General features: G+C 70.3%; 64 protein-coding genes and 1 pseudogene (1 of these 65 running past the window's edge). 34 read left to right on the top strand and 31 right to left on the bottom strand.

Features of this window, described 5'->3' with window-relative positions; genetic code table 11:
• Positions 1–381 carry the 5' portion of a hypothetical protein gene (locus AQI88_RS30645; protein ID WP_067005334.1) on the bottom strand. 54 nt of this gene lie to the left of the window's left edge, so only the first 381 of its 435 coding nucleotides appear in the window; it begins with the start codon at positions 379–381; its stop codon lies off the left edge, out of view.
• Positions 382–515: 134 nt separating this feature from the next.
• On the opposite strand from AQI88_RS30645, the gene AQI88_RS30640 reads away from it, so the two are divergent.
• Positions 516–1,295, top strand: coding sequence for an SDR family oxidoreductase (locus tag AQI88_RS30640; protein WP_067005332.1), 780 nt, complete (start codon positions 516–518; stop codon positions 1,293–1,295).
• 43 nt (positions 1,296–1,338) lie between these two features.
• Here AQI88_RS30640 and AQI88_RS47965 read toward each other — a convergent pair whose 3' ends face one another.
• Entirely contained in the window at positions 1,339–1,755 is a 417-nt protein-coding gene (locus AQI88_RS47965) for a hypothetical protein (protein ID WP_244184393.1), read from the bottom strand.
• 197 nt (positions 1,756–1,952) lie between these two features.
• Here AQI88_RS47965 and AQI88_RS30630 point away from each other — a divergent pair, with 197 nt between their 5' ends.
• From AQI88_RS30630 to AQI88_RS30615, 4 genes are all read left to right on the top strand, one after another.
• Positions 1,953–2,651 carry a hypothetical protein gene (locus tag AQI88_RS30630; RefSeq protein WP_067005330.1) on the top strand — a complete coding sequence of 233 codons (699 nt, stop codon included), beginning with the start codon at positions 1,953–1,955 and terminating at the stop codon, positions 2,649–2,651.
• Between the two features lie 200 nt (positions 2,652–2,851).
• On the top strand, positions 2,852–3,622 hold the full coding sequence (locus AQI88_RS30625) for a trypsin-like serine peptidase (protein WP_067005329.1): 771 nt from the start codon (positions 2,852–2,854) through the stop codon (positions 3,620–3,622).
• Positions 3,623–3,714: 92 nt separating this feature from the next.
• Positions 3,715–4,716, top strand: a complete 1,002-nt coding sequence (locus AQI88_RS30620; RefSeq protein ID WP_067005327.1) for a C40 family peptidase — start codon at positions 3,715–3,717, stop codon at positions 4,714–4,716.
• 230 nt (positions 4,717–4,946) lie between these two features.
• Positions 4,947–5,651: a phosphatase PAP2 family protein gene (locus AQI88_RS30615; protein ID WP_067005325.1), complete on the top strand. Its 705-nt coding sequence runs from the start codon at positions 4,947–4,949 to the stop codon at positions 5,649–5,651.
• Between the two features lie 97 nt (positions 5,652–5,748).
• On the opposite strand, the gene AQI88_RS30610 is transcribed toward AQI88_RS30615, so the two are convergent.
• Positions 5,749–7,308: an FAD-binding oxidoreductase gene (locus AQI88_RS30610; protein WP_067005323.1), complete on the bottom strand. Its 1,560-nt coding sequence runs from the start codon at positions 7,306–7,308 to the stop codon at positions 5,749–5,751.
• A gap of 319 nt (positions 7,309–7,627) precedes the next feature.
• Between AQI88_RS30610 and pstS the strand changes: the two genes are divergently transcribed.
• The 4 genes from pstS (at position 7,628) to pstB (ending at position 11,778) form a co-directional block, all read left to right on the top strand.
• Positions 7,628–8,752: a phosphate ABC transporter substrate-binding protein PstS gene (gene pstS, locus AQI88_RS30605; protein WP_067005376.1), complete on the top strand. Its 1,125-nt coding sequence runs from the start codon at positions 7,628–7,630 to the stop codon at positions 8,750–8,752.
• Between the two features lie 139 nt (positions 8,753–8,891).
• Positions 8,892–9,899, top strand: a complete 1,008-nt coding sequence (pstC, locus tag AQI88_RS30600) for a phosphate ABC transporter permease subunit PstC (RefSeq protein WP_067005321.1) — start codon at positions 8,892–8,894, stop codon at positions 9,897–9,899.
• Positions 9,896–10,954, top strand: coding sequence for a phosphate ABC transporter permease PstA (gene pstA / locus AQI88_RS30595; RefSeq protein ID WP_067005319.1), 1,059 nt, complete (start codon positions 9,896–9,898; stop codon positions 10,952–10,954). The genes pstC and pstA overlap by 4 nt, the downstream gene beginning before the upstream one ends.
• Before the next feature lie 47 nt (positions 10,955–11,001).
• Positions 11,002–11,778 carry a phosphate ABC transporter ATP-binding protein PstB gene (pstB, locus tag AQI88_RS30590; RefSeq protein ID WP_067005317.1) on the top strand — a complete coding sequence of 259 codons (777 nt, stop codon included), beginning with the start codon at positions 11,002–11,004 and terminating at the stop codon, positions 11,776–11,778.
• A gap of 106 nt (positions 11,779–11,884) precedes the next feature.
• Here the strand turns inward: pstB and AQI88_RS30585 are convergent, their stop codons facing one another.
• Genes AQI88_RS30585 through AQI88_RS30575 form a run of 3 tightly spaced genes read right to left on the bottom strand, consistent with a single transcriptional unit; the run spans position 11,885 to position 13,759 of the window.
• Positions 11,885–12,085, bottom strand: a complete 201-nt coding sequence (locus AQI88_RS30585) for a DUF5988 family protein (RefSeq protein ID WP_067005316.1) — start codon at positions 12,083–12,085, stop codon at positions 11,885–11,887.
• 47 nt (positions 12,086–12,132) lie between these two features.
• A complete protein-coding gene (locus tag AQI88_RS30580; protein WP_067005315.1) occupies positions 12,133–13,131 on the bottom strand; it encodes an inorganic phosphate transporter in 999 nt (332 codons plus the stop codon).
• Positions 13,132–13,138: 7 nt separating this feature from the next.
• Positions 13,139–13,759: a DUF47 domain-containing protein gene (locus AQI88_RS30575; RefSeq protein WP_067005314.1), complete on the bottom strand. Its 621-nt coding sequence runs from the start codon at positions 13,757–13,759 to the stop codon at positions 13,139–13,141.
• A gap of 206 nt (positions 13,760–13,965) precedes the next feature.
• Here AQI88_RS30575 and AQI88_RS30570 point away from each other — a divergent pair, with 206 nt between their 5' ends.
• Complete coding sequence (locus AQI88_RS30570) at positions 13,966–14,271, top strand: metal-sensitive transcriptional regulator (protein WP_067005312.1); 306 nt, start codon at positions 13,966–13,968, stop codon at positions 14,269–14,271.
• Here the strand turns inward: AQI88_RS30570 and AQI88_RS46800 are convergent, their stop codons facing one another.
• Positions 14,272–14,439 (bottom strand): hypothetical protein, encoded by a 168-nt coding sequence (locus AQI88_RS46800; RefSeq protein WP_167357489.1) that lies wholly within the window; start codon positions 14,437–14,439, stop codon positions 14,272–14,274.
• A gap of 101 nt (positions 14,440–14,540) precedes the next feature.
• A complete protein-coding gene (locus tag AQI88_RS30565) occupies positions 14,541–15,422 on the bottom strand; it encodes an SCO4651 family lipoprotein (protein ID WP_067005310.1) in 882 nt (293 codons plus the stop codon).
• Between the two features lie 156 nt (positions 15,423–15,578).
• Between AQI88_RS30565 and AQI88_RS46795 the strand changes: the two genes are divergently transcribed.
• A complete protein-coding gene (locus AQI88_RS46795; RefSeq protein WP_167357488.1) occupies positions 15,579–15,752 on the top strand; it encodes a hypothetical protein in 174 nt (57 codons plus the stop codon).
• Positions 15,753–15,999: 247 nt separating this feature from the next.
• Here AQI88_RS46795 and AQI88_RS30555 read toward each other — a convergent pair whose 3' ends face one another.
• The 4 genes from AQI88_RS30555 to mshD form a co-directional block, all read right to left on the bottom strand.
• Positions 16,000–16,413, bottom strand: coding sequence for an NUDIX hydrolase (locus AQI88_RS30555; protein ID WP_067005308.1), 414 nt, complete (start codon positions 16,411–16,413; stop codon positions 16,000–16,002).
• Positions 16,414–16,432: 19 nt separating this feature from the next.
• Positions 16,433–17,578: a CHAD domain-containing protein gene (locus AQI88_RS30550; RefSeq protein ID WP_067005306.1), complete on the bottom strand. Its 1,146-nt coding sequence runs from the start codon at positions 17,576–17,578 to the stop codon at positions 16,433–16,435.
• Complete coding sequence (locus AQI88_RS30545) at positions 17,559–19,790, bottom strand: RNA degradosome polyphosphate kinase (protein ID WP_067005304.1); 2,232 nt, start codon at positions 19,788–19,790, stop codon at positions 17,559–17,561. Before AQI88_RS30545 ends, AQI88_RS30550 begins: the two co-directional genes overlap by 20 nt.
• Before the next feature lie 281 nt (positions 19,791–20,071).
• Positions 20,072–20,998: a mycothiol synthase gene (gene mshD / locus AQI88_RS30540; RefSeq protein WP_067005374.1), complete on the bottom strand. Its 927-nt coding sequence runs from the start codon at positions 20,996–20,998 to the stop codon at positions 20,072–20,074.
• Here mshD and AQI88_RS30535 point away from each other — a divergent pair.
• Positions 20,997–21,233, top strand: coding sequence for a hypothetical protein (locus tag AQI88_RS30535; protein ID WP_079057901.1), 237 nt, complete (start codon positions 20,997–20,999; stop codon positions 21,231–21,233). The two genes, mshD and AQI88_RS30535, sit on opposite strands and share 2 nt — an antisense overlap.
• Positions 21,234–21,241: 8 nt before the next feature.
• On the opposite strand, the gene AQI88_RS30530 is transcribed toward AQI88_RS30535, so the two are convergent.
• The 5 genes and pseudogenes from AQI88_RS30530 to AQI88_RS30515 all read right to left on the bottom strand — a co-directional run bounded on the left by AQI88_RS30530 (position 21,242) and on the right by AQI88_RS30515 (position 23,606).
• A complete protein-coding gene (locus tag AQI88_RS30530) occupies positions 21,242–21,967 on the bottom strand; it encodes a PH domain-containing protein (protein WP_067005300.1) in 726 nt (241 codons plus the stop codon).
• Positions 21,968–22,045: 78 nt separating this feature from the next.
• Positions 22,046–22,413: pseudogene (locus AQI88_RS43775) on the bottom strand (pectinesterase); the annotation flags it as partial.
• A 318-nt stretch (positions 22,414–22,731) separates the two neighbouring features.
• Positions 22,732–22,983 carry a hypothetical protein gene (locus AQI88_RS46150; RefSeq protein ID WP_159050434.1) on the bottom strand — a complete coding sequence of 84 codons (252 nt, stop codon included), beginning with the start codon at positions 22,981–22,983 and terminating at the stop codon, positions 22,732–22,734.
• A gap of 78 nt (positions 22,984–23,061) precedes the next feature.
• A complete protein-coding gene (locus tag AQI88_RS30520; protein WP_067005296.1) occupies positions 23,062–23,379 on the bottom strand; it encodes a hypothetical protein in 318 nt (105 codons plus the stop codon).
• Entirely contained in the window at positions 23,376–23,606 is a 231-nt protein-coding gene (locus AQI88_RS30515) for a hypothetical protein (protein WP_067005294.1), read from the bottom strand. The genes AQI88_RS30520 and AQI88_RS30515 overlap by 4 nt, the downstream gene beginning before the upstream one ends.
• Positions 23,607–23,742: 136 nt before the next feature.
• Here AQI88_RS30515 and AQI88_RS30510 point away from each other — a divergent pair, with 136 nt between their 5' ends.
• The 5 genes from AQI88_RS30510 to AQI88_RS30490 all read left to right on the top strand — a co-directional run bounded on the left by AQI88_RS30510 (position 23,743) and on the right by AQI88_RS30490 (position 25,842).
• Positions 23,743–24,576, top strand: coding sequence for a helix-turn-helix domain-containing protein (locus AQI88_RS30510; protein WP_067005292.1), 834 nt, complete (start codon positions 23,743–23,745; stop codon positions 24,574–24,576).
• A complete protein-coding gene (locus AQI88_RS30505) occupies positions 24,573–24,776 on the top strand; it encodes a DUF397 domain-containing protein (RefSeq protein ID WP_067005290.1) in 204 nt (67 codons plus the stop codon). Before AQI88_RS30510 ends, AQI88_RS30505 begins: the two co-directional genes overlap by 4 nt.
• On the top strand, positions 24,773–24,988 hold the full coding sequence (locus AQI88_RS30500) for a DUF397 domain-containing protein (RefSeq protein ID WP_067005288.1): 216 nt from the start codon (positions 24,773–24,775) through the stop codon (positions 24,986–24,988). Before AQI88_RS30505 ends, AQI88_RS30500 begins: the two co-directional genes overlap by 4 nt.
• A gap of 147 nt (positions 24,989–25,135) precedes the next feature.
• Positions 25,136–25,486, top strand: coding sequence for a hypothetical protein (locus AQI88_RS30495; RefSeq protein WP_067005282.1), 351 nt, complete (start codon positions 25,136–25,138; stop codon positions 25,484–25,486).
• A complete protein-coding gene (locus AQI88_RS30490; RefSeq protein ID WP_067005280.1) occupies positions 25,483–25,842 on the top strand; it encodes a hypothetical protein in 360 nt (119 codons plus the stop codon). The genes AQI88_RS30495 and AQI88_RS30490 overlap by 4 nt, the downstream gene beginning before the upstream one ends.
• On the opposite strand, the gene AQI88_RS30485 is transcribed toward AQI88_RS30490, so the two are convergent.
• From AQI88_RS30485 to AQI88_RS30460, 6 genes are all read right to left on the bottom strand, one after another.
• Positions 25,817–27,265 (bottom strand): HAMP domain-containing sensor histidine kinase, encoded by a 1,449-nt coding sequence (locus AQI88_RS30485; protein WP_067005279.1) that lies wholly within the window; start codon positions 27,263–27,265, stop codon positions 25,817–25,819. The two genes, AQI88_RS30490 and AQI88_RS30485, sit on opposite strands and share 26 nt — an antisense overlap.
• Positions 27,262–27,996 (bottom strand): response regulator transcription factor, encoded by a 735-nt coding sequence (locus tag AQI88_RS30480; protein WP_067005277.1) that lies wholly within the window; start codon positions 27,994–27,996, stop codon positions 27,262–27,264. Before AQI88_RS30480 ends, AQI88_RS30485 begins: the two co-directional genes overlap by 4 nt.
• A gap of 91 nt (positions 27,997–28,087) precedes the next feature.
• Positions 28,088–28,345 carry a hypothetical protein gene (locus tag AQI88_RS30475; RefSeq protein WP_067005276.1) on the bottom strand — a complete coding sequence of 86 codons (258 nt, stop codon included), beginning with the start codon at positions 28,343–28,345 and terminating at the stop codon, positions 28,088–28,090.
• Between the two features lie 31 nt (positions 28,346–28,376).
• Positions 28,377–29,426, bottom strand: a complete 1,050-nt coding sequence (locus tag AQI88_RS30470) for a S1C family serine protease (protein ID WP_079057900.1) — start codon at positions 29,424–29,426, stop codon at positions 28,377–28,379.
• A 133-nt stretch (positions 29,427–29,559) separates the two neighbouring features.
• A complete protein-coding gene (locus AQI88_RS30465) occupies positions 29,560–30,582 on the bottom strand; it encodes a LacI family DNA-binding transcriptional regulator (protein WP_079057899.1) in 1,023 nt (340 codons plus the stop codon).
• A gap of 117 nt (positions 30,583–30,699) precedes the next feature.
• Positions 30,700–31,479 (bottom strand): response regulator transcription factor, encoded by a 780-nt coding sequence (locus AQI88_RS30460; RefSeq protein WP_067005273.1) that lies wholly within the window; start codon positions 31,477–31,479, stop codon positions 30,700–30,702.
• Positions 31,480–31,661: 182 nt separating this feature from the next.
• Between AQI88_RS30460 and AQI88_RS30455 the strand changes: the two genes are divergently transcribed.
• From AQI88_RS30455 to AQI88_RS30445, 3 genes are read left to right on the top strand one after another with little or no spacing between them, the layout of a single operon-like run.
• Positions 31,662–32,513, top strand: coding sequence for an alpha/beta hydrolase (locus AQI88_RS30455; RefSeq protein ID WP_079057898.1), 852 nt, complete (start codon positions 31,662–31,664; stop codon positions 32,511–32,513).
• Between the two features lie 51 nt (positions 32,514–32,564).
• Positions 32,565–32,819: a MoaD/ThiS family protein gene (locus tag AQI88_RS30450; RefSeq protein WP_067005269.1), complete on the top strand. Its 255-nt coding sequence runs from the start codon at positions 32,565–32,567 to the stop codon at positions 32,817–32,819.
• 4 nt (positions 32,820–32,823) lie between these two features.
• Complete coding sequence (locus AQI88_RS30445; protein ID WP_067005267.1) at positions 32,824–33,999, top strand: hypothetical protein; 1,176 nt, start codon at positions 32,824–32,826, stop codon at positions 33,997–33,999.
• Positions 34,000–34,183: 184 nt separating this feature from the next.
• On the opposite strand, the gene AQI88_RS30440 is transcribed toward AQI88_RS30445, so the two are convergent.
• The 4 genes from AQI88_RS30440 to AQI88_RS30425 all read right to left on the bottom strand — a co-directional run bounded on the left by AQI88_RS30440 (position 34,184) and on the right by AQI88_RS30425 (position 37,517).
• Entirely contained in the window at positions 34,184–34,471 is a 288-nt protein-coding gene (locus AQI88_RS30440; protein WP_067005265.1) for a DUF1416 domain-containing protein, read from the bottom strand.
• A 43-nt stretch (positions 34,472–34,514) separates the two neighbouring features.
• Positions 34,515–35,354: a sulfurtransferase gene (locus AQI88_RS30435; protein WP_067005263.1), complete on the bottom strand. Its 840-nt coding sequence runs from the start codon at positions 35,352–35,354 to the stop codon at positions 34,515–34,517.
• A 433-nt stretch (positions 35,355–35,787) separates the two neighbouring features.
• On the bottom strand, positions 35,788–36,525 hold the full coding sequence (locus AQI88_RS30430) for an LmeA family phospholipid-binding protein (RefSeq protein ID WP_067005261.1): 738 nt from the start codon (positions 36,523–36,525) through the stop codon (positions 35,788–35,790).
• Between the two features lie 113 nt (positions 36,526–36,638).
• Positions 36,639–37,517 (bottom strand): right-handed parallel beta-helix repeat-containing protein, encoded by an 879-nt coding sequence (locus tag AQI88_RS30425; RefSeq protein WP_067005259.1) that lies wholly within the window; start codon positions 37,515–37,517, stop codon positions 36,639–36,641.
• 382 nt (positions 37,518–37,899) lie between these two features.
• Between AQI88_RS30425 and AQI88_RS30420 the strand changes: the two genes are divergently transcribed.
• Positions 37,900–38,163, top strand: a complete 264-nt coding sequence (locus tag AQI88_RS30420; RefSeq protein ID WP_067005257.1) for a DUF3099 domain-containing protein — start codon at positions 37,900–37,902, stop codon at positions 38,161–38,163.
• Between the two features lie 9 nt (positions 38,164–38,172).
• Here the strand turns inward: AQI88_RS30420 and AQI88_RS30415 are convergent, their stop codons facing one another.
• On the bottom strand, positions 38,173–38,535 hold the full coding sequence (locus tag AQI88_RS30415; protein ID WP_067005255.1) for a DsrE family protein: 363 nt from the start codon (positions 38,533–38,535) through the stop codon (positions 38,173–38,175).
• A gap of 228 nt (positions 38,536–38,763) precedes the next feature.
• On the opposite strand from AQI88_RS30415, the gene AQI88_RS30410 reads away from it, so the two are divergent.
• From AQI88_RS30410 to ygfZ, 3 genes are read left to right on the top strand one after another with little or no spacing between them, the layout of a single operon-like run.
• Entirely contained in the window at positions 38,764–39,339 is a 576-nt protein-coding gene (locus tag AQI88_RS30410) for a heme-binding beta-barrel domain-containing protein (protein ID WP_067005254.1), read from the top strand.
• A 16-nt stretch (positions 39,340–39,355) separates the two neighbouring features.
• A complete protein-coding gene (locus AQI88_RS30405) occupies positions 39,356–39,793 on the top strand; it encodes a Fur family transcriptional regulator (protein ID WP_067005253.1) in 438 nt (145 codons plus the stop codon).
• 10 nt (positions 39,794–39,803) lie between these two features.
• Complete coding sequence (gene ygfZ, locus AQI88_RS30400; RefSeq protein WP_067005252.1) at positions 39,804–40,769, top strand: CAF17-like 4Fe-4S cluster assembly/insertion protein YgfZ; 966 nt, start codon at positions 39,804–39,806, stop codon at positions 40,767–40,769.
• A 47-nt stretch (positions 40,770–40,816) separates the two neighbouring features.
• Here the strand turns inward: ygfZ and AQI88_RS30395 are convergent, their stop codons facing one another.
• A complete protein-coding gene (locus tag AQI88_RS30395) occupies positions 40,817–41,020 on the bottom strand; it encodes a hypothetical protein (RefSeq protein WP_067005251.1) in 204 nt (67 codons plus the stop codon).
• Between the two features lie 389 nt (positions 41,021–41,409).
• The gene (gene dtd / locus AQI88_RS30390) at positions 41,410–41,835 is read right to left on the bottom strand and encodes a D-aminoacyl-tRNA deacylase (RefSeq protein WP_067005370.1); all 426 of its coding nucleotides are present in this window, start codon (positions 41,833–41,835) and stop codon (positions 41,410–41,412) included.
• A gap of 159 nt (positions 41,836–41,994) precedes the next feature.
• Here dtd and AQI88_RS30385 point away from each other — a divergent pair, with 159 nt between their 5' ends.
• The 9 genes from AQI88_RS30385 to AQI88_RS30345 all read left to right on the top strand — a co-directional run bounded on the left by AQI88_RS30385 (position 41,995) and on the right by AQI88_RS30345 (position 51,101).
• A complete protein-coding gene (locus tag AQI88_RS30385; RefSeq protein WP_067005249.1) occupies positions 41,995–42,588 on the top strand; it encodes an RsiG family protein in 594 nt (197 codons plus the stop codon).
• An 80-nt stretch (positions 42,589–42,668) separates the two neighbouring features.
• Positions 42,669–43,907, top strand: coding sequence for a GNAT family N-acetyltransferase (locus tag AQI88_RS30380; protein ID WP_067005247.1), 1,239 nt, complete (start codon positions 42,669–42,671; stop codon positions 43,905–43,907).
• Positions 43,908–44,011: 104 nt separating this feature from the next.
• On the top strand, positions 44,012–44,899 hold the full coding sequence (locus AQI88_RS30375) for a GntR family transcriptional regulator (protein WP_067005245.1): 888 nt from the start codon (positions 44,012–44,014) through the stop codon (positions 44,897–44,899).
• A 21-nt stretch (positions 44,900–44,920) separates the two neighbouring features.
• Positions 44,921–45,778 carry a GntR family transcriptional regulator gene (locus AQI88_RS30370; protein ID WP_067005244.1) on the top strand — a complete coding sequence of 286 codons (858 nt, stop codon included), beginning with the start codon at positions 44,921–44,923 and terminating at the stop codon, positions 45,776–45,778.
• A complete protein-coding gene (locus tag AQI88_RS30365) occupies positions 45,778–46,485 on the top strand; it encodes an HAD family hydrolase (RefSeq protein WP_067005243.1) in 708 nt (235 codons plus the stop codon). The genes AQI88_RS30370 and AQI88_RS30365 overlap by 1 nt, the downstream gene beginning before the upstream one ends.
• Positions 46,486–46,631: 146 nt before the next feature.
• A complete protein-coding gene (locus AQI88_RS30360) occupies positions 46,632–47,339 on the top strand; it encodes an HAD family hydrolase (RefSeq protein ID WP_067005242.1) in 708 nt (235 codons plus the stop codon).
• Positions 47,340–47,377: 38 nt separating this feature from the next.
• A complete protein-coding gene (locus AQI88_RS30355; RefSeq protein WP_067005241.1) occupies positions 47,378–48,385 on the top strand; it encodes a hypothetical protein in 1,008 nt (335 codons plus the stop codon).
• Positions 48,386–48,394: 9 nt separating this feature from the next.
• Complete coding sequence (locus tag AQI88_RS30350) at positions 48,395–49,021, top strand: TetR/AcrR family transcriptional regulator (RefSeq protein WP_067005239.1); 627 nt, start codon at positions 48,395–48,397, stop codon at positions 49,019–49,021.
• Positions 49,022–49,061: 40 nt separating this feature from the next.
• Entirely contained in the window at positions 49,062–51,101 is a 2,040-nt protein-coding gene (locus AQI88_RS30345) for a HelD family protein (protein WP_067005237.1), read from the top strand.
• Here the strand turns inward: AQI88_RS30345 and AQI88_RS30340 are convergent.
• Positions 51,098–51,943, bottom strand: a complete 846-nt coding sequence (locus tag AQI88_RS30340; RefSeq protein WP_067005233.1) for a nitroreductase family deazaflavin-dependent oxidoreductase — start codon at positions 51,941–51,943, stop codon at positions 51,098–51,100. The genes AQI88_RS30345 and AQI88_RS30340 overlap by 4 nt on opposite strands.
• A gap of 157 nt (positions 51,944–52,100) precedes the next feature.
• On the opposite strand from AQI88_RS30340, the gene AQI88_RS30335 reads away from it, so the two are divergent.
• Positions 52,101–52,724 carry an RraA family protein gene (locus AQI88_RS30335; RefSeq protein ID WP_067005231.1) on the top strand — a complete coding sequence of 208 codons (624 nt, stop codon included), beginning with the start codon at positions 52,101–52,103 and terminating at the stop codon, positions 52,722–52,724.
• The last annotated feature ends 33 nt before the right edge of the window (positions 52,725–52,757 follow it).

Here is a 52,757-nt window from a genome sequence, read left to right as displayed (position 1 = left end):
GCAGTACACGTCGTACGTGCCCTTCTTGAGAGTGACCGTCACGGTCGCCTCCTGGCCGCTCTGGACGTCCTTGGTCCTCGCGTCCTCGACGCCGGGCCCGTCGATCGACAGGGCGTGCGTGATCCTGCCGTGGTTGTCGGAGACGAAGGTGTAGGTGCCTGGTGTGAAGGACGACCGGGACAGTTTCAGCGTGTACTCGGTCTCGGTGACCGTCACCCGGGTCCCCGAGCCTGCCTTGGGCGTGCCGGACGTCGCCGAGCCGCTCGCCTGACCGCCACCGCCCCCGCTTCCGCCGGAGCAGCCGGCCAGCACGAGAGCGGCGGAGAAGGCCACCGCCGTCGCACCGAGTGTCGTACGCGCCCTATATGCCGACATGATCATGCGGGCTCATCCCCTTCTGGGCGAGATGCCGTATATGAGTGATACGGACGGAAGTGCCCGAAGGTTCAGTGCGTCGCGATACGACCGGATACGGTGACGTGGACGGATTCCAGAACTGACTCCAGGACTGACGGATGGCGGCAGGGATGGGCGGCACCGGCCCGGTGAACTTCCGGCTCAACGGCCGCACGGCCCTGGTGACAGGCTCCGTGCGCGGACTCGGACTGGAGATGGCGCAGGGCCTGGCCGCGGCCGGGGCACGGGTCGTCCTCAACGGCCGGGACCCCGCCACGCTGGACGCGGTCGTCGCGCGGCTGCGGGACGAGGGCTACGACGTCCTGGGTGCCGCGTTCGACATCACCGACCGGGAGGCCGCCGAGGAAGCGCTGCAGGCGCTCGGAGACATCGATGTCCTCGTCAACCACGTGGGGCACCGCGACCGGCGGGGCCTGCACGAGATGACCCCGGACGAACTCGCCGCGATGCTCGACGTCCACCTGACCTCGGCGTACGCGCTGAGCCAGACCGTGGCCCGGCGGCTGGCCGCGCGCGGCACCCCGGGCCGCATCATCAACGTCTGCTCGGCCGTCGGCCGGCTGGGCCGCACGGGCGATGTCGCCTACGCGACGGCGAAGGCGGGCCTGGACGGCCTGACCCGGGCGCTCGCCGCCGACCTGGGCCCGAGCGGTACGACGGTCAACTCGGTGGCACCGGGCACGTTCGCGACCGACGACAACGCGGAGCCGGCGGACGACCCCGAGGGGGAGCGGTGGCTGCGGACACGTACGGCACTGGGGCGCTGGGGCCGGCCGGGCGAGCTCGCGGGGATCGTGGTGTTCCTGGCGAGCGATGCGGCGTCTTTCATCACCGGGCAGACGATCGCCGTGGACGGCGGGATGACGACGACCTTCTGAGACCTTCTGAGCCCTTCTGGGCGAGGCTCCCAGGCGGGTGAATTCACCGTCCGACGGTCAGTGCCCATCGCACACGGGATGGTGCAGTCACGCTCACCGTGCCGTGCTCGCGAGTGCGCTTCAGTTCCAGTTGGTTGGACGTGCTGGTGACTTTTCCGTCCACGCATTTGAGTGAAAAGTTCAGCCCGACCGGTTTGACCATGACGGTCAGCTGTCCCTTGCCCTGGCAGTTCACGTCGACGGTCAGCGCGCCGCGCTTGAGCCCTCCTCTGATGTCCAATTCCCGGTTGCCGGTGGCGTTCACCGCCTGCGCGACGACTTCCCCCTCCGGCAGGACCGGGGCTTTGGTGACGGATTCCCGAGGAGCATGCTCCGTCGATCCGGAACTGGGCGATGACGTGTGTGGGGCGGGCCGGGCCTCGCCGTGCGTGCTGCTGCAACCGCCGACGAGCGCCGCCACGGCAGCCAGCGCCACTGCCGTCGTTACGACGCTCAGCTTTCCTCGAGCTGGTGGGAGCAACCCTCGGCCTTCCTCTCCAGAAAGTGGTCGAACTCGCCTGACTCGCCGGAGCGCAGGTCAATTGAGTACGCATACCCACTCCTTGCCGGGTAACCGTACCCATCCGCCGAGCCTCCCCGCCGACCTACCGTCCCCGTATGCCCGAGGAGACCGCACCGACCGACACCACGACCCCGGCCGCATCCAAGAGCCCCTCCGGCGTCCTCGGGGCGCTCGGATGCGGTTGTGCCGCACTCGTCGGAGTCGTACTCGTTCTCGTCGTCCTGCTCGCGTACGGCTCAGCGGGGTCGACGGACTTTCCCCGCGTCGCACCCGAGGACATGGCGAGCCGCGCCTTCCAGAGCTCCCAGGAGGCGTACGACGTCTTGGGGTTCAAGCGCACGGTGGAACCAGGAGTCGAGCGCGTCGGCGTCAGCACGGAGAACACGTTCAGCTCCGGCTACTGTTACGACGGGGGCCTGCTCGGGATGGACGACAAGACCGTCGACGGCGCCTACCGCATGAGCCACAGCTGGGCGCTGGACCACGTGCCCGCGAGCCGGGCCGTCCCCGGCCTGCGCCGACTGCAGCAGCACCTGAAGGACAACGGCTGGACGGTCACGTCCTACCGAGAGGGCGGAAAGGGCAAGGACTGGGACCTGTACGTCCAGCGGGACGACGGGGACGAGCGGATGTCCTTCACCTGGTTCCCGGACCGGGATTACTTCATCGGCGGCGCCTCCGTGCCCTGTGCCTACGACCCCGAGTGGAAGGACGGCGACATCGGCCCGTCCGGGGACGACCAGACGCCCCCCGCTCTCGGCCCCTCACAGCGGGGCCGGATGCCGCGGGCATGACCCGGTGGGACGAGTGAGGAGGCGGGAAGGAAGGCCGCACAGTACGGTGGTTGCCACGTTGAGCGGGACGTGGAGGGCCCGCACGCCTGCCTGGACAACGTCGCCTGCCAGGGCGTAGCCCCGCCATAGGAAGGTTTCACAGGAAAATCTCAGTGAAGTCGGGACGGGTTTCTCACCTTCGTGGGAGAGAGTGAGCCCTGATGAAGCGCATCTCACGCATCTGGCTCACCTCGCGTCCCGCATTGCTGTGTGCTGTGGTGACGCTGGCTCTGACCTCGGCGTCGGTGGCCGCCGCTTCTGACGAGGCGGGGCCCTTCGGGGTCACGGCCGTGGCCGACGTGACCATCCAGAACAAGCGGGTGGGTGCGCTGTTCGACGCGGACCGGGTCGGCAAGCTGGCCGGGGGGCACTTCTGCAGCGCCTCGGTCGTGCGCAGCCCGCAGCACACTCTGATCGTCACCGCCGCGCACTGTGTGGACGGGGACAACGGGGATCTTGTGTTCGTGCCGGGGTATCGGGACGGGAAGGCGCCCTACGGGGTGTGGAAGGTGGGGAAGCGGTTCCTGCCCGACAGGTGGGCCAAGGAGCAGAGCGAGGACAGCGACCTCGCCTTCGCGTACATCGACGAGCTGGGCGGCAAGCGGATCCAGGACGTGGTCGGCGGCAACCGGTTCGTCACCGGCGTGGCCACCGGTGCGACCGCCGTGACCGTCACCGGCTACCCCGACACCCGCGAGGTGCCCATCTCCTGCACCAACAAGCCCGCCCTGCACAGCCGCTCGCAACAGCGCATCGACTGCCCCGAGTTCACCAGCGGCACCAGCGGCAGCCCCTGGATCAACGGCAACGGCCAGGTCGTCGGCGTCCTCGGCGGCCACCAGAAGGGCGGGACGACGGCGGACACCTCGTACAGCGTGGTGCTCCGGAGCGAGGCGGCCGAGCTGTTCAAGGACGCGACCGCCGCTCGCTGACAGCACCTCACCCGCGCGCACCAACCTGTGAAATGGCGCCACTCTCTGCCCAAATGGCCTTGAACGGCGTCCGCATGGGGGAAAGTTGAACCGTGCGGAAGGTATGGGTGATCGGTGGGGCGGCCGTCGGGCTCGGCATGGGCTTCGTCATGCTGCTCGTCGTCGGGGTGTACGTCGTCGCCGGAAACCTCGTCAACAACGTGACCTCGGGCAGCCGTGGGCTCGCCAAGGGTGCCGTACCGGGCGCCTACAAGCAGCTCGTGCAGCAGTGGGGCAACCTGTGTCCCGCGCTCAGCCCGGCGCTGCTCGCCGCCCAGCTGTACCAGGAGAGCGGCTGGAATCCGACGGTCGTCAGTCCGGCCGACGCGCGCGGCATCGCCCAGTTCATCCCGAGCACCTGGGCGACGCACGGCATCGACGGCAACGGCGACGGCAAGCGCGACATCTGGGACCCGAACGACGCGATTCCATCGGCCGCTTCGTACGACTGCGAGCTGGCGAGGTATGTGAAGACCGTCCCCGGAAACACCTCCGACAACATGCTCGCCGCCTACAACGCGGGCGCCGACCGGGTCATAAGGGCGGGCGGCGTGCCGGGCATCAGCGAGACGCAGAACTACGTCCAGCGGATCCGCAGCCTGGAGAAGAGCTTCGCTGCGCCGGTCAAGCGGATCGACCCCACCCGGCAGGCCGCGGCCGCCATCGCCTTCGCCCAGAGCAGGCTCGGCACGCCCTATCTGTGGGGCGGCAACGGCACCGCCGACCAGGGCGGACGCTTCGACTGCTCGGGTCTGACCAAGGCCGCTTACGACAAGGTCGGCATCACCCTGCCGCGGGTCGCCAACGACCAGTACAACGCCGGCCCGCACCCCTCCCGGGGCCAGCTGCTCCCCGGCGATCTCGTCTTCTTCTCCGACGACCTCACCGACTCGCGGGCCATCCGGCACGTGGGGATCTACGTGGGCGGCGGATACATGATCGACGCGCCGCGGACGGGTGCCGTGATCCGGTTCGACCCGGTCGACACCCCGGACTACTTCGGTGCCACCCGGGTCACCGAAGATGGCGCAAAAGCGCTCCCCACGACGGTGTGAGCAGTCCGTGAACCTACCCCCTGAGCTGCGGTGATGAGTCTCTCTTCGATAACGTCTGCGTGATCATTCGGTGGAGAGTGGAACGTATTAACGGGGGCTGTGCGTTCCTGTTGACGTAGCCGAGCGGACGTCAGTGCGGCAGTGCAGCGGAAGCGGATCTACGAACCACGGGGGGCAGGAGCGACGCACACGAGGTGCGTCCGGGAAGACGACGAAGGGGCCGCAGCACCATGGCTGTACTCGCCGAATCCGGATCGAACCCCGACGTCGACCTGCTCTACGACATCAATGGCCTGGCCAAGGATGCGCCGCACTGGTTCGACCGGGTCATGGAGTTCGTGGGCGAGTACGGGCTGTTGCTCGCCATGGTGCTGCTGGTCCTGTGGTGCTGGTGGTCCGTGCGTCGCCGGGCCGACGAGGACGCCGCATCCTCGGTCGCCGCGCTGGTGTGGGCTCCCCTCGCGGCCGGCATCGCGGTGCTGGTGAACGTACCGATCCGGGGCTTCGTCGAACGCCCCCGCCCCTTTGTCGACCACCGGGGGCTGGACGTCCTCGTCTCCGGCAAGACGGACTTCTCCTTCGTCAGCGACCACGCGACGATCACGATGGCGCTGGGGGTGGGGCTCTTCGTCGCCAACCGCCGGTTCGGCATCGTGGGGATCGGGCTGGCGCTGCTGGAGGGGTTCTGCCGGGTGTACATGGGCGTCCACTACCCGACTGACGTCGTCGGAGGCTTCGCCCTGGGTACGGCAGTCGCGCTGCTGCTGTCGCCGCTGGCTACGGCCCTGCTGACCCCGCTGATGAAGGCGGTGGAGCGGTCGCCGCGGGCGGGGTGGATCGTCCGGCGTCGGTCGGTCGCCGGTGGGCAGCGCGACGCACTGGTCCCCGGCGCCCGCAAGCCGGTGGAGTCCGAGGAGAAGGACCTGGCGGCGTAGCCCGCGCCCTGAAGGGGCGCGGGGCTGTATCGATATGCGGCTCCGCCGCGTGGGCGCGATCAGCCCCCACGCACCCGCAGGTGTGAACTACAACCCCTTACAACCCCTGCGCGTAAGAGAAGAACCTCTGCGGGTCGTACTGCTTCTTCACCTTGGCCAGGCGAGGGGCCGCATCCCCGTAGTACGCCTTGCGCCAGTTGCTCAGGCTCGCGTCCGTGTAGTTCTGGTACGCCGCGCCGGAGGCGTACGGCTTCATCGCGTCGTGGGCCGACGTGAGCCAGGACTGGGCCGAGCTGCCGGAGGCACCCGCACCCCAGGACGCGATGTACTGCGCCAGCATGCGGGAGCGGCGGTGGACGAAGGCCGTTGCCGTGGGGGAGACGCGGTTGACCGCGCCGCCGAGGGCGGTGAACGCGATGCTGCCCGCGCCGCCCCGGACGGAGCCGATCTGCCTCAGCAGGGTCTGGATGCCCGTCGAGGACAGGGAGTGGTCGAAGAAGTCGGAGCGGGCGGCGTAGGTCTCGCGGCCCAGGGCGCCCTGCGGGGAGCGGCCCGGGGTGGAGCCGGGCAGGTGGCACTGGGCGTCCGTGGAGAAGGAGGAGCAGCCGGCGTAGATCTCCATCGCCTCCTCGTAGCCCCGGCGGCGCAGGGTCACGGACCGGGCGTTCGCGTGCGCCAGGTGGGCCAGGCGGTCCACCGCGTTCTGGAGTTCGCCGTAGGTGCCGAGGGAGAAGCAGGCCACCGAGATGGACGGGGTGCCGCCGGGGGTGTTCGACAGGTGGAGCGAGGACCAGATCTCGTCCGGCTGGGTCGGGCCCCACTCCTGCCAGGCCTTGATCACCGCGGCCGCCTTGGACCAGGACCAGGTCAGGTAGGCGGTCACCGCCTGCGGTGCCGCATGCGTCTTGAAGTGCAGCTCGGTGACCACGCCGAAGTTGCCGTTGCCCGCGCCGCGCAGTGCCCAGAAGAGGTCGGAGTGGCTGCTCGCATCAGCGGTCACCTGGGTGCCGTCGGCGGTGATGAGCGTCGCCTGGGTCAGGCTGTCGCAGGTCAGGCCGTAGGCGCGGGAGGCGACACCGTGGCCGCCGCCGAGGACCAGGCCGGAGACGCCGACGGTGGGGCAGGAGCCCGCGGGTATGGTCACGCCCTTCGCGCCCAGGGCCCGGTAGACGTCGATCAGCTTGGAGCCGGCGCCCACGACCGCCTGGCCGCCGCTCACGCGGACGCGGTTCAGCTTGGACACGTCGAGGATGAGGCGGTTGTCGCCGGAGGAGTAGCCCGCGTAGGAGTGGCCGCCGTTGCGTATCGACACCCGTATCTGGTGGGACTGGGCGTACGCCAGGGTCGTACGGATGTCGTCGGCGTGGGCGACGTAGGCGACCGCGGCCGGCTTCAGGCCGTCGAAGCGGGTGTTGTACAGCTGGTGGGCCGTCTTCCAGGTGGTGTCCCCGGGGCGCACCAGGGGGCCGTCCAGGTCGCGGGCGAGGGCCGCCCAGTTCGCGGCGGCGGCCTGACTGGTGGTCTTCAGTGCCGTACCGGAGGATGAGAGAGCGTGCGCCGAGGACCCGGCGGACGTGCCCGAGCGAGAACTGCACCCCGTGAGCGCGGTAGCCGCCAGTGCGGCCGCGCCGCCCGATATGAACGTTCGCCGTTCCATGTCCGTCGCCTTTCCTCGCCTCTCCTGGGACGAGACGACGGCATGCGCACAAGGGTTCCCGGGACGGGCGAACGAACGTCGAATACGTGTCCGTGTAACCCGGCCGTCGGAACCTCCATGTGCCCTCCCCGTAAGCATTCCGTGACCTAACCAGGCCGACGGCAGGGGTTCACCCCCCGTTCACTTCCGGCCATCGGCGGCTTCACCTGTTCTGCCTAATTTCGGCCGTGCACGGTGCGGAGTGCGGCCTTCGATGCGCTCGCGCACTTACTCCTCGCACGCCGCCGACAGCGGCGGCTCCAGGAAGGAACTCCCGACAGTGAAGCTTCAGCGCAAGAACCGGCTGCGCGCCCTCTCTCTCGGTGCGATCGCCGTCTCCGGCGCCCTGGCCCTGACGGCGTGCGGCTCCGACGACACGGGCAAGAAGACGACGGACAACTCGTCGTCCTCCACCAGCGCCGGCTCGATCAAGTGCGACAACGCCAAGGGTCAGCTCCTGGCAGACGGCTCCTCCGCGCAGAAGAACGCCATCGACGCCTGGGTCAAGAACTTCTCCCAGGCCTGTGGCGTGCAGATCAACTACAAGGGTGCCGGCTCCGGTGCCGGTGTCACCTCCTTCAACCAGGGCCAGATCGCGTTCGCCGGTTCGGACTCCGCGCTGAAGCCCGAAGAGGTCGCCGCCTCCAAGAAGGTCTGCTCCGGCGGCCAGGGCATCGACCTCCCGATGGTCGGCGGCCCGATCGCCCTCGGCTACAACGTCCCGGGTGTCGACAACCTGGTCCTGGACGCCCCGACGATCGCCAAGATCTTCGACAGCAAGATCAAGAACTGGAACGACCCGGCGATCGCGAAGCTGAACCCCAAGGCGAAGCTCCCCGACCTGAAGATCCAGGCCTTCCACCGCTCCGAGGACTCCGGTACCACGGACAACTTCACCAAGTACCTGATCGCCACCACCCCGGACAACTGGAAGTACTCCGGCGGCAAGGCCTGGCAGGCGCAGGGCGGCCAGGCGGCCTCCGGCTCCGCCGGTGTGGCCCAGGGCGTCAAGCAGAACTCCGGCGCGATCGGCTACTTCGAGCTGTCCTACGCCAAGGACATCAACACCGTCTCGATCGACACCGGCGCCAAGGCCCCGGTGAAGCCCTCCACCGACTCCGCCACCGCCGACATCGCGGCCGCCAAGGTCGTCGGCACCGGCAGCGACCTGACGCTGAAGCTCGACTACAAGACCAAGGCCGAGGGTGCCTACCCGATCACCCTGGTGACGTACGAGATCGTCTGCGACAAGGGCAACAAGGCGGACACCCTGCCCGCCACCAAGGCCTTCCTGACCTACATCGCCAGCGAGGACGGTCAGAAGGTCCTGTCGGAGAACGACTACGCTCCCATCCCCTCCGAGATCATCGCCAAGGTCCGCACCACCATTGCCGGCCTGAGCTGACCTGATCCGAGAGTGCGGCCCGGTTCCTCCCGGACCCGGGCCGCACCGTCCGGTGCACCGCCGCCCGGAGCCGTCACCGCGAAAGGGAGCGGCTCCATCGAGCCGCTCACCCAGCGGCTCCGCAGACCGGAGATCCCCGATGGACATATCGACGCAGACTACTGACGCACCTCCCCCCACGCCCGAGCCGGACGTGGCCCGGCTGAAGAGCAACAGCCGTGGCGCGACCCGCCCCGGCGACCGCATCTTCCTCGGCCTTTCCCGTGGCTCCGGCATCCTGCTGCTGGTGGTCATGGCCGCGATCGCGGTCTTCCTCACCTACCGTGCCTCCCTCGCGATCAGCAAGGACCACGGCAACTTCCTGACCACCTTCGAGTGGAACACCAACCTCACGCCGCCGAGCTTCGGCATCGCGGTGCTGGCCTTCGGCACGATCGTCTCCTCGATCATCGCCATGGCCCTCGCGGTCCCGGTCGCCGTCGCGATCGCGCTGTTCCTCACCCACTACGCCCCGCGCAAGCTGAGCGGTCCGATCGCCTACGTGATCGACCTGCTCGCCGCGGTGCCGTCCATCGTCTACGGCCTGTGGGGCGCCCTGATCCTCGTCCCGCACATGCAGGGCCTGTACGGCTGGCTGAACGATTACCTCGGCTGGACCGGCATCTTCTCCTGGGACGGCGGCGCCCCCCGCGCGATGCTCACCGTCGGCATCCTGCTGGCGATCATGATCCTGCCGATCATCACCAACGTGAGCCGCGAGGTCTTCCGCCAGGTCCCGCGGATGCACGAGGAGGCCGCCCTGGCCCTCGGCGCCACCCGCTGGGAGGTCGTCCGCATGGCGGTGCTGCCCTTCGGCCGCTCCGGCGTGATCTCCGCCTCGATGCTCGGCCTCGGCCGCGCCCTCGGCGAGACGATGGCCGTGGCCACCGTGCTCTCCCCGAGCTACGACATCCAGGCCAGCCTGCTCGACCCGGGCGGCGGCACCTTCGCCCAGAACATCGCCAGCAAGTTCGGTGAGGCCACCGAGCAGGGCCGGGACGCGCTGATCGCCTCCGGTCTGGTGCTCTTCGTCATCACGCTGCTGGTCAACGGCGCGGCCCGCGCGATCATCGCCCGCCGCAAGGAGTACTCGGGGGCCAACGCATGAGCACCGCAGCCGTCACCGACAAGCGCCCCAGCACGCTGCGGGCCGCCAGCCTCCCGAAATGGTCGCCCTGGGCCATCGCCGGCGGCTCGATCGTGCTGGCGATCGCCATCGGCCTGGCCGGCGGGCTGACCAAGGTCCAGTGGGGCCTGATCGCCGCGGTCCTCTTCATCCTCGGCACCTACGGCATCGCCGCCCGCGTGGAGGGCCGCCGCCAGGCCAAGGACCGGGTCGCCACCTCGCTCGTGTGGGTCGCCTTCCTGATCGCCGTCGTCCCGCTGGTCTCCCTGGTCTGGGTGACCATCTCCCGCGGCGTGAAGGTCCTGAACCTCTACTTCCTCACCCACTCCATGGGCGTCGTCGCCGACTCCGAGCCGGGCGGCGGCATCTACCACGCCATCATCGGCAGCCTGGAGCAGGTCGGCCTCGCCACCCTGATCGGCGCCCCGATCGGCGTGATGACCGCGATCTACCTGGTGGAGTACGGGCGCGGCCGCCTCGCGTCGGCGGTCACCTTCTTCGTCGACGTCATGACGGGTATCCCGTCGATCGTCGCGGGTCTGTTCATCCTCAGCCTGATGCTCATCTTCAAGATGCAGCCGTTCGGCTTCGCCGGTTCGCTGGCCCTGGCCATCCTGATGATGCCGGTCGTCGTCCGCTCCACCGAGGAGATGCTCAAGCTCGTTCCGAACGAGCTGCGCGAGGCCTCGCTGGCGCTCGGCGTGCCGAAGTGGCGGACCATCCTGAAGGTGGTCCTGCCGACCTCCATCGGCGGCATCACCACCGGCATCATGCTGGCCATCGCCCGTATCGCGGGCGAGACGGCGCCGGTGCTGCTGCTGGTGTTCGGCAACCCGTTCATCAACAACAACCCCTTCGAGGGTGCGCAGGCGTCGCTGCCGCTGTACATCTATCAGCAGTATTCGCAGAGCGCCGGCGCCAACGCGGCCTACGACCGCGCCTGGGCGGCGTCCCTCACGCTGATCGCCTTCGTGATGATCCTGAACCTGGTGGCCCGCGGTATCGCCCGCTGGAAGGCCCCGAAGACCGGTCGCTGACGCGGCCATACAGCGACCGAGCCTGAAATTCTGGAAGTGAAGTAGACATGGCCAAGCGAATCGACGTAAGCGGACTCACCGCCTACTACGGCTCCCACAAGGCGATCGAAGACATCTCGATGACCGTCGAGCCGCGCTCGGTGACGGCGTTCATCGGCCCCTCCGGCTGCGGCAAGTCGACGTTCCTGCGCACGCTGAACCGTATGCACGAGGTCACCCCCGGCGGCCGCGTCGAGGGCAAGGTGCTCCTGGACGACGAGGACCTCTACGGCACCGGTGTCGACCCGGTGTCGGTGCGGCGCGAGGTGGGCATGGTCTTCCAGCGCCCGAACCCGTTCCCCACGATGTCGATCTTCGAGAACGTGGCCGCGGGCCTGCGCCTGAACGGCAGCTACAAGAAGTCCGAGCTCAGCGACATCGTCGAGAAGTCCCTCAAGGGCGCGAACCTCTGGAACGAGGTCAAGGACCGGCTGAACAAGCCCGGCTCGGGTCTCTCGGGTGGTCAGCAGCAGCGGCTGTGCATCGCGCGGGCGATCGCCGTCGAGCCGAAGGTGCTGCTCATGGACGAGCCCTGCTCGGCCCTGGACCCGATCTCGACGCTGGCGATCGAGGACCTGATCGGTGAGCTGAAGGAACGGTTCACGATCGTCATCGTGACGCACAACATGCAGCAGGCGGCCCGTGTCTCGGACCGTACGGCGTTCTTCAACCTGTCCGCGGTCGGGCAGCCGGGCCGGCTGATCGAGATCGACGACACCGAGCGGATCTTCTCGAACCCCTCGGTCCAGGCCACGGAGGACTACATCTCCGGCCGCTTCGGCTGAGCCGGCGGTAGTTCTCCTCCAGAACCCCTCGCGGTGCTGCATGGCGGTGCCATCGCGAGGACGCAAAAGGGCCCGCCCCTGGCTCCCGGGGGCGGGCCCGCGTCGTTCATTCGGCTACTTCGGTCCGTTCCCACCACTGGAAGACGATCATCCGTCCCTCCTCGGTGTCCTCGTGGCGCGAGGTGACCTTGTAGTGCTCGTAGCCACCGGTGTGCGGGATCTTCAGCTCTTGGCCGGGGGGAACGATCGTCACGGTGGTGCCCGCCAGATCGTCCGGCCCGCCTTCGAGGAGTGCCTTGGTAGTCATATGTCCAGTCTTGTCACGGCGCCGACTACCGCATCTCGAGGCGGCCGCTACAGCACCGTGAGGTTCACGATCCCGTAGGCCAGGGCCGCGACCAGGGCGGCCGCCGGCATGGTGATGAACCAGCCCATGACGATGTTCTTGGCCACGCCCCAGCGGACGGCGTTGACCCGCTTGGTCGCGCCCACGCCCATGATCGCCGAGGTGATCACATGGGTGGTGGAGATCGGCGCCTTGAAGAGGTAGGCCGTGGTGAACATGATCGACGCGCCGGTGGTCTCGGCGGCGAAACCCTGCGGGGGGTCGAGTTCGATGATCTTGCGGCCCAGCGTGCGCATGATGCGCCAGCCGCCCGCGTAGGTGCCCAGCGACAGCATCAGCGCGCAGACGATCTTCACCCAGACCGGGATCGGGTCGCCGTACGTCTCGTGGCCGGAAATCACCAGTGCCATCACCACGACGCCCATCGTCTTCTGGGCGTCCTGGAGACCGTGACCGAGGGCCATGCCGGCCGCCGAGACGGTCTGGGCGATGCGGAAGCCCCGCTTGGCCTTGTGCGGGTTGGACCGGCGGAACAGCCACAGGATGGCCGTCATCACCAGGTAGCCGACGAGCAGGCCGACGACCGGCGAGACGAACATCGGGATGACGACCTTGTCGAGGACGCCGTTCCAGAGCACCGTCGTGCCGCCCGCGAGCGCCGCGCCCACCAGGCCGCCGAAGAGGGCGTGCGAGGACGAGGAGGGCAGGCCGAAGTACCAGGTGACCAGGTTCCAGATGATCGCGCCGAGGAGGGCGGAGAAGAGGATGCCCATCCCCTTCGACCCCTGGGGCGTCTCGATCAGACCCTCGCTGACCGTCTTGGCGACCCCGGAGCCCAGGAAGGCGCCCAGGAGGTTCATCGCTGCGGCCATGGCGAGCGCCGCCCGCGGGGTCAGGGCCCGCGTCGACACCGAGGTCGCGATCGCGTTCGCGGAGTCGTGGAAGCCGTTCGTGTACGTGAAGAAGAGCGCGACCGCGATGGTCACGACCAGGGCGAAGGTGTCCATCGACGCCTCAGGACTCCTTGACGGCGATGGTCTCCACCGTGTTCGCCACGTGCTCGAACGCGTCCGCCGCCTCTTCCAGGACGTCCACGATCTGCTTGAGCTTCAGCACCTCGATCGCGTCGTACTTGCCGTTGAAGAGCTGGGCCAGCAGCTTGCGGTGGATCTGGTCCGCCTGGTTCTCCAGCCGGTTGACCTCGATCCAGTACTCGGTCAGGTTGTCCATCGTGCGGAGGTTCGGCATCGCCTCCGCCGTCAGCTCGGCAGCCCGGGCGAGCACCTCGATCTGCTGCTCGACGCCCTTGGGCAGTTCCTCCACGTTGTAGAGGACGACCAGGTCGACGGCCTCCTCCATGAAGTCCATGATGTCGTCCAGGGATCCGGCGAGGGAGTAGATGTCCTCGCGGTCGAACGGCGTGATGAACGAGGAGTTCAGCTGGTGGAAGATCGCGTGCGTGGCGTCGTCACCTGCGTGTTCCGCGGCCCGCATACGCTCTGCGATCTCGGCCCGGGCAGAGGCGTCCGCCCCGAGCAGTTCCATCAGGAGTTTCGAGCCCGTGACGATGTTGTCCGCGGAAGCGGCGAACATGTCGTAGAAGCTCGTCTCCCTGGGGGTCAGACGAAAGCGCACGTGTGGTCCTCGGGGTGCTTCGGTTTCGGTCAGGCTGATGCTAGGCGCATCATCCGGCCACGGCTATCGGGCCGTCCCCCAGTGTCGCCCATCGGGCACAGTGATCAGCACGGGGGCGTACCAAGGGCCCTTTACCCAGCAAAGTTCGGTACCATATACCCACCAGGGGTATATATCGGCAGCCCGTCCCGAGATGGAGGCCCGCGATGACGACGACCGAGGCCGGCGCCACGCACGGTTACCACAAGCAGAAGGACGAGCACCTCAAGCGGCTGCGCCGGATCGAGGGCCAGATCCGCGGCCTGCAGCGCATGGTCGACGAGGACACCTACTGCATCGACATACTCACCCAGGTCTCCGCCTCCACCAAGGCCCTGCAGTCCTTCGCCCTGCAGCTGCTGGAGGAGCACCTGCGGCACTGTGTCGCCGACGCGGCCCTCAAGGGCGGCGACGAGGTCGACGCGAAGGTGGAGGAGGCCACGAAGGCGATCGGCCGCCTGCTGCGCACCTGATCAGACCTCGGCGGATGCCCGCTCCTCGGCCACCCGCAGCACCTCGTCGATGCTCTCCAGACTGAGCCGGTCCTCGGCGGCCGAGGCGGCGATGATCAGCTCTCCGCAGAGCTCGATCTCGGCGAGGGCCACGTGGTCCTGAACTGCCGTACCGCCGACCGGAGCCACGTTGCATCACCTCTTCTCTGCCGTCACCGCTTCCTAGGGTAGGCAGTGGTCTACACACCGCGCATGGCACGGACGGGCTAGTTCGAGGGTGGTGTCCCGGACTAGTGCGCAGCCGGGTTCCCGCCCCCGTTCCTGCCCTCACCCTCGGCGATCCGGCCCGCGTAGATGTCCTGCGGACGCGGCAGGCGTACGTCCACGGGGGCGCCGAAGTCGTAGAGCAGTGTGGTCGAGGCGACCGCCACGGCGGTCTTCTCCCGGCCGTTGACGAAGCTGAAGCGCTGGCGCAGCTTGCGGATGCGGCCCTGCTCGTCCAGATAGGCATCGAACGGAACCTCGGCCGTGGCGAACCCTTTCGCCGCCGCCCGCAAGGCCGCCTTGTTGTCCGCCGAGGCGGAGCTCGCCGCGCTCGTCAGATCCGCGGTGCCCCGGTAGTGCCGCACCGGTGTCCCGGCGACCTCGGTCTCCCCCACGTAGGAGGCCGTACGGGTCCCGCGCAGCACCTCGGCGGCGGCGTACGGGTCGGTCGCGCCGCCGGTGACGAGGTTGCCGTCGGACAGGCTCGCGGTCTCCACCCGCACCCACTTGTCGGCGGGCACCCCCGCGCCCCGGTTCTTCATGAACAGGGCGCCCGGGGCAAGGAGTTCGGTGATGGGCCGGTGCTCGGAGGTGCCCGCGGGATCCTCCGGCAGCACGACGGTCAGCCGGCCGATCAGATGCCGGTAGTCGTAGACGCCCTTGCCGCGGATGGTGACCCGGGTGCCGCCGGTCGCCATCTCCATGGAGGTGGTGGCCTTGGAAGTGCCCGCCACGCGCAGGATGTCGGCGGCCCGGTGCAGGGTGACCACCGGATCACCGCCGGCGCCGCTCACGCCCTCCGCCGCCGCCCCGAGGCCGGAACACCCTGTGGCGCCCGCCCCGAGCCCGATCATGATCCCCACCGCGACGACCGTTCTGCCCGCGCGCCTGTGCTGCCGCCGATCCATCGCCTGCCTACCCCCAGCCGGTACGTCCGTCAACGGGCCCCCTGTCGTTTCGGTTAACGACGAGTAGGGGGTGCCGTCACGCGCCGCGCCGGCCGTACCGAAGGCGGGGAAAGGCCATACAAACCCTTTAACCGCGGGGTCGGTAACGTTGTCACCGTGGCGCAGCAGGAGGGGCCGGAGCGAGCCCGGCAGGGGCAGGAGCACCTCACGACGACGACCGAGCAGGGCCGTTTCTGTGTGGCCCGCTGTATCTGCGGCTGGCGCGGTCCCGCCCGCCGGGCCCGCAGCCAGGCCCGCACGGACGCGGAGGGGCACGCGCCGGGCCCGTGAAGGGCCTGTGGGCTCATCTGTGTTCGATGGGGCGGACGAGGGCGTCCACGAGGTCGCGGTCGCGGGGCTGGGTCAGCCGGATCCGGGCCGCGGTGGGGGAGAGCCAGAGGATGCGGTCCACTTCGGTGTTGGGGGTGAAGTGGCCCTCTGTCGCTTCGGCCGCCCGGTTGTGTACCTGGTTGGGGCGGCTGCCCGCCGGATGCGGACGCGGAGGGGCACGCGCCGGGCCCGTGAAGGGCCTGTGGGCTCATCTGTGTTCGATGGGGCGGACGAGGGCGTCCACGAGGTCGCGGTCGCGGGGCTGGGTCAGCCGGATCCGGGCCGCGGTGGGGGAGAGCCAGAGGATGCGGTCCACTTCGGTGTTCGGGGTGAAGTGGCCCCCTGTCGCTTCGGCCGCCCAGTAGCGCACCTGCTTCGGGCGGCCGCCCGCGAGATAGTGCATGGTCGGCAGCTCGGGGCCGGGCTCGGCCTCGTACCCCGTCTCCTCCGCGACCTCGCGCAGGGCCCCGGCGAGCGGGTCCTCGCCCCGCTTGAGCTTGCCTTTCGGGTGCGACCAGTCGTCGTACTTCGGCCGGTGGACCAGGCAGATCTCCAGCCCGCCTGCCACCGGCGAGCGGCGCCACAGCACGCAGCCCGCCGCCTGGACCGTGGTGTCGTTCACACCGCCTCCTCGGGAGGGTTCAGGGTGCGCTGACCGTCTGCTTCTGCCACGCCTGCTGGAAGGCGAACCTGGCCGCCTCCACCTCGTGCCGCTGGTCGGCGTGGAGCACGCCGAGGGCGTACGCGGTCGCCGGGGCGATACGGGGCGTACGGGCCGCCTGTGCGGCCGCTGCCGCCGCCTCCGAGGCGTCCCGGTGACGGTTCAGGGCCTGGCCCGCCGTCAACAGCCGTGGGTCCACCGGTGCGTTGGCTTCGAACAGCACCTCGCGGGCGTACCGGTGCAGGCGCAGCAGCAGGCGAACCTGGTGCCAGGGGCCGTCCTGGGGGTGCGGGGACGGGTCCGGGGACAGGCCGTGGACCAGGGCCTCCGCGTTGTAGGGGTGGCCGGCGGTGACCAGGGGGAGGGCGGCGACGGCGTCCGTGAGGCGCTCCTCGGCGGCGGCGGCCGCAGGGCGCAGGTCGGTGGTGGGGGCGGCGGGGGTGAGGGGGACTTCGCTGGCGAGTACGGCGACCTTGTCGGCGACCGCGTGGAAGCGGGAGGAGCCGAGGGCCTGGAGGGCGGTCGAGTGGGCGCGGGTCCGGGCGAGGGTGAGCTGGCGTTCCAGCAGGGCGCCCGCTTTTGCCGCGCCTACGGTGAGGTTGCCGCGATCCGGGGTTGCCGTCTGGCGGGCAGGGCCACCGGCGTTCGAAGGTGCCGCTGCGCCCACCCGTGCCGCCCCGGCGGCACGACTGCCCGCAGCTACGGCGGCTGTGTCGGCCCGGCCCACGGTCGCGTCGCTCACTGCCTGCCCCGGAAACACCGTCGCCCCCGACAGCCGGTGCAGCGCCAGCAGCAGCCGTTCCAGGCGGGACTCGTACGCGTGCTCAAGGCCCAGCGTGCCCGACAGCCACGCCAGTTCCGGGCGCATCTCCTCCGACCAGTCGGTGTCGAGGAGCGGGCGGAACGTGTGCAGGCTGGCGCTGATGCGGCGGGCCGAGCGGCGCAGGGCCCGGGCCGCGTCGACGGACTCCTCGGCGCCGTTCGCGGCCGGGCCGCCACCCGTCTCCCGGTGCAGGCGCAGTGCGCGGAGGAACTCCGTGGCCTGGGCGCGCAGGTAGCCCGCGAGGGCCTCCCCCGTCACCGCCCCGGCCGTGGGGTCCGTCGGGTCAAGGTGTTGCGTTGCCACGCCGGCGCCTCCGGGCGTCTATGAGCATCTCCTGAACGTTGCGCAGGGGCTGTCCGTCGGCGTCGGTCGCCTGCCGGGTCCACTCGCCGTCGGGGCCGAGGTGCCAGGAGGCGGTGCTGTCGGACATGCCGGTGTCGAGCAGCCGGTTCAGGGCCGCCCGGTGGCCGGGGTCGGTGACCCGGACCAGGGCCTCTATCCGGCGGTCGAGGTTGCGGTGCATCATGTCGGCGCTGCCGATCCACACCTCGGGTTCGCCGCCGTTGCCGAAGGCGAACACCCGGGAGTGTTCGAGGAACCGGCCGAGGATCGAGCGGACCCGGACGTTCTCCGACAGGCCCGCGACGCCGGGGCGGACGGCGCAGATGCCCCGTACCCAGATGTCGACCGGCACGCCCGCCTGGGACGCCCGGTAGCAGGCGTCGATGAGCGCCTCGTCGACGATCGAGTTGACCTTGATGCGGACGAAGGCCGGGCGGCCCGCGCGGTGGTGCTGGGTCTCCTTGTTGATCCGGGAGATCAGGCCGTCCCGCAGGGACTTGGGGGCGACCAGGAGGCGGCGATAGGTCTCGCGCCGCGAGTAGCCGGAGAGGCGGTTGAAGAGGTCGGAGAGGTCGGCGCCGACCTGGGGGTCGGCGGTGAGCAGGCCGAGGTCCTCGTACAGGCGCGCCGTCTTCGGGTGGTAGTTGCCCGTGCCGACGTGGCTGTAGCGCCGCAGCGTGTCGCCCTCCTGGCGGACCACCAGGGACAGCTTGCAGTGGGTCTTCAGACCGACCAGGCCGTAGACGACGTGGCAGCCGGCCTCCTCCAGCCGCTTGGCCCACTTGATGTTGGCGTGCTCGTCGAAGCGGGCCTTGATCTCGACCAGGACGAGGACCTGCTTGCCGGCCTCGGCGGCGTCGATGAGCGCGTTGACTATCGGGGAGTCGCCGGAGGTCCGGTACAGGGTCTGCTTGATCGCGAGGACGTCCGGGTCCTCGGCCGCCTGCTCCACGAAGGCCTGCACGGACGTCGAGAACGAGTCGTACGGGTGGTGCAGCAGGACGTCCCGGCTGCGCAGGGCCGCGAAGATGTCGGGCGCGGACGCCGACTCGACCTCGGCGAGGTCGCGGTGGGTGCCCGCGATGAACTTCGGGTACTTGAGCTCGGGGCGGTCGATGCCGGCGATGCGGAAGAGGCCGGTGAGGTCCAGGGGGCCCGGCAGCGGGTACACCTCGGCCTCGGAGATCTTCAGCTCGCGCACCAGCAGGTCGAGCACCTCGCGGTCGATGGACTCCTCGACCTCCAGGCGCACCGGCGGCCCGAAGCGGCGCCGCATGAGTTCCTTCTCCAGGGCCTGGAGCAGGTTCTCGGCGTCGTCCTCCTCGACCTCCAGGTCCTCGTTCCTGGTCAGGCGGAAGGCGTGGTGCTCCACCACCTCCATGCCCGGGAACAGTTCCTCCAGGTGCGCGGCTATGACGTCCTCCAGCGGGACGTACCGGCCGGGCGCGGCCTCCAGGAAGCGGGACAGCAGCGGCGGTACCTTCACGCGCGCGAAGTGCTTGTGGTTGCTGACCGGGTTGCGTACGACGACGGCCAGGTTCAGGGACAGGCCGGAGATGTACGGGAACGGGTGCGCGGGGTCCACGGCCAGCGGGGTGAGGACCGGGAAGATCTGGTGCCGGAACAGCGTGAAGAGCCGTGCCTGCTCCTTGTCGGTCAGCTCGCTCCAGCGGACCAGGTGGATGCCCTCCTCCGCGAGTGCGGGGGCGACGTCCTCGTGGTAGCAGGCGGCGTGCCGGGCCATGAGCTCGCGCGAGCGGGCCCAGATCATCTCCAGCACCTCGCGGGGCTGGAGGCCGGAGGCGGACCGGGTGGCGACCCCGGTCGCGATGCGGCGCTTCAGGCCGGCCACCCGGACCATGAAGAACTCGTCCAGGTTGCTGGCGAAGATCGCGAGGAAGTTCGCGCGCTCCAGCAGCGGCGTGTTCGGGTCCTCGGCCAGCTCCAGGACGCGCTCGTTGAACGCGAGCCAGCTGCGCTCCCGGTCGAGGAAGCGGCCCTGCGGCAGCGGTGCACCCTCGTTCGGTGCCTCCTCGTACGCGTCGAGGTCGGCATCGATGTCGGGCTCCAGGTCGGAGACGTTCGCTGCGACGGTGTGCGGCCGGTGCGCGGCTATGGAGCCCACGGAGGGCTGCGGGTGCTGGACCTCTGCCTGGGTGTCTTGCTGACTCATGACCCCATTCTTCCGCGCCAGGGGCGAGACAGGCGCGTCGGAACGTGCGGGCGGGAGCGACACGAACCCGTTCCTCACGGGCCACCCGGGGGGCGGCGAAGGCTCTGGCACGGCGGGCTTCATTGGCAGAGCGTCGCAAGCCCGTCTGAATCGATGGTTACGGAGACATGACGTGCGGGATATCGGGGGGCGGCCCGAAGGCGTACGCGCCGCGAAAACGGCGGGCCGCTCCGCCCCCGGGCGGCGGCCGTCCGGGCGACCGCCCCTGACCTCGGTCTATGTCACGTCTCGGTGCGGTACATCAGGTCGGTCTCGTGCGTGGTGAACCCCAGCCGCTCGTACACCGAGACCGCCGCATTGTTGTCGGCGTCCACATAGAGCATGGCCGACGGCAGGCCCAGCCCGGCCAGATGGCGCAGGCCGATCGTGGTCAGGGCCTTGCCGAGGCCGCCGCCCTGCTCGCCCGGCCGGACCCCGAGCACGTACACCTCGCCGAGCCCCTCCTCGGCGTGCACCTTGGTCCAGTGGAAGCCGACCAGTTCCCCGGCCCGCTCGGCGAGGAAGAACCCGGCCGGGTCGAACCACGGCTCGGCCTTGCGGTCGTCCAGGTCGCGCTGGGTCAGCGAGCCCTGCTCGGGGTGGTGCGCGAAGGCGGCCGCGTTGACCGCGAGCCAGGCCGTGTCGTCCTTGCCGGGCACGAAGGCGCGCACGCTCACGCCCTCCGGCAGCACCGGGTCGGGCAGCTCCAGGCCGGTCAACGGCCGCCGCATCTGGCGCAGTTCACGGAACAGGGTCAGCCCCAGCACCTGGGAGAGGTGCCGGGCGGCGGAGTGCCCGCCGTGCGCCCACACCCGCAGCCGCTTGCCCGAGGCGGCGAGCAGCGCCGAGCCCAGCGCCCGCCCGTGTCCGTGCCCGCGGTGCGCCGGGTCGACGACCAGTTCGGCGGCCGGTGCCTCCACCGGGTCGGTGTCCTCCAGCTGGGCATAGCCGACGAGTTCGTCTCCGACGGTCAGCAGCAGATGCGACACGCCCGCGCGGGCACCCCTGCGCAGTTGCAGGCGCCCCTGCTCGGACACCGGCTGCTGCCCGTCCACGCGGGCGGCCTCGGCGAGCAGTGCGAGCACGGCCTCGGCCTGGCCCGGGCCGAGCTCGGCGTAGGTCTCGATGGAGCGGGAGGGGAAGGGCTGTACGGCGTCGTCGCTGCTCATGCGTACGAGGGTATCGGGGCGGCCCGGCCGGACCATCGTGATCACCCACGACCTGACCCTCGCCCCCGACGCCGACCGCATCCTCGTCGTGGTCGGCGGCCGCCTGGTGGAGACGGGGACGCACGGGGAACTCCTCGCGCGGGGCGGCGCCTACGCGCGGCTGGTGTCGCCGCCACCGGAGGCGATCGTGCAAACGGCACCGGGGGCGGACGACACGATGATCCTGCGCTGGTAGTCCGCTCGTCACCAGGGCCGGTTCTGCGGGCGTGGGTGATGGGTGGCCCAGTAGGTACTCAGTGCGATGCCCAGTACGGCGAAGGCGGCCAGGGGCACGCCGACGAGTTGCAGGAGCAGGTCGACCGGGGTTCCGACGGCGGCCTCCGCCACCGCGACCACGGCCATGGCGGCCAGGACGATCACCGCGCCGATGCTCGCCCACCGCCACCCCTTGCGCTGCCCGGCACGGCGCAGGATGCGTTCCTCGACCTCGGGGCGCTGTTCCCAGCTGCTCCACCCGTGCTGCCAGGCGGCGTGACGCAGGGCGGCGACCTCGGCGTAGGGATCGTCCAGCTGCATCTCGTCGAGGTGCGGGATCCGGAAGCGGCGCCCTTCGTGGTCGTACACATAGGCCGGCCACCGGGGAGCGGCGTTGACGGCATCGCCGCCGCCGTGCTCCAGCCGGATGTCGTAGATGTCGGACCAGGCCCAGCTGCGCAATCGTACGGGCCCCTGCCGGGTGATCCCCTCGGCCGTCACCCAGGTACGCGCCCGCCATTCGAGCAGGGCGCGCCAGACACAGGCCGCCAGCAGGAGCCCCAGCGCCGTGGGAGCCCACCACCCGGGCATGCCGTCATGGGGGCGGACCGTCTGCAGCACGGCGTTGCCCAGCAGGATGACCGGCAGGATCAGGACCTGTCCGGGCCGTCTGCGCCGCTTGCGGTACTCCCGAACCAGCCCGCCCTCGTCCATGGAAGTCACGGAAGCCCCTCCCCCGGCGCACCGAACGGGTGCGCGACTGAGGAGAGGGTAGACCCCGTACCCGGGAGGTCAGGAGGCGGTCGGCGTCCAGCCGCCCAGCCAGTCGGCGACCTCCTGGTTCGAGGCCTGGGCGTCGGTCAGCTGAGGCCGGTCACCGCTCGCGCTGCCCGCGCCCGCCCCGCTGTTCTGTACTCGGCGAACCGGTCGCTCTTCCAGGAGAAGCCGCCCATGTCCGTCCAGGGGGTGGACTTGACGGCGGTGCTCAGGGTGGTGTTGCGGACCGTGGTCTGCGGGTCGAGGGTGGCGTCGCCGCCCGCGCGCCAGGGGCGCCCGAGGGAGAAGCTCCGGTCGGAGACGCTGCCGCTCACCGTGGAGGCGTTGATCAGGAGGCCCTTGCGGTTCGCGGCGGTCGAAGGGGCCGTGACGAAACCGGCGGAGTAAGTCCCCTTCTGCCCGAGGGCGTTGACGGAGGCGAACCCGTCGGCGGTCGCGTGGCTTGGCGGCCGTTCTGCGGTGCTCGCTCATGCCGGTCTCCGTTCCGTGCGGGGGATGGACTGCCGTTGCAGTCGCTGCCCCACGCGGAAAGGTTGCCGCCCCGGCCGGAGTTGGGCGCAGGCCTTCGGTTGTAAGTCGGCAGGGCGGTCAGGAAGAGGGGGTCTGCCTCTGTTCCTGACCGCCCTGGGGTGGGTGGATGGATGGTTTTCTTCAATGCGTGGTGGTGCGGTCGGCGGGCAGGAACTGCCGCCGGTTGTCGGTCAGTTGCAGAAGTTGAGGAGGTCGAGGAGGCCGTTGGCGCACTTGTTGGCGTCGTTGTTGCTGCCGCCGTCACCGCCGTGGCTCCAGGCCGGGGCGGCCTTCGTGGCGACGTGCGTGGCCGGCGCCGCGGCCACGGCGGAGGTGGCAGTTGCCATCCCCGCCGCACAAGTGATGCCTACGGCGGCACACACCGCGAACGCTCGCGGAATCCGGAAAGCGACGGTCTTCTTGCGCTGAGGTGAAGTGTTCATGTGATCACCATGCACACCCTCCTGATCATTTTCTCGTCGAGCGCATCCGAGCGGGTGAGCACCCCCTCCAAGGCCAGGTCAGAGGTCGTTTCCGGGGATCCGCCGCCCTCGGCTGACCGCGATGCGCAGCGCCTCGCTCAGTGACTCCACGGCCCTGGTGAGCGCGAAGCGCACCGCGCGTTCGCCCGCCCCGGCGTCGGCCAGGACGGCCCTGGCTCCGAGGAGCACCTGTTCGCCCGAGTCCAGCTGGGCCGCTTCCACGTCGTCCGCGAGCAGGGAGAGCCTGCTGTGGCCGCTGTCGGTACTGAGGTAGCAGGGGTTCCCCTCCGGGGTGGTCCACGGCAGGAGGCGGAGCTGCCCGTCGACCGGCCTCGGCCGCTCTTGTGCGGTGCTCATGCGGCCACCTCCGGGGTGAGGAGGTACGGGCGCACCAACCGGGTGTCGTAGGCGATGTCGATGAGGTGTGCGTCGAGGGCGGGCGGACGGCCGGTGCGTGTGGTCAACGGGCGTGCCGGGTACGGCAGTCGGGCCGGGACCGCGCGATGACGGCCCCGGGCGGGCAGCAACGCCCGGATGAGCAGCAGCAGTAGCGATTCGATGAATCCGGCGGTACGTGCGCGCACGTCGGCGCTCCTTGAGCGGCAAAGGGTGGGCTTGACGAGCGGTGATTACCGTTCGTGCGTCGATCGTCACTGCTTGCGCGTACGCTGCGGAAGAGGGCTGGCGTTGTCTGGGCGCCAGGCAACGGCGAGGGGTGACATGGGCGAACTCGTTGACGGGGACCGGGAGTCGAGGCGTGCCGAGCTCGGGCGGACGCTGAAGTTTCTGCGGGAGAAGGCGGGCAAGACGCTGGCGCAGTTGTCGGCGGAGACGTCGTACGACAAGAGCTATCTCTTCCGCTTGGAGAAGGGGGAACGCCTCTCGAAGCGAGCGGTCATGGAGGACCTGGACACGTACTACGGCTCCGGTGACCTGCTGGTTCGCCTGTGGCGTGACGCCCGCAAGGAGGTCGTCAAGGACAAGTACAAGGCGTTCATGGATCTGGAGGCGACGGCCCGGGTCATGTGGATGTTCCAGCTGCGGGTGCCGGGCCTGTTGCAGACCGAGGACTACGCCCGGGCTGTGTTGTCAGGGTTGTCTGGAGGCCAGACAACGGCTGGCAACGGCGAAGAAGTCGAGGAGCAGGTGGCCTTGCGCATGGGACGGCAGGAACTGCTGTACCGCGACCCGGCGCCGAGCGTGCGCGTGATCCTGGACGAGGGGGCGGTGCGGCGCCCGGTTCCCGACGTGAAGGTGTGGACGGACCAGCTGTCGCATCTGGTGGACGCAGCGGAACGTCCGAACGTCGCTCTTCAGGTACTGCCCTACACGGCCGGTGTGCACGACCTCATGAGCAGCGACCTGATCCTTCTGTGGCAGCGAGCCGGCGACCCCGTTGCCTACGTGGAAGGCAACGGAACCGGCGTGCTGATCGACGATCCGGACAAGGTCCTGTCCTACCGCTTGTCCTACGATCTCGTCAGGGACGCGGCCCTGACTCCGGCTGAGTCGACGGCGTTCATCAAGCGTCTTCTGGAGGAGTGCAGATCATGAACCGAACCCCCGACCTCAGCACCGCCGTGTGGCGCAAGTCGTCTTACAGCGACGGGGGAGCCTCGAACTGTGTCGAGGTGACCGACGGCTATCCAGGCATGGTCCCGGTCCGGGACAGCAAGATCCCGTCGGGCCACGTGCTGGTCTTCGGAGCGCCGTCCTGGTCCGCGTTCGTGCACGGTGTGAAGGAGTCCGCATGACTCCCGATCTCAGCACCGCCGTGTGGCGCAAGTCGAGCTACAGCGATGGGGGAGCCAACAACTGCGTCGCGGTCGCCGACGGCTTCCCCGGCATCGTGCCGGTCCGCGACAGCAAGGTTCCGTCGACCCGCCCGCTGCTCTTCTCGTCCTCTTCCTGGTCCGTGTTCGTGGCTGGGGTCAAGGGTGAGGCGGGTGTCTACCCCTTCGGGTGACGTCGCTCGGATGTTCCACCTTCGAAGCCATGTCTCCGGCACCGTTGACGTTCCGGCCGAACGGTCGGGCAGGTCACGAACTACTGATGCCAAAGGTGCGGGACGGTTATGGTCGTAGATGCGGCGCGTCGAAGGAGGACAGCGAGCATGAGTGCCCACGCTGCGGAGCCGGGTCCTGGCGTCCCTCCCATGCCCGAGCGCAACCCGAAGGCGCTACGCGAGGCCATCGCCAAGCACACGCCCGAGCTCCTCCCCGACTTCGACGAGCACTGGAAGTGGGCGATTGCTGACGCATACGACGTAACCCCCGTGCCCGCGTTCATGGTCCGTTGGTGGGGCCAGTACGCCATCGCCCGCGACCCCAAGCTGGACGCGTACGTGCGTGATCTTGAGCACCGGGCTGCGTACGAGTGCACCGACATCAACGAGGCCAAGGCCCTCCTCGAAGAGGCAGCGAAGATCCACTACCGAGTGCGAGAACTGGAGCCCGGCGAGTGACCGACGGGTTCATGGGGCCGCCCTGGCAGATGGACTGGCGGCTCGATGCTCGCGCTGCCCTGGAAGCGCTGCCTGAGCATGTACGGGAAATGGTCTACGCCGCGCGCGCCGAACTGGTCACGGCCAAGGACCCCTATTTCCGCGGCATCGAGACCGATGCGGGCCTTCCCGATGACATGAAGGTACGGCCAGACCGGTCCACTGATCCGAAGGGCCGTCACATCTGCTTCTTCGACTATGGAAACGGCTGGCTGAAGTACGTCTTCGTACGCCGGACGGAAGATCCCCAGATCACGGTAGAAGAGCTCTTCTGGCTCGGCACCGAACCCCCTACGGAGTCTCCGGCGGAGGAGTAGCCGCCCCCGGCAGCCGTACCGTCGCCACGGTCCCGCCGCCCTCCGCTCGCGCCAGCCTCACCTCGCCGCCCGCCTGCTGAACCGTACGGGCCACGATGGACAGACCCAGGCCCGAGCCCGGCAGGGCCCTCGCACTCGGCGAGCGCCAGAAGCGGTCGAAGACGTACGGGAGTTCGTCCTCGGGGATGCCAGGGCCGTGGTCCCGGACCGTCAGCACGCCCTCAATCAGCTGCACCTCGACCGTGCCGCCCCCGGGGCTGAACTTCACCGCGTTGTCCAGGATGTTGACGATCGCCCGCTCCAGCGCGGAGGGCTCCGCCCGGACGAACCAGGGCTTCAGGTCCGCCTTGATCGTCAGCTCGGGGCCGCGTAGGCGGGCCCGGCGCAGGGCGGCGTCCACGGTGTCCTGGAAGGAGACCACCTGGACGCGTTCACCCCGCTGGCCCTCCGAGCGGGACAGCTCCTGCAAGTCGCCGATCAGGGAGGCCAGTTCCGTCATCTGGGCCTTTACAGAGGCGAGTAGTGCCTTGCGGTCCTCCGGGGGGAGCGGGCGGCCCGTCTCCTCGCTGCGGGTGAACAGCTCGATGTTGGTCCGCAACGATGTCAGGGGTGTCCGGAGTTCGTGCCCGGCATCCGCGATCAGCTGCTGCTGGAGATCGCGGGAGCTGGCCAGCGAGGCGGTCATCGAGTTGAAGGAGCGGGACAGGCGGGCCACCTCGTCCTCGCTGTCGTCCTCCACCGGGATGCGGATGGCCAGGTCCTCCGTGCGGGCCACGTGCTCCACCGCCTCGGTGAGCTTGTCGACCGGGCGCAGGCCGGCCCGGGCCACGGCGAGACCGGCCGCGCCTGCTCCTATGACTCCGATGCCGGAGACGAGCAGGAGGATGAGGGCCAGGTCGTTGAGGGTCTTCTCGGTGCCCCTGAGCGGGACGGCGGCGACGAAGGCCGCGTGGCTGCGGATGTTGCTGAGCGGATCGGCCAGGGTCAGCGGCACGGTCAGCACACGGACCACGTTGCCGTCCGAGTCCGTGCCGTTGTGGAAGACGATATCGCCGGTTCCGGCGTTCTTGATCACGCTCAGGTCGGTCTGGGAGACCTTGACGCGCCCTATCGACGAGCCGAAGAGGCAGACGTTGCCGTCCGGCTTGACCACCTGGGAGTAGGTGTTCTGCCAGCCGCCCCGGTACTCCGGGGACTGCCTGCAGTCGGTGAGGGCATCGGTGACCTGTGCCTCCAGCTGCGGCCGTGGCATGGTCACCGCCTTCCTCAGGTCGTTGTCGGCCTGGTCGTACAGCTTCCGCTGCACGATGAACCAACACGTCACCGAAACCGCCGCCACCGCGAACGCCACCGCCGCCGCGACCAGCATCGCCAGTCGCGTCCGGATCGGCAGTGTCCGGTAACGGCGTACCAGTTTCTTCACTCCGCGCCACCCTGTCGCAGCACATACCCCACGCCCCGGACCGTGTGCACGAGCCGCGGCTCGCCCCCGGCCTCCGTCTTGCGGCGCAGGTACATGACGTAGACGTCCAGCGAGTTCGACGAGGGCTCGAAGTCGAAGCCCCACACGGCCTTCAGGATCTGCTCGCGGGTGAGTACCTGGCGGGGGTGGGCCATGAACATCTCCAGGAGTGTGAACTCCGTGCGGGTCAGCTCCACCCGCCGCTCACCGCGCGTGACCTCCCGTGTCGCGAGGTCCATGCGCAGGTCTCCGAAGGTCAGCGCCTCGTCCTCCTGGGCCTCGGGGGAGACCGCCGCCGCGTAGGAGCTGCGGCGCAGGAGGGCCCGGATACGGGCGAAGAGCTCGTCCAGCTCGAAGGGCTTGACCAGGTAGTCGTCCGCCCCCGCGTCCAGTCCCGTCACCCGGTCGCCGACCGTGTCGCGGGCCGTGAGCATCAGGATCGGGGTCGTCTCCCCGGCGCCCCGGATGCGGCGCGCCGCCGTCAGGCCGTCCATGCGGGGCATCTGGATGTCCAGGACGAGCAGGTCGGGCCGGTAGGCCGTCGCCTTCTCCAGGGCGTCCGCGCCGTCGACCGCGACCTCGGTGTCGTACCCCTCGAAGGCGAGGCTGCGCTGGAGCGCCTCGCGGACGGCGGGCTCGTCGTCGACGATCAGGATGCGCAGGGGGTCACGGTCGCCTTCGGCGGGACTCATCGCTCGCGGTTCCTCGGGTGCGGTGGGGCGGGGGACGGAGTGTCTCTCAGCGTCGCATGTTTCCGCGCTGTCGGGCACGCAGCGCTCCGGGCTAGGCCTGGAGCGCCGCCAGGCCGCGGACCGTGGTGTTCAGGCGGCGCAGTGGCACCTTGCGGCGGTGGTGGCGGTCGGCGGAGGTGCGGCGCAGGCCCATCAGCTCGGGGACGGGGGCGACCTCGACGGGACGGGGTGCCGGGGCCGGCGAAGGTGCCGGGGCCGGCGCGTGCAGTTCGTACGCGACCGCGAGGGCCAGGGTGAGAGCGGCCGGACCGGTGCCGGTCATGTCCTGGTGCGAAACGTGCTTGATCATGACGTACTCCCTGACATGCCTGGTGAGTCGTTCAGCTGGTGGAGCCCGCCCGCAACTTGGCCAGGTCGGACTTGACGGTGTTGACGGGGATCGCGAAGCCGAGGCCGATGCTGCCCGCGCCCGAGGAGGACGAGGACTGCGAACTCGACGAGTACATCGCGGAGTTGATCCCGATGACATTGCCGGCCGCGTCGATCAGCGCGCCGCCGGAGTTGCCGGGGTTCAGCGAGGCGTCCGTCTGGATCGCCTTGTAGGTCGTGGTGGACGAGCCCGTGTCGCCGTTGAACTGGCGGCCGCCGAACTGGAACGGCCACTGTCCGTCGCCGCCCTGGCTCTGGCCCTGGTTCTCGTCCGTGGAGACCGTCACGTCACGATTGAGCGCGGAGACGATGCCGCTGGTGACGGTGCCGGTCAGGCCCTCGGGGGAGCCGATCGCGACGACCGTGTCACCGACCTGGACGGACGAGGAGTTGCCGAGCGAGGCGGGCTTGAGGCCCGAAGCTCCCTTCAGCTTGATCAGCGCCAGGTCCTTGGAGCTGTCGGTGCCGACGACCTCGGCCGGGTAGCTCCTGCCGTCGCTGGTGCGCACCTTGATCGAGGAGGCGCCGGAGATGACGTGGTTGTTGGTGACGATCTCGCCGTTGCCGGTGATGATCACGCCGGAGCCGGTGGACGAGCCGTTGCTGAGCGTCGCCTGGACCTCGACCACGCTCGGGCTGACCGCGGAGGCGATGGCGGCGACGTTGCCCTTCTTGCTGGTGGGCACCACGTTGGTGGTGGTGCCGGCCGAGGCGACCGTGTCCTTGCCGGTCAGCTCCTGGAAGGCGTAGGCCGTGCCGCCGCCGACCGCGGCCGCGACGATCGCCACCGCGGCGAGCAGGCCGATCGGGCCGCGGGTGCGCTTCTTGCGCGGCGCGGGGTCCGGGGCCGTCACCGTGGCCGTCGGGGGCTGGTACGACGGCGGGGGCGGCCACTCGGGGTTCGCGGGAGCGGAGTAGGCGTGCTGCTGAGCGTGCGGAGCCTGGGGGTTCCCGTACTCGTACTCGTCGTACTCGCCGCTGCGGCGGATGCTCTCGGTCATGACAAACAGCCTCCCCCGCCACCATGAGAGCTTCCTGAGTGCTCCCTGAGAAGCCCGGCAGAAGCTTGTTTGCCCGATATAAAGATGCCTCTGGCCGCTCGGGACGGGCTCTCACCCGCCCTTCATGAAGGGCTCAGCCGCAGCCGCAGCTGGTCCGCACGACCAGCCGGGACGGGAAGGTCTTCAGCCGCTCGCGCCGTGAGCCCGCCACCCGGAGCCCGTCGTCCAGGACGAGGTCCACCGCCGCCCGGGCCATCGCCGAGCGGTCCGAGGCGACCGTCGTCAGCGGCGGGTCGGCGAGCGCCGCTTCCTTGATGTCGTCGAACCCGGCCACCGCCAGCTCGCCGGGCACGTCGATGCGCAGCTCGCGCGCGGCCCGCAGCACACCGATCGCCTGGTCGTCGGTGGAGCAGAAGATCGCGGGCGGCCGGTGCGGGCCGGAGAGGACCTCCAGGGCCACCCGGTAGGCGTCGTAGCGGTTGTACGGCGCCTCGAACAGGCGGCCCTCGGTGGAGACGTCCGCCTCGGCCATGGCCCGCCGCCAGCCCTCGACGTGGTCGGAGACCGGGTCGCCGACGGCCGGCGTCTCGGCCGTACCGCCCAGACAGGCCACGTACTCGTAGCCGTGCTCCAGCAGGTGGCGTACGGCGAGGTGGGCGCCGCCCAGGTCGTCGGTGACGACGGCGACGTCGTCGATGGCCTCCGGGCGCTCGTGCAGCAGCACCACCCGGGCGTCCCAGGCCTCGATCTCGGCCGCGGCGAGGTCGTTCAGGGCGTGGGAGACGAGGATCAGGCCGGAGACCCGCATGCCGAGGAACGCGCGCAGATAGTGGACCTCGCGTTCGCCGATGTAATCGGTGTTGCCGACGAGCACCATCTTGCCGCGCTCGGAGGCGGCCTGTTCGACCGCGTGCGCCATTTCGCCGAAGAAGGGCTGGCGGGCGTCCGGGATGATCAGGCCTATGAGGTCGGTGCGCCGGGACGCCATGGCCTGGGCGACCCGGTCGGGGCGGTACCCCAGTTCCTTGATCGCCGCGAGGACACGCTCGCGCGTGGCCGGGGCGACCGGCCGGGGTCCGTTGTTGATGACATAACTGACGACGGCGGTGGAGGTCCCAGCCAGCCGTGCCACGTCATCCCGAGTCACCTTGGCCACGCGCGGAGTCTACGCGGATGGACCCGCTCTGGGCAGGGCATATCGCATCCCGGCTGTGCGGAAGCAATGCCCCGCCCGAGCACGGTCCATGCCTGTCCGTGCCGGTCCGCGCCTTTGCTAGGCGTCCGCGTGGACCTCGGTGGCGTCCAGGGCGGCGGATGCGTCCGCATCTTCCGCCTTTGCCCGGTCCGCCTTGGCCTTGGCCTCGTCGCCGGACCGGTCGCCCTTCTCGGGCGTAACGAATCGATAACCGACGTTCCGGACGGTTCCGATCAGCGACTCGTGCTCGGGACCGAGCTTGGCGCGCAGCCGCCGTACGTGCACGTCCACCGTCCGGGTGCCGCCGAAGTAGTCGTAGCCCCAGACCTCCTGGAGCAGCTGGGCACGGGTGAAGACGCGGCCCGGGTGCTGGGCGAGGTACTTGAGGAGCTCGAACTCCTTGAAGGTGAGGTCGAGGACCCGGCCCTTGAGCTTGGCGGAGTAGGTCGCCTCGTCCACGGAAAGGTCGCCGTTGCGGATCTCCATCGGGGAGTCGTCGTTGACGATCTGCTGCCGGCCCATGGCCAGCCGCAGCCGTGCCTCGACCTCCGCCGGACCGGCGGTGTCCAGGAGTACGTCGTCGATGCCCCAGTCGGCGGTGACGGCGGCCAGGCCGCCCTCGGTGACAACAAGGATGAGCGGACAGCCGGGGCCGGTGGAGCGCAGCAGCTGGCACAGGCTGCGCACCTGCGGCAGGTCGCGGCGCCCGTCGACCAGGATGACGTCGGCGCCCGGGGTGTCTACGAGGGCGGGGCCCTCCGCCGGGGCCACCCGCACGTTGTGCAGCAGCAGTCCGAGCGCGGGCAGCACCTCCGTCGACGGCTGGAGGGCGTTGGTCAGGAGCAGCAGAGAACTCATACGTCTGGTTCCTCCTCGGTCCCTGCGAGGACGTGTGCGGTGCGGCACTGCTCTGCGATCCCGGGGGCCCCGTACATCCGCGGTCACCCTGGGGTTTCCCGCTTCGTATACAACGCTTCCGAAAGCACAAAAGGACCCGGGGGCTACGTTGCCCGAGTCCTCTGCCCAGCAGAATAGCCCACATGAGCAATCGTCCGGCAGGTCATGCGGCACGTTCCACCGATCGTCCGAATGCCGAGACAGGCAGAGCGGCGCCTATCCGGACGTTTCTGCACACCGCCGACGGGATCCCGGTCGATTCCGTATACAACCCGGGCGCGGCCGTATACGAAGCAGCACCGGACGCCTCCCGTCCACCCTGTCGTGACCTCGTGTTCGTGATCGCCCACGGCTTCACCGGGGACGTGGACCGGCCGCACGTGCGAAGGGTGGCGGACGCGCTGGCCCGTTACGGCGCCGTCGTCACCTTCTCCTTCCGCGGGCACGGCGCCTCGGGCGGCCGCTCCACGGTCGGCGACCGGGAGGTGCTGGACCTGGCCGCCGCGGTGCGGTGGGCGCGCGGCTTCGGGCACGCGCGCGTGGTGACCGTCGGCTTCTCCATGGGCGGCTCGGTGGTACTGCGGCACGCGGCCCTGCACCCGGGCACGGTCGACGCGGTGGTCTCGGTCAGCGCCCCGGCGCGCTGGTACTACCGGGGCACGGCCCCCATGCGCCGCCTGCACTGGCTGGTCACCCGCCCCGAGGGCCGCCTGGTCGGCCGCTACGGCCTGCGCACCCGCATCCACCACCGCGACTGGAACCCGGTGCCGCTCTCCCCGGTGCAGGCGGTCCCGAGGATCGCGCCCACCCCCCTCCTCATCGTGCACGGCGACCGCGACGGCTACTTCCCCCTCGACCACCCCCGGATGCTCGCCGAAGCGGCCGGTGACCACGGCGAACTCTGGCTGGAGCCCGGCATGGGCCACGCCGAGAACGCGGCGGACGACGGACTGCTGTCCCGGATCGGGGACTGGGCCGTCGCACGGGCGGGCTAGCCTGAGCTCAGCCGTCTTTTATTTCTTTCTTGCCGTCGATTGAGGAACCAGATGCCCAAGGTCACGGTCCGCTACTGGGCCGCCGCCAAGGCCGCGGCCGGGGTCGCCGAGGAGCCGTACGACGCGGCCACGCTCGCCGACGCGCTCGCCGCCGTGCGTGCGCGACACCCCGGTGAACTCACGCGCGTCCTGCAGCGATGCTCCTTCCTCATCGACGGTGACCCCGTCGGGACCCGCGCGCATGAGACGGTACGGCTGGCCGAGGGCGGCACGGTCGAGGTGCTCCCGCCGTTCGCAGGAGGGTGAGGCGATGAGCGACCAGCCGTATCAGGGCGGCCCGTACGAGGGCGGCCCCTACGAGGGCTACGACCCGTACCAGCAGCAGGCGCCCCAGGCGTGGCCCGGCCAGCAGCAGCACCAGGGCTACGACCAGAGCTACGAGCAGGGTTACGAGCAGGGTTACGACCCGCAGCACACCCAGCAGTGGCAGGGCCAGACCTGGGAGACGCAGACGCACGCGTCGATGCCGGCGGCGGACGCGGCGTACCTGCCGCCGCAGGCGTACGGGCAGGAGGCGTACCACCAGCAGCCGTACGCATCACCTGCGTCCGCGCCCACGCCCGCACCGCAGCCCTACGCATCCCCGGCCCCTGAACCGGCCCCCGAACCGGAGCCCGCCGACGAGAACGGGTCCGGCTACGGCCCCGCCACCCTCTCCGGCAACGCCCGCATCACCGACGCCCAGCGGGCCCGGCTGGAGGGCCGCTCGCCGATCATCGCGCCCGGCATGCAGCCGGCGGCGCTCACCGCGCTGCTGGGCCTGCTGCTCGCCGCCGCGGCGCCCGTCGCCTCGTACGCGCTCGTCGTGCCCCTGGTGCTGCTCCAGGCCGTCACGGCCGCGGGCTGGTTCCGGCTGAACGGCATGTGGCCCGCCCGGCAGGGCATCGCGCTGGCCTTCGCGGGCGGGCTCGCCGCGGACGTGGCGGTCCTGGCCGCGGGCCGCGAACACGCGCCGGCCGCGATCCTCGGCCCGCTCGGCATCTGGGTCCTGCTGTCGCTGGTGCTCCAGCTGCGCTCGCACGCCTCGCCCGACGAGCGGATGTACGGCCTGATGGCGACGGTCGTCTCCGCGGCCCTCGCAGTCCTGGCGACGGGCTACCTGGGCGCCGACCCGCACGCGGTGTCGGTGGGCGCGGTGGCGGTCGCGGTGGCCGTCCTGGCCCGCGCCCTGCCCCTGCCGGTCCCGGCCTCGGTCATGGTCTCCGTGCTGGCCGCCTCCGGCGCGGGGATCGCGGTGGGCGGCATGACGGACTACGGCACGAAGGGCGCTGCGCTGGGGGCGGCGGCGGGTGTCTGCGCGCTGGTCGGCCACCGGGTCGCCAGCTACGACTACCCGTCCCGCTTCGTCCACTTCACGGCCGGCGTGGCGCTGCCCCTGTCGGCGGCGGCGCCGGTGGTGTGGGCACTGGGGCGGGCGCTGGGCTAGGCGCCGAGTTCCCCGCGCCCCTCGAGGTACGTTGCGCTTGAGGGGCGCGGGGAACTGCGCGACAAGCCACGACGGTCCCGCACCCGGCAACGGCGAGGCACCCCACGGCGAACAGCCGAAAGGGCCGCACCCCCCACTGGCGTCCAACCCGAGGGGAGATGCGGCCCAAGCGTCGCAGACGGTCTCAGATCGCGATGGCGACCTCGGACAGCCCGCCCTTCTGGGCGACAACCTTGCGGTCGGCGGTGCCGCCAGGCACCAGCGCCCGCACGGTCCAGGTGCCCTCGGCCGCATAGAAGCGGAACTGGCCCGTGGCGGAGGTGGGCACCTCCGCGGTGAACTCACCGGTCGAGTCCAGCAGACGCACGTAGCCCGTCACCGGCTCGCCGTCGCGGGTCACCTGACCCTGGATCGTGGTCTCACCGGGCTTGATCGTCGAGGCGTCGGGGCCGCCGGCCTTCGCTCCACACATGTCTTTCTCCAGAGGGGTCTGACCAGAAGGTCGGTCGGGTGGATTACTTGCCGGCGCCGAGCTCGATCGGCACGCCGACGAGGGAGCCGTACTCGGTCCAGGAGCCGTCGTAGTTCTTGACGTTCTCCACGCCCAGCAGCTCGTGCAGCACGAACCAGGTCAGGGCCGAACGCTCACCGATGCGGCAGTAGGCGATCGTGTCCTTGGCGAGGTCCACGCTCTCCTGGGCGTACAGCTCCTTCAGGTCGTCGTCCGACTTGAAGGTGCCGTCGTCGTTGGCGTTCTTCGACCACGGGATGTTCTTCGCGGTCGGGACGTGGCCCGGACGCTGCGACTGCTCCTGCGGAAGGTGGGCCGGCGCGAGCAGCTTGCCGGAGAACTCGTCGGGCGAGCGGACGTCGACCAGGTTGTACGAGCCGATGGCCGCCACGACGTCGTCGCGGAAGGCGCGGATCGAGGTGTTCTGCGGCTTGGCCCGGTACTCGGTGGCGGCCCGCTGCGGGACCTCCTCGACCAGCTCGCGGGCGTCCAGCTCCCACTTCTTGCGGCCGCCGTCGAGGAGCTTGACGTTCTCGTGGCCGTACAGCTTGAAGTACCAGTAGGCGTACGACGCGAACCAGTTGTTGTTGCCGCCGTAGAGGATCACCAGGGTGTCGTTGGCGATGCCCTTGGACGACAGGAGCTCCTCGAAGCCCGCCTGGTCGATGAAGTCGCGGCGCACCGGGTCCTGGAGGTCCTTCGTCCAGTCGATGCGGATCGCGTTCTTGATGTGGTTCTTCTCGTAGGCGGACGTGTCCTCGTCCACCTCGACGATGGCGATGGTCGAGTCGTCCAGGCGGTCCTGCAGCCAGTCGGCGTCGACCAGGACGTCGCTGCGGCTCATGCTCAATCTCCTCCGGGGCAGTTACGGCGGGGCGTGCGAGTAGAGGGTGCGCGCTCGGGTGGGAGCAGCGCACGGGTGCCCTTCAGGACAGGGCGGCTGAGAGATGCGGCCGCCCACGGAATTCCGCGGACTTTCGCTCAGAAGGGGCGACAGAGCATGGCGGCAACGCGGCACAGGTCGACTGCCCGCCGCTTCGTGAGATCCGCCTGTCGCTTCATGGGCTCGATCGTAGGGACGTCCGGTGAGCGTGTCACCGGTGTGTCGGATTCTGAGACACGATCGTCCGCATGCCGGGACATGAGACGCGCCCGGAGCCGCTTTCCGCGGCTTCCGGGCGCTGGTGTCTGTCATCTCATCTGCGGTACGGACGGGGTGTCTCGCCCATCGGACACGTGTGTGTGCGGACGCCCGGCGTCCGCCGCCGCCCGGCGTCCTACCCCGCCAGCTTGACGTCCGAACCCTTCACGCTGATCTCCACACCGTTCTCGGCGGCCTGCACCTTGTCCAGCTTGATGCCGCCGGGGAGCCGGTCGACGGCCTGCTGGAAGTCGGTGATCTGGCGGATGCGGTTCTCGGCGACGGCGGCGCCGCCGAGCGCGGGCAGGGAGTCGGCGTGCACCTTGACCCTGTTGTTCTCGACGGTGACCGTGCTGAGGACGTAGACCGGGTTGGGCAGCTTGGTGCCGAGGACGGTGGCGTCCACCGCGACCTTGATCTTGCCGTTGCCGCCGTCGGAGAGGCCGACGACCTGGGCGGTGATGCCCGGGGCGACCTGGGTCGGTTCGGCCTTGGCGGTCTTCAGCAGCTCGTCGTAGGCGATCGTCGCGGTGCCGGTGGCGGTGGCCGCGGTGGCGGAGCTGTAGTCGCCGGAGAAGTCGACACCCTTCATGTCGGCCTTCAGGTCGTCGACGCGGATCGTCTGGCCCGCCGTGCCGGTGGCCGCCTGGTAGTCCTTGATGCCGACCTCGACGTCATCCAGGGAGCCGCCCGCGACCTGGGTCAGGAACGGGAAGCCCTTGATGTTCACGTCCGGCGTCGAGGCCAGGTTCTCCGTCGCCTTCAGCTTGTCCGCCGCCTCGCTCTCGGCGAAGTGGACGGCGACCCGGTCCGCGATCACGAAGAGCCCGCCCAGAATCACGACGAGAATCAGAACTATTCGCAGGGCGCGCATGTGGTGTGTCCCCCGGGGCGAGAGCGGTCTACGGCTACGCCACGGTAACTCCGGGGACCTGGCCGCCGGGGGAATTGTCGATCAGTTGTGACAGGGGCGTACTGGGTCCTGGGTCAGTTGGTGCAACCCTGGATGACGTTGTCCGGGGCGCAGTTCTCGGGGGTGTTGTCGCGGACCGTGGTGTGGTGCAGCGTCACGACACCCGTGTCCCCGCCCTGGTAGATGCCGCCGCCGCTGTCGGGGCCCGCGGTGGCGGTGTTGAACACCACCGTGGAGTTGTTCACCGTCATGGTGCTGCGGCTGAAGAGTCCGCCGCCGAACTCGGCGCTGTTGTTCCGGACGGTGGTCCTGTTCAGCGTCACGGTGCTGTTGGCGCTTTCGAACAGGCCGCCGCCCGCGCTGCCGGTGCCGGTCACCGTGTTGTGCTGGATGAGCGAGTTGATCACGCTCGTGGTGCCGGGGTTGTTGTTGAAGATGCCACCGCCGACGCCCTGGGTGGCCGTCCCGCTGTCGTTGTCGCGCACCACGGAACTGATCACGGTCAGCGTGCCCCCGTTGAAGATGCCACCGCCGTGCCGCGCGCTGTTGTTGCGCACGACGGTGCGGGTCAGCGACAGCGTGCCCTCGTAGTTGATGATGCCGCCGCCGAAGAACTGGTCGGTGCCGTTCGCGATCGTCAGGTTGGTCAGCTGCACCTGGTTGCCGGGCCCGAACTTCGTCAGGGTGCGGCCGGCATGACCGCCGTCGAGGACGGCGCCGCCGGACCCCACCAGCGTCAGGTCCTTGTTGGCGATGGTGAACTGGCCGACGCAGATGCCTGTGATCACGATCGTGGATCCCGACGGGGCGTTGTTGATCGCCGTCTGGAGGTTCTGGTTCGCACAGTTCACCTGGATGGTCTGTGCCGCCGCCGCGGGCATGCCGCCGGCCAGCCCGAGGGCCATGGCGAGTGCCCCCGCCGACACGGCCCAGGCCGCAGGTCGCTTGCGCATCCGACATCTCCTTGCTCGTCGTGCCCGGGCGGTGCGAGCCGCCCATGTCAGCAAGAACGGATGCCCGGCCCGACCGGGCCCGCCCCGGGCCCGCCCCGGGCCCGCCCCGGGCCCGCCCCGGGCCCGCCCCCGTACGTCCACCGAACGGCCGGAACCGCCGACCGGTGTGGCCTACGACGGGTGGCCTCGCCCTGGTGACAGCGGCTTACCCTGGACTTATGTACGCGCGGCGACGTCACGTGGCCCGTCCCTGACGCGTCCCTCGCACTGCTTCGCAGGCTTCGGGTCGCTGCGCCGGGCTCCGTCCGTCGGCTTCTCTTCGCGTCGGTTCGCTGCCCGTCGTCGCGGCGCTGACCAGGTCCCCGCGTCCTACCCTGGAACCATGTACGCACGGCGACGTCACGTGTACTTCGCCATGATGGGGACCTGCATCGTGCTCTTCGTCCTGGCGTGGGCCGTCGTGCGCATCTGGTCCGTCCCCGCCGCGGTGGGCATGTGCGTCGTGGCCATGGTCATCCCGCCGGTTGCCGCGGTGATCGCCAACCGGCGGGGGCCGGAGGACCGCTGGTGGGACGATCCGTCCGGGGACCCGCAGTCCGACGAGTGGTGGGACGAGCTGGACGGCAAGAAGCGGCCCGGGCCGTAGGACGGCCGCTCAGTAGACGAGCGCCTGCGTCTCGTCCCCGAGCGACTCCTGTACGAAGACCTGCGCCCCCGCGATCCGTACGCCCTCGATGACGTCCTTCTCGGTGATCTCGCGCCGGGCGGCGCACTGTGTGCACAGCGTGATGCGGCCGGCCGCGAGGATCGAGTCGATCAGGTCCGGCAGCGGTGCCGCATGCGGCAGCTCGAACTCGGCGGCCCGGCCCGGCAGTGCGAACCAGGACGACTCCCCGGTCAGCCACAGGGAGACGTCGACCCCGCTGGCCACGGCCACCGCCGCCACCGTGAACGCCTGCGAGCAGCGCTCGGGGGCATCGGACCCGGCAGTCACCTTGATCACGAGCTTCTTCGCCATGCCGGAAGGGTAGCCCTAGCGCGCACCTCGCAAAGAGCGCCGCGGCCCGGCCGCGTAAGCTGGGCCCCGGCTCTGTCGTACGCCCACCCTCGCTCAAGGAGCACCCGTGGAGATGTTCTTCGAAACCTTGCTGGTCCTGGTCTGCGTCGGCGTTCTCGCCTTCGCCGGACTGGCTGTGAAGAAGCTGTACCAGGGCCAGCGCTGACCCCCACCTAGGAACTGCCGCTCATGATCGAGATCCCGTCCGACCTGCACAAGGACCTCGTCCCGCTCGCCTTCCTGCTCGGCAACTGGGCCGGCGCGGGCGTGCACGACTTCCCCGGCTCGCAGAAGTGCAACTTCGGGCAGGAGGTCGCCTTCACCCACGACGGCCGGGACTTCCTGGAGTACCGCTCCCACACCTGGGTGCTGGACAACGACGGCAACAAGGTCCGCCCGCTGGAGTCCGAGCACGGCTTCTGGCGGATCGACGCCGACCGCAAGGTCGAGGTCACGATGACCCGCGACGACGGTGTCATCGAGATCTGGTACGGCGAGCTGGCCGACAAGAAGCCGCAGATCGACCTGGTCACGGACACCGTGGCGCGGACGGCCGGCTCCAGCCCCTACACCGGCGGCCAGCGGCTGTACGGCTACGTCAAGAGCGACCTGATGTGGGTCGGCGAGAAGCAGACCCCCGAGGTCGAGCTGCGCCCCTACATGTCGGCTCACCTGAAGAAGGTCGTCACCCCGGAGGAGGTCGAGCGCTGGGCCAAGGCCCTTCCGGACGACCTTCCGGACGACGGCATCGCCTTCTTCAAGTAGTCCTAGACTCTCTGGTGTGGTGAGCACCGACTGGAAGAGCGACCTCAGGCAGCGTGGCTACCGGCTGACGCCGCAGCGGCAACTCGTGCTCGAAGCCGTGGACACCCTGGAGCACGCGACCCCCGACGACATCCTCAGCGAGGTGAGGAAGACGGCGTCGGGGGTCAACATTTCCACCGTCTACCGCACGCTGGAGCTGTTGGAGGAGCTGGGCCTGGTCAGCCACGCCCACCTGGGCCACGGCGCGCCCACCTACCACCTCGCCGACCGCCACCACCATCTCCACCTGGTGTGCCGCGACTGTGAGAACGTCATCGAGGCGGACGTCGACGTGGCCGCGGAGTTCACGGCCAAGCTGCGGCAGCAGTTCGGTTTCGACACCGACATGAAGCACTTCGCGATCTTCGGCCGCTGCCAGGCCTGTTCGCTCAAGGGTTCAAGTACCAAGTCGTAGGCTTACCCGTATGAAGAGCCCCTTGCTGTCCCTGCCCGGCGCCGTCCCCGCCGAGGGCGTGGACGAAGGCGTCGCCGCCCACTACGGCGACCTGTTCCGCGAGCAGCGTGCCCTCGCCGACGGCACCGGATTCGTCGACCTCTCCCACCGCGGGGTGGTCGCCGTCACCGGTGAGGACCGCCTGAGCTGGCTGCATCTGCTGCTCACCCAGCACGTCAGCGACCTGCCCGCGGGCGAGGCCACCGAGGCGCTGATCCTGTCCGCGCACGGCCACATCGAGCATGCCCTGTATCTGGTGGACGACGGTACGACGGTCTGGGCCCATGTGGAGCCCGGCACCCAGGAGGCGCTGATCGCGTACCTGGAGTCGATGAAGTTCTTCTACCGGGTCGAGGTCGCCGACCGTACGGCCGACTTCGCCGTGGTGTACCTGCCGGCCGGCTCGATCGCCGAGGTGCCGGAGGGGGTCGTCGTACGCGAGACGGCCGAGGGCCGTGATCTGTTCCTGCCGCGGGCGGACCTGGAGGACTTCGCGGCGAAGGCGGGTCCCGCCGCCGGTCTGCTCGCCCACGAGGCGCTGCGCGTCGAGCACCACCGCCCCCGCGTCGGCTTCGAGACCGACCACCGCACGATCCCGCACGAGCTGGGCTGGATCGGCACCGCGGTCCACCTCCAGAAGGGCTGCTACCGCGGGCAGGAGACGGTGGCCCGGGTGCAGAACCTCGGCAAACCGCCCCGGCGCCTGGTCTTCCTGCACCTGGACGGCAGCGAGGTCCATCTGCCCACCCCCGGCACGGAGATCCGGCTCGCGAGCGAGGGCCCGGACGGACGCAAGATCGGCTTCGTGACGACCTCGGTGCGGCACTTCGAGCTGGGACCGGTGGCCCTGGCTCTGGTCAAGCGCAACGTGCCGGTGGACGAGCCGCTGGTCGCCGGGAACACGGCTGCCGCCCAGGAAGTCGTCGTGGAGCCCTGAGAGACGCGTCTGCCGGGACCCGGATGCGGGGCCCGGCAGTTTCCGCCTCAGCGTGGCACGGCGATCCTCGCCGCCAGCGTGAATCCGGAGCCGCTGATCGTCGCTGAGGTGCCCAGCGCTTCGAGCGTCCCCGGCATGACGAGCAGCACCACGATGCCGGCCCCGAGTGCCGCGACGGCGATGATCACCGCCGCTATGGCGTTCGACATGGGTAACCGCGCAACTGCCCTTCGGTCGTCCTGGTCCTCCATCCCTCCGCTCCCTTCCTTCGTCAGCCCAGGTGAGGGGTCGAGCACGGGACAGGCGGTAGCAGCCGCGTGTTCCGTGTCCGGAGAGATGCCCGCGGAAAACCGGAGCCAGTCATTCCAATTTGGCGGATACTCAAAATCGCACGGCTGCAGGAGGCAGCACTGCGCCGTTGGGCGTAGGAAATGCGGGGCCCGCTGCTACAGGCCCCGCCGTCCGACTCACCTGGGCTGACAGGAGTCGAAGCAAAACATCCGCCAGGTCGTGCGAGTTGGCAACCAACTCAGATGAAGTTTCCCCACTTGGCAGGGATCCATAAACAACTATCCGACAACTCTCCAAAGACGGGTCTGAGTTGTAGCGTTCGGTCGCTGCCGCAGATTTCTCAGGTTCCTCAGATCTCCAGGAGCACGGTGAACGGGCCGTCGTTCGTCAGGGACACCCGCATCTTCGCCCCGAACCGGCCCGTCGCCACCGTCGCGCCCAGCGCCCGCAGCCGGGCGACCACCTCGTCCACGAGCGGTTCGGCGACATCGCCGGGGGCGGCCGCGTTCCAGGTGGGGCGGCGGCCCTTGCGGGCGTCGCCGTAAAGGGTGAACTGGCTGATGACGAGCAGCGGGGCGTCGATGTCGCTGCACGACTTCTCGTCCTGGAGCATCCGGATCGACCAGAGCTTGCGGGCCAGTTGGGCTGCCTTCTCCTTGGTGTCCTCATGGGTGACCCCGACCAGGACGCACAGCCCCTCGCCCTCGATCGCGCCGACCGTCTCGCCGTCCACGACGACGCTCGCGCCGTCCACTCTCTGCACCACCGCTCGCATGCGGACCATCATGCCGGGTGGCCCGCACACCCTCACCAGGGGCCCATTATTGATCTTAACCCCCCATCTGGGGCTGTTCGGGGGCACTCGGTCACATAGTGGCCACTTGGGGTGGCACGATGCTTCCACACGCCGGTCGAGGGGACGGTCAGAGGCAAGATGAGCACACCGAGTACCAGCGGGCGGTTGGAGACGTACCGGCCGCCGGCACAGCGCGGCGACAGCCCGCCCGGGCCGTCGCTGCCCGCGGAGCCGCCCGAGCGCGACCTGGCCTCGCTGAGCCTGCCCGAGCTGCGGGCGCTGCGCCGCGACGCCCAGCGTGACGAGGCGGACCTCAGCTATGTGCGGCGCCTGTTGCAGGGCCGGATCGACATCCTGCGCGCGGAACTGGCGCGGCGCGGCCGGGCGTCCGTGCCGACGCCCGCGGACGCCTCCGTGGTGGAGCGGCTCCCGGAGATCCTCACCGACGCACCGGCCCGCAACCGCTCCTCGGCCCGCCATGTCACGCTCGGCACCCCGCACAACGAGGAGTACGGGCGGCTGGCCGCGGAGATGCTCGCCGAGGTCGAGCTGTCGGACCTCGAGGCCCGGACCGACCTCGAACTGACCACCGCGATGGGCCGCCTGGTCCGCTACGAGCAGGAGGTATCCCGGCGCCGCCAGCGGCTGCAGGGCACCACCGACGCGTGCAGCGGGGAGATCGCGCGCCGCTACCGGGTCGGCGAGGCGCAGGTGGACGACCTGCTGACCTGAGGGGGAGCTTCGCGGGAGTGGCAGACGGGCAGGGCGAAATCCGCGCGACACGCCCCGGGCCGCATGCCTACGGTGACCTCATGACGAACGACGTCCGCATAGTCACCGAAGCCGAGTTCGAGGACTGGCAGCGTGCCCTGGCCACCGGGTTCCTGGAGGAGCCGGTGCTGGCGGCCGAGCACCTGGAAGCGCGCCGCCGGCAGTTCGTCGACGGCCGTCTGCTCGGCGCCTACGACGGCGGCCGCTGTGTGGCGACCTTCCGCTCCTTCGCCCAGGAACTGACCGCGGTGGGCGGCACCGCCGTCCCCGCGAACGCCATCTCCAACGTCACCGTCACCCCCACGCACCGCCGCCGCGGCCTGCTGACCCGCATGATGGGCCGGGACCTGGCGGCGGCGAAGGAGCGCGGTGACGTCGTCGCCACCCTGATCTCCGCCGAGTACCCGATCTACGGCCGGTACGGCTTCGGCCCGGCGACCTGGACGACCCAGTGGACCGTCGACGTGCCCCGGGCGGGCCTCGACCCCCGCTGGTCCGGCCCCGAGGACGGCGGGCGGATCGACCTCGTGGACGCCGAGGACGTCCGCAAGCTCGGCCCCGAGCTGTACGAGCGGGTCCGCCGCGCGCAGCCCGGCGCGACCAGCCGGGACGAGCTGTGGTGGCAGATGCACACCGGCGCCGTCCGCTTCGGCGGCGGCTGGACCGAGCCGTTCTACGCCGTCCACCGCTCGGCCTCCGGCGAGGTCGAGGGCCTGGTGTCGTACACGTCCGACGACAACTGGCACCACAAGCAGCCGTACAACACCGCCGAGGTCAAGAGGCTGATAGCCGCGACCCCGGCGGCCGAGCGCGCCCTGTGGCGGTTCCTGTGCTCGATCGACTGGATCACCAAGGTCAAGAGCGGCTGGCGCGGCCCGGACGACCTGCTGCCCTTCTTCCTGCCCGACCCGCGCGCGGCCCACGTCACCGAGCACGCGGACTGGCTGTGGGTGCGGATCCTGGACGTCGTACGGGCCCTGGAGGCACGCGCGTACGAGACGACGGGCTCGCTGGTGCTGGAGATCGTGGACGCGGCCGGTCTCGCCGGGGGCCGGTATCTGCTGGACGCCTCCCCCGACGGCGCGTCCTGCGTCCCGACCACGCGGGACGCCGACCTCGTCCTCGATGTGGCCGAGCTGGCGGCGCTGTGGCTGGGCGACGGGTCCGCGTCGCGGCTGGCCGCGCTCGGCCGGGTGCGGGAAGAGCGCGAGGGCGCCGTCCGCACGGCCGACGCCCTGCTGCGGGGGGCCAGGCGCCCCTGGTGCCCGGACATCTTCTAGCCGGGCCAACTGGGGTCAGCTGGACCAAGTCGGTCAAGTTGGTCAAGTTGGTCACTACTACGGAACAACTGCCGGGAGTTGGCGCGAAGTTGTACCGTTTTGGTGTGGAGCCGGAAGGCGCCGCTCGCGACGGGCGGCTGAGGCGGAGTCCGTCGCCCCCCGAAGTGGCGGACGAGCTGCGTGCCCGGATCAGGTCCGGTGCGCTCAGGCCGGGCCAGCGCATGCCCACGCAGGCAAAGCTGGGCCACGAGTTCGGCGTCACGCGCGGGGCCGTGCGGAGCGCGCTGCAGATCCTGCATGTGGAGGGGCTGCTCGTCGACGTGTCCAGGGGCAGCCCCGCCACCGTGGCCAGGCACCCGGGGCCCGGGCCCTTTGCGGCCCCGCCGCAGCCCACCATGGTGAGCCTCGCGCCGCGCATCGAGGCCGCCTTCGCCGCCCCCCACGTCGAGATCGACGCCGTGTGCCTCACCTCCGTCTCGCTCACGTTCGCGATGGGCGAGCCGCTGCGGCAGATCCACGCCGGGCGGCTGAACCCGGCCAGGATCGACGTCCGGGTGCTGCTGCCCAGCCGTGACATCGACCTCGCCTTCCCGACCCCGGCGGACGCCTCCACCGGCGACGGGCTGCACCGGCGCTGGCTGGCCCAGCGCAACGCCCAGGGCCAGGTCCTGCGGCACCACCTGCTGGCGCTGCGCAGCACGCACGGCATCGACGTACACGTCGCGTTCCGCTCGCTGCCCTTCACCCCGCCCGTCAAGCTCTACCTGCTCAACGGGGCGGAGGCGCTCTTCGCCTACTACACCCTCACCCGGCGGTCGGAGGAGGTCGAGCACGAACCCCTGGAGATGTACGACGCCGAGGGGACCCGTTCGATGCTCTTCGCCTTCGGGACGGGCGTGGGACTCCAGGACACGACGTTCGTCGAGCAGTCCCATCTGTGGTTCAACTCCCTCTGGGAGACGATCAGTTCGGAACTGGTCCTGTCGTCCTGAGGCCCGCCGACGGAGGAGAGCATGGCCGTGTACGGCAGCAGAAGGTTCACGTTCCAGGAGATCGCCGACACCCTTCGGGAACGCATCCGTGCCGGCGACCTGAGGGCGGGGGACCGCCTGCCCACCCAGGCCGAGCTGGCCGAGGAGTTCGAGGTGGAGCGCGGTACCGTGCGCCAGGCCCTCAGGGCACTCGCGGACGACGGTCTGCTCAGCAACATCACCAAGGGCAGCCCGCCGCGCATCGCCGAGCCGGTCCCCGTCCGCGACGGGCCCAGTCCGACGATGGTGGGCCTCGCGCCCCGGCTGGCGGAGGCGTTCTCGGCCCCCAGGGTCCGCATCGACGCGGCCTGCCTGACCGCCGAGACCCTGATGGTGGCGCTGGGCGAGCCGCTCCGCCTCATCCATGAGGGCCGCCTGCGCCCCGAGTCGGTGGACGTCCGCATCCTGCTGCCGTCGAGGGAGATCAGCCTCGCCTTCCCGGTCTCGGTGGACGGCCGGGGCGAGGACGACCCGGTGCATCAGCGCTGGCTCGAGATGCGCAACGCCCAGGGGCACGTCCTGCGGCACAACCTCCGGTCCCTGCGCAGCTCGCACGGCATCGAGGTGAGCGTGACCTTTCGCGCTCTGCCGTTCACCCCGCCGGTGAAGCTGTACGTGCTCAACGGCTCGGAGGCGCTGCTGGCCTACTACATGATCACGCGCCGCGAGGAGCCGACGGACAGCGGAACGCTGGACATGTACGACGTCCTGGGCAGCGAGTCGCTCCTGTTCTCCTTCGAGCGGCAGGCCGGGCAGCGGGACGCCGCGTTCGTGGAGCAGTCCCAGATGTGGTTCGACGCCCTCTGGGAAACCATCACCACGGACCTGACACTCTCCTAGTGACCTCTGAGCTGACCGAACTGATCGCACGGGCTCGTGTCGTCGTATGGGACTTCGACGGGCCGGTCTGCCGCCTGTTCGCCGGGTACACAGCGCAACGCGTGGCCGCCGGACTCATGGCGTGGCTGGAGCAGCGGGGCCTGCGCGACCTGCTCACCGACACCGAACGGGACACGGTCGACCCCCAGGCGGTGGTGCGCGCCGTGGACCGCCGCCACCCCGGCAGCGACCTCGTCGCCGCAGTGGATGAGTGGCTCGCCCAGGAGGAGCTGCGGGCCGTGTCCTCGGCGATGCCGACCGCCTATGCCGACCCTCTGATACGCACCTGGACGGCCCTCGGTGTCCGCATGGCCATCGCCACCGGCCACTCTCCACGGGCGGTCACCGGCTATCTGGACGGCCGGGGCCTCACGGAGTGCTTCGCTCCCCGCATATACGGCCGCGACCGGCTCTTCGACGGTCTCAAGCCCGACCCGCACCACCTCAGCCGTGCCCTGCACGCGACGGGAACGGCACCGGACGCCGTCCTGGCGCTCGGCGACTCCCCCCTCGACCTCGCCGCGGCGCAGGCGGCCGGTGTGCCGTTCCTGGGCTACGCGCGCCACGAGGACACGGAGCAGCGGCTGCGGGCGGCGGGCGCCCCCGTGGTCGTACGGTCGCTGGAATCGGTCCTTTCCGTACTCAGAACGCCTGTCCGCCCCAACTAGGCTGTCATGGACGTTGGTTCATACGATCGCGGGCCGGACCGCGCTCCCTCGTGCGCCTGGACGGGCGTGTCGGGCCTTGCCCCCGGCCCGGCGGCCGTTGAGGCTGGCCGGAGTGCGGGGGCAAGCTGAGGAGCGGATGGAACGGCATGGGTGGTGAGCGCCAAGACGTCGAGGACGCCTGGGAACGGCTGACGGACGCGGGCTGCGTGCTGTTCGACTTCGACGGCCCCATCTGTCGGCTGTACCCCCGAGGCGCCGCGGTGGAGTGGACCGACAAGGACCCGTACCTGGTGCTGCGGGAGGTCCACCGCGCCCGGGCGGAGCGGCGCCCCGGCGATCTGGTCGAGGACATGGACGCGAAGCTGACCGAGTTCGAGCTGGCCGCCGTACCGTCCGCGTTGCCCACCCCCGGAGCCGACCAGCTGGTCACGTGGCTGCACGGTCGCGGGTCCCGGCTGGCCGTCGTCACGAACAACGCCGCCCGCGCGGCGGACCGCTACCTGCGGGACCATGGTCTGCGGCCCTGCTTCGAGGCCGTCCACGGGCGCAGCGCCGATCCCGACCTGATGAAGCCGGATCCCGATGTCCTCCACCGTGCCCTGCGGGGCCTCGGGCTCCGGCCGGACGAAGCGGTCATGATCGGGGACACGCCCGCGGACTTCGACGCCGCCGAGCGGGCCGGGGTGCGCTTCATCGGATACGGCCGCAACGCCGAGAAGCGACTGCGGCTGCGCGACGCCGGGGCGAAGGTCGTCCTGGGCTCGTACGGCCCTGTGCTGGAGCTGGCGCGGCACGCGGGACCGGGTGGGAACAGCGCCTCCCCTTCCTGGCCGGACCGCCACCGGGCACCATGAGGTGACCGTGCCAAGGCGCTTGCCAAGAGGGGGATTTGGTGGCGGATACCACGCTGAGAAGCAGGCTGGCGGCCCGCTGGGAGCAGGCCGAGGGCGCACTGACGAGGATCGTGCTGCTGGCCGTCTTCGTCGTCGGCCTGATCGCGCAGTTCGTCAAACCCGTGGGCGACGCCCTGCAGGGCAAGGTGTACATCAGCGCGGCACTGCTGAGCCTGGTGGGCTTTGCGCTGTACAGCGAGGTGCGGGGGCTGAACTCGGCGCAGGAGCACCTGAGGGAGGACCTGGAGCACAACCGGGAGGCCACGGCGAACCTGGGCGCCGCCTTCCGCGCCTTCACCGAACAGCAGGCGGCGGCCGGTGCCCAGATCGACTCGGAGCACATCACGGAGGAACTCCGTCGCGCGCTGTGGAGCGGGAACGACATCAAGCTGGCGACCATGGCCTTCACGGGAGAGAACTTCTCCCAGCCGCTGAAGCGGTTCCTGGGAGCGCTTCCCCCCAATGCGGACCGCACCGTCTTCCTCCGGGTCCTGCTCCCCGACGTCACCAAGGAGATGGGATACCCCGGACGGGTACGGCCGGACGGCACGGTCTACGACGCGCCCGCCTTCCGCGCCTTCCTGAAGGGGCGCATCTGCGAGTACAAGGCGGACCTGGAGGGGATGGTCGAGCGGATGGGCCATCGAGGCCAGGGCACCCTGACGGTCGAGTACAAGGTGCTGCCCATGGATGCGAGGCGGAAGGTGTATCTCCTCAACGAGGACCAGGTGATCGAGGGGGAGTACGACAAGTTCGAGCTACGGCCGGACGTGTACAGCACGGACGGGAGCACGGACCAGTTGCTCGACATCACAGGGCACGAAGCGCCGCTGCGGCGCTGGCACCGGGACGCCGGACCGCAGGCGCGGGAGATGATGCGCCACTACCGGGGGCTCTACGAGCACGACTGGTTCCGTGCCGTCCCCTTGGAAGAGGCCTGGTCGGTCAGCCCCGTCCCCGCCTCCGGCGCCAGGAGTGACCAGGGCCCGCAGCCCCCCACTGCGTAGGCTCCCCCCATGGAAGAGATGGGCCTGCGTGAGCGCAAGAAGCGGCGGATGTACCAGGACGTGTCGGACACCGCCGTGCGGCTGTTCCTGGAGCGCGGCTTCGACGCCGTGTCGGTCGCGGAGGTCGCCGCCGCGGCCGGGATCTCCAAGCCGACCCTCTTCCGGTACTTCCCGACCAAGGAGGACCTGGTCCTGCACCGGATCGCGGACCACGAGACGGAGGCCGCGCGCCTGGCGGCCGGGACGGCCGAGCCGCTGGACGCGCTGCGCCGGAACTTCCTCGACGGGCTGGAGCGGTGCGATCCGGTCACCGGGCTGAACGACCATCCGCAGGTGCTCGCCTTCCACACCCTGCTGTACGGCACGCCCGCCCTGGTGGCGCGGGTGTACCGGCATCTGGAGCGGTCGGAGGAGGCGCTCGCCGAGGCCCTCGGCGGCAGCCTGGACGCGCGGCTGGCCGCGGGGCAGATCATCGCCGTCCAGCGGATCCTCGCGCAGGAGAACTGGCGCCGGATCGCGGCGGGCGAGGGCGTGGAGCAGGTGCGGCCGGACGCGGTACGGGCTGCCGAGCAGGCCTTCGGGCGGCTGGCGGCGGGGCTGCCGGGGCTCGCGGGCCAAGCAAGTGAGAGTCAGTAAAATATTTAACCCGGTTACGTTTTCTGGGTACGGTGGAGCCATGACGTCACTCCACCCCGCCCCCGAGGACATCGAAGCCGCCCTCCACGGCGAACGCGCCTACCACGACACCTGCGCCACCGCCTTCGCCGCCATGGTCGACGGCGCCGCCGAACAGGTCGTCATCGGCGAGGACGTCTCCGCCTCCGGTGCCGACGCCGAGGTCCTCGGCTACCAGCTGCGCAGCCAGGCCAAGGCGCTGCGCGAACTGCCCGAGGGGCCGCTGTTCTTCGGCCGGCTGGACTTCGCCGACACCGAGCCCGAGCACGGCGGGCAGAACTACCACGTGGGCCGGCTCCGGATCACCGAGGACCCGGCCGCCCCACCCCTCGTCGTCGACTGGCGGGCCCCCGTCTCCCGCGCCTTCTACCAGGCCAGTGCGCGTGAGCCGCAGGGCGTCGAGGTCCGGCGCCGGTTCGGCTGGGCGCCGGGCAGCCGGGGCGCGTCGGCCGACCTCACCGGCCTGGAGGACGAGCGCCTGGGCCGGGGCGAGTCCCAGGTCAGCGACATCGTCACGCAGGAGATCGAGCGGCCCCGCATCGGACCCATGCGGGACATCGCCGCCACCATCCAGCCCGAGCAGGACGACCTCGTACGGGCCGGGCTCGGCGCCTCCGTGTGCGTCCAGGGCGCCCCGGGCACCGGCAAGACCGCCGTCGGCCTGCACCGCGCCGCCTACCTGCTCTACACCCACCCCAAGCGGATCCAGCGCTCCGGCCTGCTGATCCTCGGCCCCAACCGCACCTTCCTCTCCTACATCGCCGAGGTGCTGCCCGCCCTCGGCGAGACCGGGATCCGTCAGGCCACCCTCCTGGACGAGATCGCCAGCCGCCCGGTGACCGGCACCGACCCCGTCCCCACAGCCACCGTCAAGCACGACGCCCGCATGGCCGAGGTGCTGCGCCGGGCGCTGTACGCGCGCGTGTCCGCCGCGGACGCGCCCGAGCCGGCCGTACCGGACGGCTCCTACCGGTGGCGGCTGCCCGCCGGGGAGCCGGCCGGCATCGTCGAGGAGGTCCGCGCCGAGCAGCCGCCGTACGCCGTCGGACGCGAGCGGGTGCGCGCCCGGGTCGTACGACGGCTGCTGGAACAGGCCGAACGGCGCTCCGGACCGCCGCCGAACGCCTGGGTGCGCCGGATCGAGCGGGCGCGGGCACTCACCGCCTGGCTGGACGCGGTGTGGCCGAAGGCCCGCCCCGAGGAGGTCCTCGCCGAACTGCTCGGTGACGGCGAGGCGCTGGCGCGGGCCGCCGACGGGCTGCTGGATGCGGGCGAGCAGGCCGCGCTGCTGTGGCCGCGCCCGCCGCGCTCGTACAAGTCCGCCCGCTGGTCGGCCGCCGACCTCGTGCTCCTGGACGAGTTGTCGGGGCTGATCGAGCACCCCGACGGGTACGGCCACATCGTCGTGGACGAGGCGCAGGACCTCTCGCCGATGGAGTGCCGGGCCATCGCCCGCCGGGCCGTCTTCGGCTCGCTGACCGTCCTCGGCGACCTCGCCCAGGGCACCACCCCGTGGGCTGCTCGCGACTGGCACGTCCAGCTGCGCCACCTCGGCAAGCCGGACGCGGTCGTGGTGCCGCTGACCACCGGGTTCCGGGTGCCCGCCGCGGTGGTCGGGCTCGCCAACCGGCTGCTGGCCCGGCTGGACGTGGCCGTGCCCGCCGCCCGGTCCCTGCGCTCGGACGGCGAGCTGAGCGTCCGGCCGGCCGACGACGTGCCCGCCGCGACCGTGACGGCCGTACGGGAGGCGCTCGCCCGGGAGGGATCGGTCGGGGTGGTCGCGGCGGACGCGGACGTGGCCCGGGTACGGGACGCGCTCACCGCGGCCGGCATCCGGGCGGCCGGGCCCGAGGACCTGGGCGCCCGGGTGGCCGTGGTGCCCGCGAGCCTGGTCAAGGGCCTGGAGTACGACCACGTCGTCGCCGTCGAACCGGCCGCCGTCGCGGAGGCGGAGGAGCGCGGCGCGCACCGGCTGTACGTGGTGCTGACGCGCGCGGTGTCCCGGCTGGACGTGGTCCACGCAAGGCCCCTGCCGTTCTAGCGAGCGTCCAGCAACGGCACCAACTGCTCCTCCTCGTAGGTCAGATGGGCCTCCAGCTCGGCCGTGAGCCGGTCCACCTCGGCGCGGGCGACGGCCGGGTCGGGGTGCTCGCCGGACACCGCGCGGCGCAGCTCCGCCACGAGGTCCGCGATCCGGCCGTGCTCCTCCCGCAGCCGCTCCAGGGTGGGGGCGAGATGCGGATGCCGGTCGGCGAGGAACGGGAACAGGGCGGTGTCCTCGCCGGTGTGGTGGTTGTGGAGCCCCTGGCAGAGGGTGAGGCAGTTGACGCGGAGCTGGGCGCCGAGTGTGGAGCCCTTGCCCGCGGCCATCTCCCCCCGGATCAGGTCGAGTTCGCGCCGGAACATGTCGTGGACGAGCCGGATCGCCTCGCCGGGGGAGCCGGCGGCGATGTTCGGCGGCCCACCCTGCGCGATCTCGTACAGCGCGACGACGGGTATCATCCGGCCGCCCGCCTTCTCCTGGTACGCCTGCCAGCCGGGGTCGGTGTCCACCGCGCGTGCGAAGGCCCGCTCGCGTTCCTCGCCGGTCAGCACCTCGGCGCGGGCCCGGTAGGTGAACACGCCGCTCTCGACGGTCACTTCGGGGTGGACGAGGAGGTTGCGGTACCAGTCGGGGTGGCGGGGCGAGCCGCCGGCCGAGGCGATGACGAGCACCCGCTCGCCGCCGTCGGGGAGATAGCCGACGGGGGTGGTGTGCGGGGTGCCGGTGCGGGCGCCGGTGGTGGTGAGCAGGAGCAGCCGGGCGCCTTCGAAAGAGCCGCTCATGCGGCCGTGGTGGGCGCGGAACTCGTCGATGATCTTCTGATTGAACGCGTTGGGCACTCTGTCTTCTCTCTCTGCGGCTGATTGCTTGCTTCAGTGCGCAGAGAAAGCGGCGGGCTCCTCGCCCGCGCGAACCTCACTCAGAGGCCGGGCACCCAACTCGCTCACGGCCCAAGGCCGACCCGGCAGTCATGCCGCTGACGCTACCGTCCCCCTCATGACTGACGCCACCGAGTTCCAGGACATCCCCACGACCACCCTCGCCGACCTGCTCGGCCGCGACCAGGTCATGGACATCGGCATCCGGCCGCTGTGGACCCCGGTGCCGCGCGTCGCCGGTCCCGCCTTCACCGTGAGCTGCCCGCCCGGCGACAACCTCATGCTGCACGCGGCGATCCACCGCGCCGGGCCCGGCGCGGTGATCGTCGTGGAGTCGGGGGACCTGGACCACGCGCTGGCCGGCGGAAACGTCTGCGCGGTGGCCCGGCGGCGCGGCATCGCGGCCTTCGTCGCCGACGGCCTGATCCGCGACCTCGCCGAGGTCCGCGAGCTGGGCTTCCCGGTCTTCGCGCGGGGCGTCGTCCCGATTCCGGGCGCCAAGAAGGCCGTACGGCCCCTGAACGAGCCGGTGCGCTGCGGCGGTGTACGGATCGCGGCCGGGGACGTGGTCGTGGCCGACGAGGAGGGCGTGGTCGCCGTCCCGGCCGCCCGTCGGACGGAGGTCCTCCAGGCCGCGCGGGCCAAGCTCGCCAAGGAGGCCGCCGAGAGCCTGGACGACTGGGAGATGGCACACCGCGCCCGCATCGACGCCCTCCTCGCCGAGCGGGGCTTCGAGGGGTGATCCTGGTCGGCGATGCTGCTGTTCCTCGACGTC

It is taken from the genome of Streptomyces cellostaticus (assembly GCF_001513965.1).
GTDB lineage: Bacteria > Actinomycetota > Actinomycetes > Streptomycetales > Streptomycetaceae > Streptomyces > Streptomyces cellostaticus.
The sequence above is the reverse complement of the archived record's forward strand: the minus strand, read 5'-3'. Positions and strand labels throughout refer to the sequence as shown.

What these genes read in the sequence shown, in the direction of transcription:
- AQI88_RS30430 (WP_067005261.1), bottom strand. Translation starts at nt 36,525, where the DNA reads ATGCGCGCCCTGCGAATAGTTCTGATTCTCGTCGTGATTCTGGGCGGG.
- AQI88_RS30460 (WP_067005273.1), bottom strand. Translation starts at nt 31,479, where the DNA reads ATGAGTTCTCTGCTGCTCCTGACCAACGCCCTCCAGCCGTCGACGGAG.
- AQI88_RS46150 (WP_159050434.1), bottom strand. Translation starts at nt 22,983, where the DNA reads ATGAACACTTCACCTCAGCGCAAGAAGACCGTCGCTTTCCGGATTCCG.
- AQI88_RS30505 (WP_067005290.1), top strand. Translation starts at nt 24,573, where the DNA reads ATGAACCGAACCCCCGACCTCAGCACCGCCGTGTGGCGCAAGTCGTCT.
- pstA (WP_067005319.1), top strand. Translation starts at nt 9,896, where the DNA reads ATGAGCACCGCAGCCGTCACCGACAAGCGCCCCAGCACGCTGCGGGCC.
- AQI88_RS30495 (WP_067005282.1), top strand. Translation starts at nt 25,136, where the DNA reads ATGAGTGCCCACGCTGCGGAGCCGGGTCCTGGCGTCCCTCCCATGCCC.
- AQI88_RS30395 (WP_067005251.1), bottom strand. Translation starts at nt 41,020, where the DNA reads ATGGAGGACCAGGACGACCGAAGGGCAGTTGCGCGGTTACCCATGTCG.
- AQI88_RS30500 (WP_067005288.1), top strand. Translation starts at nt 24,773, where the DNA reads ATGACTCCCGATCTCAGCACCGCCGTGTGGCGCAAGTCGAGCTACAGC.
- AQI88_RS30630 (WP_067005330.1), top strand. Translation starts at nt 1,953, where the DNA reads ATGCCCGAGGAGACCGCACCGACCGACACCACGACCCCGGCCGCATCC.
- dtd (WP_067005370.1), bottom strand. Translation starts at nt 41,835, where the DNA reads ATGCGAGCGGTGGTGCAGAGAGTGGACGGCGCGAGCGTCGTCGTGGAC.
- pstC (WP_067005321.1), top strand. Translation starts at nt 8,892, where the DNA reads ATGGACATATCGACGCAGACTACTGACGCACCTCCCCCCACGCCCGAG.
- AQI88_RS30415 (WP_067005255.1), bottom strand. Translation starts at nt 38,535, where the DNA reads ATGGCGAAGAAGCTCGTGATCAAGGTGACTGCCGGGTCCGATGCCCCC.
- AQI88_RS30585 (WP_067005316.1), bottom strand. Translation starts at nt 12,085, where the DNA reads ATGACTACCAAGGCACTCCTCGAAGGCGGGCCGGACGATCTGGCGGGC.
- AQI88_RS30610 (WP_067005323.1), bottom strand. Translation starts at nt 7,308, where the DNA reads ATGGAACGGCGAACGTTCATATCGGGCGGCGCGGCCGCACTGGCGGCT.
- AQI88_RS30530 (WP_067005300.1), bottom strand. Translation starts at nt 21,967, where the DNA reads ATGGACGAGGGCGGGCTGGTTCGGGAGTACCGCAAGCGGCGCAGACGG.
- AQI88_RS30470 (WP_079057900.1), bottom strand. Translation starts at nt 29,426, where the DNA reads ATGACCGAGAGCATCCGCCGCAGCGGCGAGTACGACGAGTACGAGTAC.
- AQI88_RS30510 (WP_067005292.1), top strand. Translation starts at nt 23,743, where the DNA reads ATGGGCGAACTCGTTGACGGGGACCGGGAGTCGAGGCGTGCCGAGCTC.
- AQI88_RS30435 (WP_067005263.1), bottom strand. Translation starts at nt 35,354, where the DNA reads ATGAGCCGCAGCGACGTCCTGGTCGACGCCGACTGGCTGCAGGACCGC.
- AQI88_RS30425 (WP_067005259.1), bottom strand. Translation starts at nt 37,517, where the DNA reads ATGCGCAAGCGACCTGCGGCCTGGGCCGTGTCGGCGGGGGCACTCGCC.
- AQI88_RS30520 (WP_067005296.1), bottom strand. Translation starts at nt 23,379, where the DNA reads ATGAGCACCGCACAAGAGCGGCCGAGGCCGGTCGACGGGCAGCTCCGC.
- AQI88_RS30615 (WP_067005325.1), top strand. Translation starts at nt 4,947, where the DNA reads ATGGCTGTACTCGCCGAATCCGGATCGAACCCCGACGTCGACCTGCTC.
- AQI88_RS30370 (WP_067005244.1), top strand. Translation starts at nt 44,921, where the DNA reads ATGGCCGTGTACGGCAGCAGAAGGTTCACGTTCCAGGAGATCGCCGAC.
- AQI88_RS30335 (WP_067005231.1), top strand. Translation starts at nt 52,101, where the DNA reads ATGACTGACGCCACCGAGTTCCAGGACATCCCCACGACCACCCTCGCC.
- AQI88_RS30440 (WP_067005265.1), bottom strand. Translation starts at nt 34,471, where the DNA reads ATGTGTGGAGCGAAGGCCGGCGGCCCCGACGCCTCGACGATCAAGCCC.
- AQI88_RS30385 (WP_067005249.1), top strand. Translation starts at nt 41,995, where the DNA reads ATGAGCACACCGAGTACCAGCGGGCGGTTGGAGACGTACCGGCCGCCG.
- AQI88_RS30380 (WP_067005247.1), top strand. Translation starts at nt 42,669, where the DNA reads ATGACGAACGACGTCCGCATAGTCACCGAAGCCGAGTTCGAGGACTGG.
- ygfZ (WP_067005252.1), top strand. Translation starts at nt 39,804, where the DNA reads ATGAAGAGCCCCTTGCTGTCCCTGCCCGGCGCCGTCCCCGCCGAGGGC.
- AQI88_RS30475 (WP_067005276.1), bottom strand. Translation starts at nt 28,345, where the DNA reads ATGATCAAGCACGTTTCGCACCAGGACATGACCGGCACCGGTCCGGCC.
- AQI88_RS30345 (WP_067005237.1), top strand. Translation starts at nt 49,062, where the DNA reads ATGACGTCACTCCACCCCGCCCCCGAGGACATCGAAGCCGCCCTCCAC.
- AQI88_RS30535 (WP_079057901.1), top strand. Translation starts at nt 20,997, where the DNA reads ATGCGTACGAGGGTATCGGGGCGGCCCGGCCGGACCATCGTGATCACC.
- AQI88_RS30445 (WP_067005267.1), top strand. Translation starts at nt 32,824, where the DNA reads ATGAGCGACCAGCCGTATCAGGGCGGCCCGTACGAGGGCGGCCCCTAC.
- AQI88_RS30570 (WP_067005312.1), top strand. Translation starts at nt 13,966, where the DNA reads ATGACGACGACCGAGGCCGGCGCCACGCACGGTTACCACAAGCAGAAG.
- AQI88_RS30580 (WP_067005315.1), bottom strand. Translation starts at nt 13,131, where the DNA reads ATGGACACCTTCGCCCTGGTCGTGACCATCGCGGTCGCGCTCTTCTTC.
- AQI88_RS30640 (WP_067005332.1), top strand. Translation starts at nt 516, where the DNA reads ATGGCGGCAGGGATGGGCGGCACCGGCCCGGTGAACTTCCGGCTCAAC.
- AQI88_RS30545 (WP_067005304.1), bottom strand. Translation starts at nt 19,790, where the DNA reads ATGAGTCAGCAAGACACCCAGGCAGAGGTCCAGCACCCGCAGCCCTCC.
- AQI88_RS30480 (WP_067005277.1), bottom strand. Translation starts at nt 27,996, where the DNA reads ATGAGTCCCGCCGAAGGCGACCGTGACCCCCTGCGCATCCTGATCGTC.
- AQI88_RS30410 (WP_067005254.1), top strand. Translation starts at nt 38,764, where the DNA reads ATGATCGAGATCCCGTCCGACCTGCACAAGGACCTCGTCCCGCTCGCC.
- AQI88_RS30565 (WP_067005310.1), bottom strand. Translation starts at nt 15,422, where the DNA reads ATGGATCGGCGGCAGCACAGGCGCGCGGGCAGAACGGTCGTCGCGGTG.
- AQI88_RS30420 (WP_067005257.1), top strand. Translation starts at nt 37,900, where the DNA reads ATGTACGCACGGCGACGTCACGTGTACTTCGCCATGATGGGGACCTGC.
- AQI88_RS30625 (WP_067005329.1), top strand. Translation starts at nt 2,852, where the DNA reads ATGAAGCGCATCTCACGCATCTGGCTCACCTCGCGTCCCGCATTGCTG.
- mshD (WP_067005374.1), bottom strand. Translation starts at nt 20,998, where the DNA reads ATGAGCAGCGACGACGCCGTACAGCCCTTCCCCTCCCGCTCCATCGAG.
- pstB (WP_067005317.1), top strand. Translation starts at nt 11,002, where the DNA reads ATGGCCAAGCGAATCGACGTAAGCGGACTCACCGCCTACTACGGCTCC.
- AQI88_RS30360 (WP_067005242.1), top strand. Translation starts at nt 46,632, where the DNA reads ATGGGTGGTGAGCGCCAAGACGTCGAGGACGCCTGGGAACGGCTGACG.
- AQI88_RS30350 (WP_067005239.1), top strand. Translation starts at nt 48,395, where the DNA reads ATGGAAGAGATGGGCCTGCGTGAGCGCAAGAAGCGGCGGATGTACCAG.
- AQI88_RS30455 (WP_079057898.1), top strand. Translation starts at nt 31,662, where the DNA reads ATGAGCAATCGTCCGGCAGGTCATGCGGCACGTTCCACCGATCGTCCG.
- AQI88_RS30450 (WP_067005269.1), top strand. Translation starts at nt 32,565, where the DNA reads ATGCCCAAGGTCACGGTCCGCTACTGGGCCGCCGCCAAGGCCGCGGCC.